The organism is Marinobacter sp. DSM 26671 (genome assembly GCF_900112835.1).
GTDB classification, from domain to species: Bacteria; Pseudomonadota; Gammaproteobacteria; order Pseudomonadales; family Oleiphilaceae; genus Marinobacter; species Marinobacter flavimaris.
In genome coordinates this window covers 1-50,495 of the sequence record NZ_FONF01000025.1, presented here as the reverse complement: position 1 = coordinate 50,495, position 50,495 = coordinate 1, and the positions used below count along the sequence as shown (strand labels likewise).

The following is a 50,495-nucleotide window of genomic DNA, read 5'->3' as shown; positions in this document are numbered from 1 at the left end:
GAACGTATGAGTGCCGGCACCTTGCGCTTGAAGCTGATCAAGGTTGGCGCAGTCATCATCCGCAACACCCGCCGAATACGGGTGTTGATGAGTGATAGCTATCCACACAAGAACGATCTCTCAGCACTGGTTCAGCGCTTGGTGCCCCAGTAGATAATCGGGCTCCCCCGGCCCGATACCAATGGGGGAAAGGGGGAGTTGTGCCTGAATGCCGGAAACTGGCTAAATAATCGCCAACTTCGACCATGACCACTCGGATCTGGCACTACCAGGCTTGGTCTGCGAAGGTTGTTGGAGCACTATGAGAAATCCGGGCTAGCTCAGGAAATCATCCAACATGTTCAAGATGGGAACCATGGCAACGACCACCCAAAAGTGAGCGAATTTATCAAAGAAGGAATCCCATTCCTAACGGCCAATGTAATTCGACGAGGCAAGATATTGTTCGATCGTTGCTATTATCTCGGAGATGAGTGGCTGGATAAGCTGAGAATCGGCTTTGCAAAACCTAGAGATGTACTGATCTCGCATAAAGGGTCTTTGGGTTTCACTGCTGTACTAGATACCGAGTTTGAGAATTATATTCTCAGCCCTCAAACAACATACTACCGGGTAGATGAGAACAGACTCATCCCCGAATATTTGAAAGCATATTTCGATTCAAATTACTTTCAGCGGTTATTCGAAAAAGAGGGAGTCCAATCGACGCGAGCATACCTTGGGATTACCCGCCAGAAAAATCTGCCCATCATGTTGCCGGGGATTCAGAAGCAGCACGAGTACGTGGCGATCGCCAACCAATTTAAAGGCATGATGGAGAAGGTCATATCTTCAAGCGCTGAGTTGCCTACATGTTTCGATTCTCTAAGTCAGAAAGCCTTTACGGGAAAACTTTAGATAAGGAGATCAGCCATGCGCTTAAAGTCCATAAAGTTGACGAATTTTCGAGGCTATCAAGGTACAACCATTGTGGCGGTCGATGAATCCATGACCGGTATTGTTGGCAGAAACGACTTCGGCAAGTCCACTGTTCTAGAGGCCCTTGCAATCTTCTTCGAAGCTGATGGTGCGAAAGCAGATAAAAATGACATGAACTGCTTTCGTTTAGAGGCAGGGGATACCCATTTCGAAATTGCCTGTGAATTTGATGAACTCCCAGACCGCCTGATTCTTGATGAGAATGTCGAAACTACTTTGGGCGATGAGTTGCTGTTAAACGAGGGTGGTTGCCTCGAGATTGTGAAGAGCTTCAAGGCAACCACATCGGGTAAGCCGGATAAAACCTATATCCGTTGCCAGCACCCCTCAGATGAGGCCTTGAGTAATTTACTGGGTACTAAAATGGCTGACCTAAAAGTGCTCGGAAGAGCACGCGGGGTCGAAGGAGACGTCGCTGATCAGAGAGTAGCGTCTCTCTGGCGCCGAGCCATTCGAGCAAGTGCACAGCCCCTTGAACTCATCGAGACCTTGGTTGATGTAGATAAAGGGCTGTCTACTGAAGGTAAGTCAGTCTGGGGGAAAATTCAGGACCAGCTCCCCACCTTTGCGTTGTTCAAGGCCGACCGAGAAAGCAGCGATGGCGATGCAGAGGCCAAGAATCCTCTGCAGCAAGCTGTGAAAGAGGCTCAGGCTTCTTTACAGCAAAGGATTACAGACCTGGAGGCGGAGATAGAGAACAGCGTGCTGGATGTTGCCTCACGCACGCTGGATAAACTGGGCGAAATGGCCCCAGAGCTGGCGAATGAGCTCACCCCCCGATTCAAGGATAAGCCGAAATGGACTTTTAATTTCACTTTGGACGGTGAAAACGGCATTCCCATCAACAAGCGCGGCAGCGGTGTTCGCCGGCTGATATTACTGAACTTCTTCCGCGCCGAAGCAGAAAAGGCTGTGGCGGGATCTGCGAGAAAAGTGATTTACGCCATTGAAGAGCCGGAAACATCTCAGCATCCGAATTACCAGATTATGTTGATGAAAGCCCTGCTTTCACTGGCAAACCAAGAGAATCGACAGATTCTTGTTACCACTCACGTTCCTGCGCTGGCAGGTTTGATCCCTGTTGGGGGAATTCGTTATGTGACCAAGGATGCTGACGGTGTGCCCGCAGTAAAAATGCCGAGCGAATCAGTGCTGAAAGAAGCGGCTGAGAGCCTCGGAGTATTGCCCGAGATGGGAATGGAGCGAGCCAAAGGCGTTGTACTGGTTGAAGGGAAGTCGGATGTGACTTTCCTGAGACACACTACAACGGTTTTGAAAGAGGCGGGCCACACGACTGCTGACTTGGATGACGCGCGGATAGTACCTCTTCAAACGGGTGGCAGTGGAAATGTAAAACATTGGGTAACCCACAAGTTGGCCGATGACCTTGGGCTGCCTTGGTGCGTTTTTCTGGACTCAGATATCGGCGGTGATCCTGCCCAGGTCAAATCCATTCAGAAACGAAAAGCTGAAGTCGAGGCTCAAGGGCGAGCTTTCTATTCAACAAGAAAGAGAGAGATTGAGAATTATCTCTGCCCAGACTTGATTAGAGTCGAAGCCAACGCCGTGGTTACTTACACGGATACGTGCGACGCGAAAAAGATCATTGGCAATGCTGTTGGGATGAAACCCGATGACGTGATTGATCGCTTTTGGCCAAGTATGAGCGCTGAAATGATCATCAGTTCTTCGAAATTCGAGGAGGATGGTGCTGAACGAGTAGAGCTGGTTGAGCTTTCTGAAAAAATCATTGCGCTGGTCAAATAGGAGTTGTTGAGACAGTGATGCGATTACCGATCCGGCACAACGGAAATTACATAGTCGAATTCGACAAGTTGACTGTTCATGGTCGGGAGGCCGCTGGTGGATATGGCCTTACCTTCGTGATGCGGGGCAATCGTCAACCTTGCCAGAGCAAAATGGTCATATTCGATAAAAGCCTTTCGGTCTCCCTGGCTGATCCGATAAGACCGCTATTGGTTTCCATTCCTTCTTCTGATCGCTTGATCAAGTGCCACGATTTTCCAAGTAATGAGCAGGTTGTATTTGAGACCGTACTCAATCGTGAACAGGTTAATGCCCTGGAGGATTACCGTCAGGAGAAAGATCTTAAATTGAACCTAGGGTTGAGGGCATTGGTTGCATCGGGCGATGAGCTGCTTTCGAGTTTTGATTGCACGGATATAGCCTTACCCAGAGAGCAATGGTTGGCTGCATTAAAAAATGCGGGCTACAGGAACACATTGCTGTTCGAGGTTCCGCTTCCGGCAACGTCTGAAGGTTTGGCATCTTTGATTTCAAAAGCTCAGGAGTTCATTGAAACTGGGCACTACAAAGATGCCGTTATGCAATGTCGGCACATTGTCGAACAGGTCGAATCCATGCGCGAGGATAAGCACTTATCAGCCTCTGCCAACAAGAGGGCACATTCCAGCGAACGGAAGGGCATGACCTCTATCGAGCGCCTGTTTAGCCTTCGAGAACAGCTCAAGAACATCTGCCATTTGGGTGCTCACGGCACTGAAGAATTCACCCGTTCTCAGGCGAAGGCGATTCTGGGTATGACCATGGCGTTGCTGTCGGAACCCACTGTGGGTTTTGCGGCCGGACAAGATCTGATTGAGGAGCAAGATTGATGGCAGTCCAGCACGGAATCTGGAAGATTGGCGATAAGCCCCAAACGCTGACGACGGTGACGCTTGAAAGCGAGTCACTACTCGAAGCGCAGATCACCAAAGACATCTCCATCCTCAGCGATCACTGGTTATTGATTGGTCGCCAAGTTTATACCGACTTCGGCAAGTACATTGATCTTCTGGCTATTGATGCCACCGGCTCCATCATCATTATTGAACTCAAGAAGGACAAAACACCTCGTAATGTGGTTGCTCAAACCATTGATTACGCCTCTTGGGTCGAAAACCTGTCTTCGGAGAAGTTTGTTCAGATTTATGCGGATTTCGCGGCAAATAATGGTCTGCCAGATCAGACCTTTGATCAGGCATTTAAAGCGAAATTCGGTGTGGCGCCAGTAGAAGATGAAATCAACAGCTCCCACCAGATGGTGATCGTTGCCGCTGAACTTGATGCGAGTACCGAGCGCATCATCAACTACCTCAACGATAAAGCCAGTGTCGCGGTAAATGCTGTTTTCTTTTCAGTGTTCCGTGACGGAGAGAGTCTGTATCTCAGCCGGTCATGGATGATTGACCCTGTGGAGACGGAAGAGCGCGCAGTCAACACAGGGCAGCGGGGTGAATGGAACGGTGAGTTTTACGTCAGCTTCGGAACCTACCCTGATGGACGGAATTGGCAGGATGCGGCGGAATATGGGTTTATTTCTGCCGGTGGCGGACGCTGGTACAGCAGAACCGTGTTCATGCTGAAACCTGGCGATAGGGTTTGGGTAAACATTCCGGGCACGGGGTATGTGGGTGTTGGAAAAGTATCTGGCCACCCGATGGTGGCGGACGAATTCATCAGCGACGATATGACTTTGCAGGGCGGATATAACCTGGCTTCGGAGTACGGCGAAGACGATGCGGAATATTTTGTGCCGGTGGACTGGCTTCACAAGGTTTCAGAATCCAACGCCGTCAACGAGGTAGGGTTGTTCGGCAACCAGAATTCTGTGGCCAGGCCTCGTGCGTCTAAATGGGATCACACGGTGACTCGGTTGAAGGAGCTTTGGCACATTTCGAAATAGGAAGCTGGGCACCCGAGTTTCGCAACGGGTGCCAGGCAGAGCACAAGGATGTGACGGTAAGAAAAATTACTCTTCAGTAAATAGTTCTACCTCTCACCCCGCTCGCATCAGAGCCTTCTTGTTTTAGATCGTTGAAAAATATCGATTTAAATTTCTGGCATGCTTCTCGCAATTAGACAAATAGAAAAGAATTCAGACGCAGAACTTTAGTAGCTTTAGGAGAAATACAGATGTCGGAACTCAAAAAATTCCAGGTACAAACCGCACGTCCGCTGCCAGTTATCGTGCTGGCGGATACCAGTGGCAGCATGTCGGTTGATGGCAAGATTGAAGCATTGAATCGCGGCCTGAAAGACATGGTCACGAGCTTTGCCTCCGAGAGCCGTCTTCGGGCGGAGCTTCAGGTTTCGGTCATTGCCTTTGGGGGCAACAACGCCGAGATGATTTTGCCACTCACCCCGGCCCATCAGATTGAGGGTGTCACGCAGCTAGAGGCTTCTGGCATGACGCCTCTCGGAGGTGCCCTGACCATCGCCAACGAGTTGATTGAAGACAAGGAAAGCATCCCTTCCCGGGCATACAAGCCGGTGGTGGTTCTTATCTCCGACGGCTATCCGAATGATGATTGGCAAGAACCGTTTCAACGTTTTGTTAATGGTGAACGTGCCGCCAAGGCAACACGGTTTGCCATGGCAATTGGCTCGGACGCGGACGAAGCCATGCTGGGCGATTTTGCGAATGACCCCGAAGCGCCGCTTTTTCGTGCGGAGAACGCGCGGGATATTCACCGATTCTTCCGTGCGGTCACCATGAGTGTTAATGCCCGCAGTCAGTCGGCTAAACCAAACCAGTCAGCTCCGCTGCAGATTCCCGCCGATGACGAGGACTGGGAATTCTGATGAGGCATTTAGCGGCCGGAGCATCGGTAAGGGGCCCCGCCCACGAACAGGATGGCTGCCCTAATCAGGATGCTCTTTCTGTGCGCGGGTGTGGCGGAGGTTGCTTTGTTGCTGTCGCTGACGGACTGGGTAGCCGCCCCCTTAGCCATATCGGTTCTCGGAGAGCTGTTGAGCTGGCTCGCGAGGTTGTTCTCGATCTGAAAATCTCTACCAGTGCCGATGTACCCGCGCAGTTGAGCCGAATATGGCGGTCTGCATTCGCGAATCGCTATGGCGATTATGAGACTACCTGCCTCTGGGCGTGGGTTGATGCTGATGGGCAGGGGCTCGTCGGGCAGGCGGGAGATGGCTTGATGCTTATCCGAAGCCAAGGCAAGTTCCGGGTTCTATCGGATCAGAAGGACGGGTTTGGCAATCAGACAACGACGCTTGCGCAGGCCGAGACCGAGGGTGCCGTCAGTGCTGATATCACACTGACCTCACCAGGTGACGGTGTACTTCTGATGACAGACGGAATCTCGGATGACCTTATCCCGGAGCAGCTTGAGCCTTTTTTCCACGCGATTTATCGACGCCAGAAGCACAGTAGCAAAAGGCGAATGAAGCGCTGGTTGGAGGCCGAGTTAAAACAGTGGTCCACGCCACGCCATGGCGATGACAAGACCATCGCAAGCATTTTCAGAATGGATTAAGCACATGAGCACGACAACCAAACCGAAAGCAGCCCGCTTTGTTCAGGATACTAAGGGAACTAGTTATCAGCTTGTTCAGGAAATGAGTCGAGGCGGGCAGGGTATTGTCTACCGCACCAACCATCCAGAGGTGCTGGTCAAAGGTTTCACCAATAAAGATGAACAGGCTATTGGACGATGGCGCCGGCACATCGAGTGGTTGGTTCGCCAGGATCTGGGGGCGCTCAAACTCTCCAGGCCTTTAATCATGCTCGCTCCGCCACGGAACGGCTACGTTATGGAGCTAATGGATGGGTTGGTTCCGTTGCAGAGTCTATTGGATAGCTTCATTGAGGCTGGGGAAGAAGCTTCGGAGGATTATCTCAAGCAAGGAGGGCTTCGCAGGCGCTTGCGTATTCTTTGCCAGCTAGCGCGTACGCTCAACCAGCTCCATGCCAGAGGCATGCTTTATGGGGATCTTTCCCCTTCCAATATTTTTGTTTCTGATGATGCTGAGCATGCAGAAACCTGGCTGATCGACTGTGACAACATCAGTCTCGAATCGCACAGTGGACTGACATTGCACACGGTTGATTACGGTGCTCCTGAGGTTGTTCGGGGCGACTCGTTGCTGTCCAGCCTCACTGACTGCTGGAGTTTCGCGGTCATTGCTTATCAGTTGTTGACGCACAATCACCCGTTCAAGGGCGACATGATTAATGATGGTGAGCCCGAAGATGAAGAGGCCGCCATGCGCGGCGAGCATCCCTGGATAAACGATTCTGAGGATTTCGACAACGAGTGTTCAGGCAACCTGCCTCTTGAGTTAGTCGACCATAGCCGTTTACCTGAGCTTTTCCGGCGTTGTTTTGAGGATGGATTGGCTAATCCGTCAGAACGCCCCTCCATGGCAGAGTGGCTAGAAGCTTTGAGCGAGAGCGATGAGCGAATGGTTCTCTGCCAGAGTTGTGGCGGACACAACCTTTTGCCGGCCGATTTTGATTGCGCTGGAGGGGCGGAGTGTTTTTTTTGTCCGGCAGCCATTGATGAAAACCTCGTGCTATTTGAGGAGTTTATTGTCCCTTCACAAGAAAACGAGTTTGTTCCAGAGACGGATGACTGGGTGTCCACGGGCAGGAAGGTTGTCCTGCAGCCCGGTGATAAACGTGAGCTCAAGAGGCTGATGCCAACATTTAGTTATGACCGCTGGCCTGAAGATCACCTGCAAGTGGAATATACGGAGCCTGGGCTAGGGATTCGTCCACTGCCAAATGGCACCGTTCATGTTCAGCGGGGGAAAACCGTAAAGCAGGTAGACAGTTACCAGGGGCTGAAAGAAAGCCTGCGGGGAAAATACGACACGCCTTATTGGATTCACATCGGTGAGCTGCAAGATCAGCACATCGTCTGGCAGTTCAGGTGGTGATGACTTATGGAGCTTAAAGATTTTCCGCTGTTTTCAGAGGACCTGCTTACCTTAACGAGTAAAGAAGACTTGAGCGGTTTTCAGTCCGGTCACAAGGTGCAGTTCCAGCCATACGATGATGACTGGATGGCTATTCAGGGCGATGCCTGCGTGATTATTAGCTGCAGCCCAGTTGATCGAGTGCTGTTTGAACGCCTTGTCCAGAGAGACCAGGTGCAATGGTTGCTCACGACAACGCGTAAAGGGCAGTTGCTTGTTCAGTATTGCGCGCCAGTTGAGGTTTCGCCCATGGGGCTGGAACTTGGCTTGGATGAGCTGATCCTTGACGACCTGTACAGCAAACAGGAAATAGTCGAAAGGGATGTTGACCTGGCCTGCCGTTGGTTTGAATCCCAGTTTGTGGTGGATGCGGAAGGTGAGCATTGGCTAACCCTTGCCAGGTTCTCGAATCGTGCTTCAAAAGGTGGTTTTCAGCTGCTGGGTGATGGGTGGCGCGCAGATGTAGAGCGACGAGATGACGGCGTCTTGCTGGTCAAGAGAGTTACCCGACATGTCCGGAAAAACAGTGCGTTCTCCTTACTGACCGGAGACTTCACTTTCGTGGATGCTTCTGTGGCGGCTGCATTAAACAGTGGCTCTCAACAGGCAATCCTGGATGCGACTTTACGAGATAACGAGAGTTATCTGGAGCTGTGGAATTTATACAACGACAAGGAGTGGCAGAACGCGCTTAAACAGGCAGAGACCCTGCGCTCTCTGAGGTTTGTAGACTTTGAGGCATTTGAGGATGGGCGAGAGAACGCCTGGCGCTTGATTCCGCGAACTCCCGATGATTATCGAGAGTTTCGTGACCGTTGGACGGGGCTCGATCTTCCTTCAAGCACACAGGTGGATATTGGGGTTAACCCACCGGATTGGACGGAGGAGTTGTCTACGGATGAAGCTCAGGGCAACGCTGCTAATACGCCGCGAGGCACGATTTTATTCAAGTCGGACCATTTGGTTTTTCGCCCCGCCTCTAATCGAAAAGCTGTTCGGCCACGAGAGAAGGAAGGTTGGCTGTACCTGTCACTGGCTGGTTACCGAACGGTAGGCAAGCGCCGGCTTACTGCCAAGCAATCCATTGATTCGGGAAAGCGTCTGCCACAGTTGAAATGGCTGCTTGAGGGTGTTGCTGTGCCCGCCGCCCGCCGCAGGAGAATTGATGGATTGACATCCTATGCAAAGGAGACTTTCAAGGGTGGAAATCCAACAGAGAAGCAGATCCAGGCTCTGGATGCCGCATTGAATACCCCGGATCTGGCGATCGTTATTGGACCGCCCGGTACGGGTAAAACGCAGGTGATTGCGGCTTTGCAAAGGCGCCTGGCCGAGGAGTCTCAGGATCAGAATCTGTCTGGACAGGTTCTGATAAGCAGCTTTCAGCATGATGCCGTCGATAACGCTTTGGATCGCAGTGATGTCCTGGGTCTGCCTGCCACACGGGTAGGGGGGAAGCGTGGTTCTGGTGACGAAGAAACTCTGATTGACCCGTGGTTGGACCGACAAACTAGCTATCTTCAGGAGAAAGTCGCGGCGGAGTACGAGAAGTATCCTGAGCTCAAAAAGATCAAAGAATTGTCTGAGGCTTTGGCCTTCATCCGGGTGGCCGGATATGAGCCGGATCGCCTTGCTGATGAGCTCGAGCAAATCTTGACCGGGGTAAGGGAACTTGAAGCCCATGGGCTCCTCGTTCCACCCGGCGTAGAGGCGCAACTGGAAGACTACGTAAGCGAATTACGTAGCAGTCATCACAGTACACGGAAAAAGGTAGGGCGCGATCCCTCTGTGCTCCGCAAAATCAGGTCTCTGAGGGAGACTGAGACTTCGTTTCAGGACGATGGCCCAGACCGAGCCTGGGATCTGCTGAGTTGGCTGAAACGAAATGATCCGCGAGCTGACGGTGAACTTCTCTCATTTCTGGAACATCTTGCTGACTCAGAGCAGACGGATGAATCAGGCCTGAAGCAGTTGGCGAGTTGGAAGAGCAGGCTTTTGGATCTCTACTTGCCGGACTACCGCCCCCCGGAGCTGAGATTCAGGGTTGATGAGAGAGGTCTTGAATTGCTAAACGAGCTAGAGAGGTTGATCGAGAGCAAGGTGCAGAAGCGTAAGCAGGGTGTTGCCTGGGTACTTGAGCAGCTCTCGGATAGCCTCAGCTTCGATCGTCAGGCAGCTCAATCCGTTGTGGATGAGTACTCCATGGTAGTGGGAGCCACCTGTCAGCAGTCTGCAGGGCAGCAAATGGCCAGTCTGAAATCGGTGGCCGGGTTTGATAGTTCTGAAATCGAATTTGAAACCGTCGTGGTCGATGAGGCTGCTCGGGCTAATCCGCTGGACTTGTTTGTCCCGATGGCGATGGCTAAGCGGCGCATTGTATTAGTAGGAGATGACCGGCAGTTGCCACACATGTTGGAGCCAAATATTGAGGGGCAGCTGCAGGAGGAGCATCAACTCTCGGAGCAGCAACTTGAGGCATTCCGATCCAGTTTGTTTGAGCGACTGAGAATCAAGCTTCAGGACCTTGAACGACAGGACACAAACCCGCGAGTTGTGATGCTCGATACCCAATTCCGAATGCACCCGGTTCTCGGCGATTTCGTGAGTCAGTACTTTTATGAATCGGCAGGGCTTGGGAAGGTTCACTCTGGTCGAAGCGCTGAGGACTTCTTGTTTTCAGACCGCTTCCTCAGTGGGATGAAAGAGCTGGGAAGTCATTATCGGGATCGTGTTTGTCAGTGGATCAATGTCCCGCCGGCAGAGGGAAAGGCAAGTAAGCGGGGGACGAGCCGCATCAGGGAGGCGGAGGCTGAACGAGTAGCTGATGAGGTCCGAAGAGTCATGGAGGCCGGTGGAGAGAGCCTATCGGTTGGTGTGATTACGTTCTATGCCGCTCAGCGGGATCTCATTATGGAGAAGCTGGCGCAGACCAGGATCAATGGAACGCCGCTGATGATGAAGCAAGAGAGCGGGTACGAGCCACATGACGATTTCAAATGGACGAGAAAGCAGAACACGGACGGGTCGTTCAGCCAGGAAGAAAGGCTTCGGGTTGGGTCGGTGGATGCCTTTCAGGGCAAGGAGTTTGATGTGGTTCTGTTGTCTTGCGTAAGGACCTACCAACCGATGCAGCCTTCAAAAGTTCAGGGGGCGGATGCTGATGAGCGGGAAAAACAACTGAACCGCCAGTTCGGGTTCTTGAGGTTACCAAACCGAATGAACGTGGCAATGAGCCGACAACGACAGATGTTGATATGCGTTGGTGATGCAGGCCTGGCAACCAATGCTGATGCCGAGGAAGCAGTCCCCGCTTTGGCCGGATTCTACCAATTATGCGGAGGTGAGTATGGCAGCTTTCGCTGAAAGCGGAACCTATCTGAAGTTCAGTAAACGTCCGAGGTCGGAATCTCGGTCAGTGTTATGGCCGGTCCTTGTGCATCGAGTCCTTTACCCGGAGCCTCGCCAGCCCGAGCTGAACCTTTTTCAGCGAGCAGTTCTTGGACTGATTAGGGCTAATCGCACTAAGCAGGCTGATATTGCCTCATTGACAGGCTTACACCCTGAACTGATCACCTTGATAGTCGCACAGGGTATCAGTAACGGTTGGTTGACGTCGGCTGCGGATAAGTTGACCGATAAGGGCCAAAGACTGCTGGATGACGAGGAAGACGAGTCTACTAACCTCAAAGCCGGTTTTCTGTTGCAGGATGCGATAACCGGAGACTTCTGGCCTCGAATGGTGACGAGGCTGGAGCAGGTCGAATCTGTCGACCCTCAAGCCAAGTTTCCGGAATTTTCCATCGAGAGGAAAACGGGCAAGACGTTTAGGCCTTTTCTTGCCAGAGCAAACAAACAGAACCTTCCCAGCCTCGATAACGATTTATTGGCTAGAGCCTACCGGGAATACAGAAAGGATTATCGCTCAAGCCAGCAATTGGGCGGACTGCAGGCCACATCTGAATATGTGCGTTTGCAAGGCGTTCAGCGCCTCGACGAATCCCCCGAAACGGCAAGAATTGTGGTTTGGGTGACCGGTGACGAGGAAGGTGACGAGCTTTGGTCGGTCAAAGATCCGTTTGGTCTGCGGGAAAATGCTTGGTGGCTTGAGGATGCTCTGAGGCAACTGCTGGAATCTGATACGAATCTTCGAACATACCTGGCGAAACTAATTGGAGTTCCCGAAGCCGGCACATTGACCAACGAGGAGTGGTTGCGAGAAATACAGAAGAGGACTGAGCTCGATATCTTGATTGAGTTTTCGTGGGTGGAATCACAGCCAGATATTAGACGGTACTTTGCGAGGTTATTGAAGTGGAGGCGAAAGATAGAGTCAGGCGTGGTTTGGGACTCAGACCTGGAGGCAGCTCTCGGCGATTGCCAGAAGCTTCTTGAGGTTGTCATGCAGTGGTTGATTAAGACTTATCCGGCAAATATTGGCCAGATGCCGAACTCTGGAAAGCCAGATTGGAGTTTGAATGAACGATTGTTAGGTGCTCTGGGGATTCCTTCTTTCAATAGCGGGGTTACTCGATCATTGGCGAGGCAGGATTTGCGTCAAGTAATCCGAGCATGCCAGAACCCAACTAGTTCTCTCAAGGCGCTACTGTTTGCGGCAGGAATGGGAGCTTTAGCTGACGATCAGCATCCCCTCAAGGTCCTGTCAGACGAGGATTTGCAGATAGCAAAACTGTTAAAGCTGGCGGATCTTCGCAACCAGGGTGGTCACGCACAAAGTCGCTTTAACAAACGGAAGATCGAAGAGATTTCTCAGGAATCAGTGATCGACAACATTGAGTACGCAAAGAATTTCACGGAATGCTTTAAGGATTGGATGTAATGGCTAAGAGAAATGGAAATAAGCGCAGCTCAGCTCAAGGAGTGCCAGATAAATCAGCAGGTTCAGCTCGTCAGGCACCGTCACTAGAAAAATATATCCCGATGTGGACGGCTTCGTTCGAGAATGCGTCAAAGGTATACCAATCCTTTGGCTCCAGCATGGATATTGATGTTGACCAAGAATGGCTTGGGAAAGTACTGGATACATTACAGAAGGCTGACGACACGGCTCCCGTCGTCCGATGGATAGAAAGATTCGCGGATGTATGTAAAGAGCTTGGCAAGTATCAGGAGAGGCTCAATGATGAGTATCTCGAGCGATGGGAGCAGGCCAGTAAATTGGGCGAGGACAATGAGGCTGAGAGAAAGCGTCTTGAAGACGAAGCCCAACTCATCGAGGAAGAGCGGGTCTCCATGGAGCAGCGGACTGCTGGATTGGATGAGGCCGAGCGCCAGGTGGCCACCAAGAAGAGTGAGCTACTGAGTACGGAGCGATCCCTGAAGCAGAGAGAGGCAAACGCCGAGGCAGGATTTGCCGAGCAAAATGAGAGATCTCTTAAACAGCTTGAAGCACAGCAGCAGCAGTTGGCGAGGCAGAGAGAGGCTGATCTTGAAGAGCTGCAAAATCGGAAGAGGGCTTTAGCCGATGAGATCAGGCAAGCCGAGATGCAGCTGTTGGAAATCAAACATAGTTGCTCGGAGGCGGAGGCCGAGCGCACGAGACTGCTTGATCAGCGCGAACAGGAGCTTGGTCAGGAAAAAGCCAAACTGGAACGAGGGCGCGGCAGACTGGAGCGGGAGTGGGCGGAACTTAAATCTTCCCAAGCTTTAATCAAAGAAGAGGTCGCGACCGAATTGGAGCAAGAGCGGGCTGGATTCGAGCGGCAGCTCGAAAAAATTTCAGTACAACGTGATAAAGCTTGGGATCAGACCCAGGAATTGAAAGAGCGATTGTACGATCTGCAAGAGCTTAGCAATGCCCTAGGCGAGAGAACTCCGGATGAAATTCTTGAGGGCCTTGAAAACCTGAAAAGCGAAAATAGGGACCTCAAGAGGAAGCTTGAAGAATCTGACACCGCAGAATTGCAGCGTGATAACCAGTATTTACGTGACAAAGTTTCGGATCTTGAGCGAGATATCGCTGCCCTGCGCCCGGACCTTGACGAAGCTCGTCGGGAATTGAGTGTCAAGCGCGTGGCGGCGACGGAGCTTGAGGCCATCGCCCGCGAAAAGCGTGTTCTTGAATCGCATAAGAATACTTTGTCCGTTCACATTGACGATCTTGAGAGTCGCATCGATCAGTTGACCAATGCGCAAAAGGCGAAAACATCCTTCCCAGCGATGTCGCATATGGACGCTGATAAAGCCTTCCAGGCGAGTATCGAGCTGGAACATGTGCCAGATTTGAAGAACTTTGCTGATGAACTTCGGCACCGGATCGCCCGAGCTGAGAAGAATGTGGAGTTGTTTTATCCCATCGAGGATATCCGACTTCTTCTCGGTGGCTTAGCGATGAGTCAGTTGCATGTGTTCCAAGGGATAAGTGGTACCGGCAAGACCAGTCTTGCAAAGGCCTTCGCGAAGGCGATGGGTGGTTTCTGTCAGGACATAGCGGTTCAGGCCGGGTGGAGAGATCGGGATGATTTGCTGGGTCATTTTAATGCGTTTGAGCGCCGCTTCTATGAGAAGGATTGCTTGCAGGCCTTGTATAAGGCACAGACCCCTCACTGGCAGGATACCTGTAACGTAATCCTTCTCGATGAGATGAACCTATCACGTCCTGAACAATATTTTGCGGAGTTTCTATCCGCTCTCGAAAAGAATAACCCTGACGAGCGATTGATTAGTCTTTCGGAAACGGCGTTGCCCGGGGCTCCCGATATGTTGAGAGACGGTCGTCAAATTCTCGTTCCGAAAAATGTCTGGTTTATTGGCACGGCAAACCACGATGAGACGACGAATGAGCTGGCAGATAAGACATACGACCGCTCCCACGTAATGACGCTACCAAAGCAGGACCACAGCTTTGAGATCCGGGATTATCAACCTGCGAGCTACTCGTTCAAGTCGTTACAAAACGTCTTCGATAAAGCCTGTAAGGAGCATGCACCTTCGGTCAAAAGTTTGCTGGGTAAGTTGACGGATAACGAATTCACTGGACAGCTTGAGAGTGATTTCGGCTTGGGTTGGGGCAACCGGTTCGAAAAACAGGCGCTGAGGTTTGTTCCGGTAATGATGGCATCTGGAGCAACTCGTGGAGAGGCTTTGGATCATCTGCTCGCAAGCAGGGTAATGCGCCAGGGCAAGGTGACTGGTCGCTTTGATGTAAATGCAGACTCGGTCCGCAAATTAATGGCGTCTTTGGAGGCATTCTGGAATCAATCGGGCTTGGAAAGTGCACCGATTACGTCGTTGGAGCTGCTAGAGAAAGACATCAAGCGCAAGGAAGGTGGGTTTTAATGTGGGTGGATCGGCTGACAGGCCAACGTATTGGGCATTTGCCCGAAGTTATTGAATCCGGCCGTTACCTAACTGGAACGAAGGTGGGTGATCAAACCAATGTGAATGCAGTAGCGAGTAAACTCTTGGTCGACGATGGTAGCGACATCGCCCTCGTCGATGGCCAGAGGAAATCCTTCAGGCTGCCCGCCAAGGTTTTAGCCCAGAAGGTAGAATTATTCGAGCGCATACTAGATACGATTGATTCAAGCATCGAAAATGAGGATGAGTTGGTCTCTCCATTGATGCCTGAGGGCGTGGTCAATGAAGATAGCCATCTGAACTCTTTCGACTCGAAACTGCTTAAGATTCTCGAGGCAGGGCACCTTCATCAGATATCGATGAGGCCAAGACTGGATCTTCACTATGAAGATGAAGTCACAGATGTCGCAAGAGCGAAGAGATTGGCCAAGGGGGCGCTGGTTCACCTCGCGTCGCATTCTGAATGTTGGCAACGTCAGACCTTGTCCGGAGTGATACCAAAGAGAGTCAAGGCCCGGTTCAGCGAGGATGATTTTAATATCTACGAGAACCGAGTTTACGCACGGTTGCTCGACAAGATAGAACAATACCTGAGTAAACGTGTCAGTACGCTACGGCAGTTGCAGTCTGCTGTTAGCGAGGCTTTGGAGTTCTACGGAGCTAATGACCTGCATCATCGCCTGACCCAGGAGATTTGCAGGCTCTGGGGGAAGGCCTTTACGCAGGATTCAACCAGCAAAGCGTCCGAACAGCTCGCGAAGACGCTTGAGCAGCTAGAGAGTGCACTGGGAATAGTCCGTGGCCTTAAGCAGCGAGGCCTTTACCTATTGGTGAGTCGCGCCGCACAGATCGGAGATGGGCTCCATCTTACGAATATTCTGAGCCATGATCAGCATTACCGCCATTTACCGATCCTTTGGAACGAATTGAGGAATGTCATTGGTGGCAAAAGACCAACGCCTGAGGAACGAAGAGAGCGAAATGAGGGACTGAATCGGACGTATTCGAGATATGCCGGTCTTGTTCTTCGCCATGCTTTGACCCCTTATCTCGGAACTGAGTTTTCATCCAATTGGGCGGGTCTTAATCTCAAGCTTAGACAGGTGGGCCTTGATTGGCAGTTACTTTTATCACTAGATGACTCGAACAGAGCAGAGCGAGTTCTGCTTGAGGTTGTACCTTGGATGGGATTGGGCGACCGCCCGGAGGGCTTTCCAGCTGAGCAGAATGATGAGCGCCTTTCCGCGAGGATATTGGCTTGGCCAAACTTGAGTGACGATCGTTTCTACTCCGGTGAAGCTGCTTCCGATAGCGCATGGGTGCAGTTATCTCCATTCGATCCGTATGGCGTCGAGAGATTTGGTCGTCTGGTTGATCAGCTACTGCAGAGAGAGCTGGTGTTTGGATACGGTCGCCCAATCATCAAGGTGCCAACCAGGTCCCTAGAGGTGGCAGAGAGCGTTAAAGGGCTGGCGGTAAGCATGGAAAAACACCAAATCAGAGTTCTTGAGGCTTTGTCCCCGGTAGATCTTTCAAATGTGGAACGTTCACTGGCAAGCGAAAATGCTGCGGCACAAGCTTCTGATCTTGGTCGGAGGCACCAAGAGATTGTGGCGCTCCAGAAATGCCCGGTTTGTGCCGGATCCGTTAAAGTTATTCATCAAAAACCTAGTGGATTTGTTGCTGACTGCGGTTCTTGTAAGACGAAACGGTATCTTCGGAGCAATGGGGCAGGGCTGGAATATGAGCAGAGTCTCGCTGGCTTAAGTGAATTTAGGTTGGTCGGTAGGCGTAGTTTTTTGTTTCAGATACGAGAGCAGTAGAGTGATCTATGCGGCAGAAGTGTGCTGCCCTGACTCAAAAGCGAGTTCCTATTGCAAACCATGGTTTTAAAAAAGCTTGTAAAAACAATATCTCGAACGCTTATAAGAGCAGTATGCGATAGGCGCCTGGCGGAAAAGGATCTAGGATCGGAACCTCATATCCTCGTCGTTCGATGGGATAACAAATTAGGGGATGCCATAGTGAAGTTGCCCTTCGCCGGTCAGCAACACAAAGAGTGGCTGCAAATCCATCACAATTTGAGACCAACCGAACACCATCAAACTGAATCCACCTTGAAGGAGGGCTTTAATGACGATGCCGGGCCCCATATGAAACGGCGTAAATGGCATTCCATGCTCCTATCTTTTATCGACGACACAATCTGTCGTATGAAACCTGTAACTTTCCGGGTTGAGAGTGTATGCCACGTTGGCAACGTTCACGAATCTGCGTAGCGTGGCAGCAATACGATCAGGGAGATGTATCAGGCACAAGGACGAGCCAGAAGCGCCTAATGAGGGTAGTAGGGGTAGCAAATGGTTCTGCGGGGCAGTTGTTGGAAGCCTGGTTGGTTTCTATGTCTGAGTTTTGTTCTGGCGTTCTCAGTCCACGCTGATCTGATCAAGCGGTCGAGTAGTGGTCTCTGTCATCCACCTGAGAGTGCCTGGTATGACCGAACCAAAAACTATGAGGCCTATGAAACGCTCGATCTTTGTCTTGCCGAAGGCGGCAGGTTGCCAAGCGGGGTTTCGGTTCCTGGGGCTAGAGCTGGTGGCGATGCAGATGGCTACGACCGGTCTGAATTCGGTCACGGCTGGGATGATAAAGACGGTGATTGTCAGGACAGCCGTGCCGAGGCGTTAATTGCCACCTCCACCACGCCTGTGCGTTTTGCGGATGACGAGCGCTGTCGAGTCGTGTCAGGACGGTGGATCAGTCCCTTCACGGGTAAGGTGATTCAGAACGCTTCCAACATCGATATTGATCATGTGGTGCCGCTGGCCTGGGCCTGGGAAAGAGGAGCAAATGAATGGTCGCGCAGCGAGCGTGAACGATTTGCCAATGACCGAAGGAATCTCTGGCCAGTAGAAGCGAGCCTGAATCGATCCATTAGTGGAATAGAAAAAATATCCTAAAAAGCATCAAAAACCTATGCCAGAAGTCGAAATCTGGTTTTTTTTGAGCATACATGCATATATAGTGGAATCACGAATATACTATTTGACCAATTGGAAATTGCGTGCTGAACAGCGTCTGCATAGAGGCAAATATCAAAGTAGACAACACGGGGACGAAGATAAGTCTTCCGGTGATCGTCACCCAAGATGGTTTGCTGAAAAGTTATTTGGATTATTTGATCGTTCATCGATACAAGTCTCGGAGCTGGAAAGACAGGAGCGCGTTTGCGGTTCGACTCCTCATCGATTACACGAATCAGAATAAAGACTGCTTTGAAACTCCTCACCAACTGTTTCAGGAGTTTTCAAACAGCCTCTACACCGGAACGATTGGCGAGGACGGTAGCGATCCGAGTTGGCTGCGGTGGAAACCACGCGAGGATAAGGACGCGAACTTTCTAATCAGCCTCATAACACAATACACAGACTGGCTCTCCGAGCAGTATGAAGAGAAAAAGCTTCAGATAAACCCAACGGTAAAACCTACTCGTTACGAGGAGTGGATGGGCCTCGCAGCCTTCTACCAAAAGAAACGGCGGGCTTTTCTTTCCCACCTTTGGGCTAACAAACCAGCCCCTGCTTATTTCCGGAAGGTTATGCCCAGGAGGGTGTCGCGTTCGAACGGCAATGAGGGTAAGAAAAGCTTTCCTCCTGGACGAATTGACGACCTCTTGTGGAATGGCCTTACGCGATATGGCTTTGAAACGAGCGACGTAGTTCATGAGCGCTTGGACCTGAAGAATGTGCTCATTACCATGCTGATGCATTACGGCGGACTCAGGCTCAGCGAGTGCTTTCACCTTTGGATAGAAGATGTCGTGCCGTGGGAGGACGGAACCGCACTGGTCAAAATTTTTCATCCCGATAAAGGGCGGCCCCGTCTAAACGGCCCCAGCAGGCGCGAAGAGTTGCTCAACAAGTATGGGATGCAACCGCGATTTGAATATTCGAAATCCCATACGCTGCATGCAGGTTGGAAAGCGCCCAAAGAGGACAATGAAAGTCGCCACTTTCTTCTGGTTTGGTGGTTTCCAAGAAGTGCTGGTGAAACCTTTAACGACCTTTGGCGGCTTTACCTGACCTACCAGCGATACCCCGATGGCGGTAAACATCCGTTTGCATTCACGACGCAATCAGGCGCTCCGCACTCAATCAAAGGCTATAACCAATCGCTTAAAAGAGCCGTTGAAAGAATTGGTTTACCGTTTTCAAAAGAAGCGGGAACGACAGCGCACGCCCACCGACACTCGTATGGGCAAGCTCTGGCTGATGCAAACGCTGATTCTCTGATCATTAAAAACGCCCTACACCATAAATCGATAGAAAGTCAGCAGGTCTACACCGAACTCACTGATAAGCAGATGCGGGCGCATTTGAGCAGATTGTCGCCCGAGCACGGCTTAATTTCTCCAATCAAGAAAGAACTCATTCATGACAACTAAGTACGCCACGCTCGCCGAAGCCTCAGAAGCCGCTCAGCGCTTGGGATTCAAAACGCAGCCGGAATACAAGAAGAGCTACCGAAACGATTCGAAGCTGCCAGCAAATCCCGACCAATTCTATGCCGGAGATTGGGGTGATTGGTATAGCTTCCTTGGCACTGAGCGCCCCGGTGAGAAGTACGCCACTGTCGCCGAGGCGTCCGAGGCCGCTCAACGCTTGGGATTCAAAATAAGAGATGAATACAACAAGGGCTACAAAAAAGACCCGAAGCTGCCAGCAGCTCCCGACAAACACTATGCCGAAGATTGGGCTGATTGGCCCAACTTCCTTCGCAATGCGCGCCCCATAGAAAAGTACGTGACGCTCGCCGAGGCGTCCGAAGCCGCTCAGCGATTGGGCTTCAGAACACGCACCGAATACTTTGATGACTATCAAAAAGACCCGAAGCTGCCATCGAATCCCCACCGAAGTTATGCCGGAGATTGGGATGATTGGTATAGCTTCCTTGGCGTTGAGCGCCCCGAGAGGTACGCGGCGCTTGCCGAGGCGTCCGAAGCCGCTCAGCGCCTGGGGTTCAAAACACAGACGGAATACTTTGAGGACTACCAAAAAGACCCGAAGCTGCCATCACAACCCGCAGTTTTCTATGCCGAAGATTGGGATGATTGGTATAGCTTCCTTGGCACTGAACGCCCCAGTGAGAAGTACGCCACTGTTGCCGAGGCGTCCGAAGCCGCTCAACGCTTGGGGGTCAAAACACAGACGGAATACTTTGAGGACTACCAAAAAGACCCGAAGCTGCCAGCTTCTCCCGGTCAATTCTATGCCGAAGATTGGAGTAACTGGTACAGCTTCCTTGGCACTGAACGCCCCGACGGCAAGTACGCGACGCTCGCCGAGGCGTCCGAAGCCGCTCAGCGCTTGGGATTCAAAACGTCCACAGAATACAAAGAGGGCTACAAACAAGACCCGAAGCTGCCATCCCATCCCGACGAAATCTATGGCAAACATTGGGCCGATTGGTACAGTTTTCTTGGCAATGAGCGCCCCAGAGAAAAGTACGCGACCCTCGCCGAGGCGTCCGAAGCCGCTCAGCGCCTGGGATTCAAATCAATTAAGGAATACCAGAAGGACTACAAAAAAGACCCGAAGCTGACAGTATCTCCCAACGACTTCTATGCCGAAGATTGGGATGATTGGTACAGCTACCTTGGCATTGAGCGCCCCGTGAAGAGGTACGCCACTGTCGCCGAGGCGTCCGAAGCCGCTCAACGCTTGGGGTTTAAATCAGGGGCGGAATACTTCAGGGGCTACGAAAAAGACCCGAAGCTGGTATCGACCCCAAACCAATTTTATGCCGAAGATTGGATAAGTTGGCCTCACTTCCTGGGCAACGAAAACGCCATTAATCGAGAACTGACCAGCAAATACCCCGAGTTTTGGAAAGCCATTCAGTGTTATGTAGAGGCTGGTACAGGCCAATCCAACAAATACTCACATTTGAGAGCATTCCTTAGATTTTACGTGGACAAGTTGGGCTTGGTTGACGATCCGGGAGCCATGTTGTCAAGGGATATCCCGTTTAATGAGCGAGCGTACGAAAACTTTATAAATGCCACCGCGGATACTGTAAAAAAATCAAGGCATAACGCCTGTTCCGCTTTTTTCGAGTGGATTTTGGAGACTTATTGCTCTGACGAGGACGATAACGGTGAGTTGATAGTTCTGCCCGGCTATCGCAATCCTCTGAGAACCGTTCTCAAGGGCTTGTTAGACCAGTTGCCCAGCTACAGGCGCAGTGAATCAAACAAGCCCGCATTACCCATGGATGCCATTTTACGAGCCAAGCAGTATCTTGTTCTGCTAGAGGCGACGTCGTTTCGCGATCTATATCAATTGCATCCCTTCCTCGAAGACTGCTGGTTCGAGGTTGATCCTCAGTTAATCGATGAGAACGACCCAAACTGCGTTTGTCGAGTAGTGACAAAAGAACGGAAGCGAGGTCGCAAGCGCTATTCTGAAGAGGTGTACGAGTTATGGTCGCCCGTGAAAATTGTTGCTCTCTACACGTTGCTGTCCATTCCATTGCGCAGTCAACAGATCCTTTGGCTCGATAGCGGAGAGGGGGATGAATTCCTTCCGGTATGGCGTGATGGGAAGATCCACTGGATCAAGAATTTAAACCCGATTGCAACCCGAAAGCGAAACCAAGGCATTATTCGGAAAGGGAACGATGACGGTGAGTTGAGTGCCTACATCACGACGAACAAAACCGGAAAGAAGCTTGGCGGCTACGAAGTTCCCTTTATGCCGGAAGACCTGGCGTATTGGGTCATCCAGCTTCGGGAGTGGCAGTCCAAATACAATCCTATCGAAGAACTCACACCGTGGACGCAAATCAAGCTGAAGCAAAAGACCAACAAAGACATCCTCAAACGGCGTGGTAAACAAGCGTTCCTTTTTCGCGATCCGGCGTCAATTACCTGTGATGAGAAGGTGTCGCCCATATTTACGAAAACCGCGTTTACACGAACGCTGCCTGCTCTGTTGTTTCATAGTCAGAGGCCCGGTGAGGACTTCGCTGAGAAAATCGAAAATAAGAACAGCGTGGATTACAAGAGCCAATTTACCCCTCACGCTCTCCGCGTCAGCCTTATCACTGCCTACATTGTCGACGGCAGAGCGCCCATAGCCGTGATTTCAAAGCTGGTTGGTCATTCCTCGCTGGTGATGACGATTTACTACACAAAGGTAGGAGCCAGCAAAATGCGGCTGGAGATGGCGGCGGCTGAAAAACGGGCACTTGAGCAGAGTCACTATCGTTACGAAGACCTCATCCTCCAGAAGAAAATCGAAGAGGCGCGTCCGGAATTAATCGCCACAGACCGAAGCATCATGGATCAGTGTCTGACACCTAGTTGGCCCTCTGGAGCCTTCCAACTTATGAGTTTCGGAATCTGCCCCATGAGCGGCAACAAGTGTGACGAAGGTGGCATGGCGCTGGTTGAGCGAAAGGTTGAAGCACAGTACGCGCCGGTGCCCAATGGCTATCTTGGGACTCGAAATTGTCCCCAGTGCCGCTTCTTCATTACCGGCCCGGCGTTTCTGGGCGGTTTGTCGGCTATTGCCAACGAAATCATTCTGGAAATCAATGTCGCCCGCAATGAATACCACGAACTCGAAGAAAAAAGGCAGACGCTCGATGACGAGCGGTACGATACCGAGTCTTCGGGACAGGTTTTTGGTAAAGAGCGAACGCTGAAAAAGATCACCTCGGCGTATGAGGAAAAAGCCAAAAAGCTCGACATGCTTCTTACGGATCTCCAGCACTTATACCGCCTGATTTCTCAATCTACCGAACTGCTGAAGACCTCCGAGACAGGCCAGCACCAACTGATCGTCAGCGACAATTACGTGGAAATGGAGATGCATTTGGAGGAGCAAAGCAGCGAGTTTCGGTTGCTCGCTGAGGTCTGTGCCAACGCTGAAATTTACGAGAGCGCCAGTGCCTCCAGGGCACGCCCCCTGCTCAGTCAGATGCTCGACAAATTGGCGGACACCAATGGGATTGCACCCGCGATATTTCGGTTGACCGAGGATCAGCAGCTCGAAGCTGCCAATCAGGTCGTCCGGCTGATTATGCAAGTGACACAGAATAACTGGCACGTCGCTGACCAGTTGATCAATGGGCAAATCACCTTGGAAGATCTCGCCGAACCACTACAGCTAGGTGATGTGCGCCAAGAGATCGAGTCAGCCATGAACGGGTCTTTGAAATTCCCGCTAGAAATCGAGAGCTGCAATGAGTGAACCGAACGAAGTCTACGAGGCCATACTGGGCCAACTGAAAAATTCTCGTTCCAGGAAGTCCCTGGAGGCCCTTCACGCCGTTTGCAAGGAACATCATGAGTCAGGCTCGGTTGATTTCAGAATCTCAACGATTGCGAAGCTAGGAGCCAGTCGTGGCGCTCCTAGCGAGCAGACCATCCGAAACAAAACCGGAGAACATTATAGAGCGGTCATTGAGGCTTGGCAGGCGCTTGGAGACCAGAAAAAGAAAGCGATCAAAGCACAGACCACGCCCTCGGGCGAGTACGATTGGGTTGATGAGGTAAGCAATAAAACTCACCGCTTCCTCATACTCGACCTGATTTCGAAGGTCCGTAAATTGAGGGCCGAAAATAAAAGGTTTGCATCGATCAAGAAATTGGAAATTGACTACCGAGCGGGTGCTGAAGACAAATCTGAATCGAGGTTACCGAGCCTGTTGAGTCACGAGATTGATGCATTGAGAGACGCCATCTCTGAGGAGTCCCTTAAATTAAAGGGCTGGACTAAAACAGAACGCGGCAGCATCAAGGACCAAAACGGCAAGGTTGTCCTCAGAAACGGTTTTGTGGATGCCCTTGAAAAAGCGTTGAGTATCGAGAATGGCTAACGGACAAGAAAAAGCTCGCGAAAACCTTGTTGCCTTTCAGCGTTGGGCCGCTACGAAAACCGGTGACGACTTAAAGCAAATCGTCTTTCGGGGCCAGCTAAACCGTGGCGAAGTCGCCAACGCTATCGGTATCGGAAAGAGCGCCGTGCGCCAGAATCCGGCGATAAAATCGCTGGTCCTTAAATACCTCGGGCGAATCGCCGCTTGCGGCGAGAGGGCAGAGCCCTCAATTGAAATCGAGGCTACGTCCGTTTTTTTGATAGAAGCGGGACCTTTTCAGACTGACTGTTCTTGATAAAAAGCGGACCTTTTTTTGTCGCCGAGATTCCGGGAGCTTAAGCATGCTGAGGTCGCAAAGCGAACATTCAGATGGTGCGATAACGCTTGGCGTTGCGGCGTGCCGGAGCGCAGCGTAGGCGCGTCCGCCAATAGCTACTGGTTATACGGACTTTGCCACCAACATCTCAGTAGCACCTTTTTGAAACCGGTAACTAACAGGCTGCAATGAGACATCGCGCCTTGCTGCGATCACTGACGAGATGTGTACGAATTTGGTAGAACGCCGCGATAGCGACGTGCTGCTTTCCGAATTGACAGGTCTGGCCGCCGAACTGGAAGCTGGCGTCGCGGCAAATCTCTATCGCTTCGGCGCCAGCCGTACCTACTACGAGATCGTCGAGGAAAGGCTGGCTGCGCTTTCAGAAGTGGCCGTATCCGGATACAGCACCTGGGCGGATTTCCTGTAGCGTCGCATCGCTCCAGCCATGCGGGAGTGCCAATCCGTAAAGGAGCGCCAGGCCAAGCTCTCCGACAAACTGACCCGAGCCATCGCGTTGCTGCGTTCGTGGATCGACGTCGAACTTGAACGCCAGAACCGCGACCTGCTGGCTTCGATGAACAACCGGGCCAAGTTGCAATTGCGCCTTCAGCAAACCGTCGAAGGCCTGTCGGTCGCGGCAATTTCTTATTACGTCGTGAGTCTTCTCGGCTACCTGCTCAAGGGCATTCCGCTCGTTCACGACAGCGTGGCGCAGGTGATGGCGGTTCTGGTACCTGCGGTGATGCTGACGATCTGGTGGATCGTCCGCAGGATAAGGCACGCCCACAGCGACACGGCGGCGGAAGATAAATCTTCCTGACGAGCTGCCGTCCTGGCGCGCGTGAGAACAACCTCAAAGAGGTGGACGTCTCTATCCCGCGGAATGCGCTGGTGGTGTTCTCGGGTGTCTCCGGCTCCGGGAAGTCCTCGCTGGCCTTCGGCACCATCTATGCCGAGGCGCAGCGACGCTACTTTGAGTCGGTGGCCCCTATACACGGCGCCTGATCGACCAGGCGGGCGTGCCGGACGTAGATGCGATCGACGGCCTGCCACCAGCGGTGGCGCTGCAGCAGCAGCGGGGGCCAGCAATGCGCGTTCCTCCGTGGGCAGTGTGACCACCCTGTCCAGCCTGGTGCGGATGATGTATTCGCGCGCCGGCGCCTATCCCGCCAACCAACCGATGCTCTACGCCGAGGATGTTTCGCCGAACACGCCGCAGGGGGCGTGCCCGACCTGCCACGGCTTGGGTCATGTGTACGAGGTGACCGAGGCGAACATGGTGCCCGACCCTCCCTGAGCATCCGTGAGCGGGCGATTGCTTCCTGGCCACCCGCCTGGCAGGGCCAGAACCTGCGCGACATCCTGGTCAGCATGGGCTACGACGTTGACCGGCCGTGGAAGTTCGGCTGCTTTCTGAGCATCGACTGGCGCGAGGAGCCTGACATGGGTAAACGAAATAGATTCAAACTGTTCTGGCCAAGCCTCGGTTAGCCTTTTGGCCGGTGTGGGCAACGGCCCCAATTTTCGGCCATGACCTTGGAGCAATTGCCGCAACATCCACTCATCGATCAACTTCCCCACCTTCTCCACGACTTAAAGGTCCAGCGGAGAGACAGGAAGACTCTGCGGCGATGCGACACTGGTTGGCACGCATGGCCAACACACGATGCGACCAGGCTCCAGACTCTCACTGATATTTATTGACGCGCCGAGCCAGGCAATCGGCACGATCCTCAGGGTAGATCTCCTTACCTCCGTCGGCGGTCCTCTTTCGCGCGAATGGCACACTGCGTATCGACGAGATCGATATCCGCGGCGTTCCGGAGACGAGCAAAAGCCTGGCACCGCATCGGTGTGGCGCGTCCTGAACATCGCAGGCAGTACGCCCTTGAGGCCACAGCAAGTCTAAGAGCCGCGCCTTTGCCTTCCAAGATCGACGCTGATGCCCGTCAACACCCAACCTGCCCGGGCAGGCTGGTGGCTCTGTGAGCCCCGCGCGAGCCTCGTACGTTTCGATATCAATACCCGTCAGGGCATAGATCGGCCGTCTGGTATGTATCCGTGTGAACGGGAAGAACACCTATGCCTTGTGCCCTTGACTTTTTTGTTGTCCGAAACAATCTTTTGTAAAGGTTTGCACGATTTCGGAGAGGCGAGATTGATCAGTGGATTGCCGATCAGACGCAAGCAAGCACGAAGAAGGAGGTGATGCGCAAGCGTGACAGAGCTCAGTCGAACAGGACGTGTCGCAGCCGCGCAATGTCTGTCGTAGCAGTCGAACGAGTTAACTGAATCTTCTCTATTTGGAGGTGTAACATGGATATTGACTTCAAGAAGTTGGCACCCTGGAACTGGTTCAAGAAAGAGCAGGAGGAGCAGCAAGCCGCCTCTTCTGGTCTGCCTGTGCAGCGCAATGATGTGCCAGTGCCTGGAGGGGCAGTCAGTCCGATCGTGCAGTTGCATCGCGAGATTGATCGTCTGTTTGACGATGCCTTTCGGGGGTTCGGCTTTCCTGCACTGACCGTGCCGCGCTTGCCAGCCGACTGGCCGGGCATGCTGAAGCCGGCCCTGGATATCCAGGAAGACGACAAACAGTACAAGATTGCTTTGGAACTTCCCGGTGTTGAGGAGAAGGATATCCAGATCAATCTCGACAACGACGTGCTGGTAGTGCGTGGTGAGAAGCGTCAGGAGCAGGAAAAGAAAGAGGGTGGCTTTCACCGCATCGAACGCTCCTATGGCAGTTTCCAGCGCGCCCTGAATCTGCCAGATGATGCCAACCAGGATTCGATCAAAGCCAATTTCAAGAACGGAGTGCTGACGATCACCATGGACAAGCGTGAGGTCAGTGCACCAAAACAGGGGCGTTCAATCCCGGTCAATAGCTGACGCCCTCAACCAACTCTTTCCCATCGAAAGTGATCAAACGACCGGCGCGGCACTGTGCCATACGGTGCCTCGCTGTCTCTCTAAGTTAAGGAGTGTCAGCATGGCCAGAAAACAATGCCAAGTCTGCGGCCAACCCGCCACGGTGCGGGTGGAAGCCAATCTCAATGGTCGCCACAGCACCATGCTGTTGTGTGACGATCACTATCGCCAACTGGTGCGCCAGCAAAAGCGCACCGTCTCACCGCTGGAAGCCTTGTTCGGCTCGCGCAGCGGGCTGTTCGAAGACTTCCTTGGCAGCGACTTCTTCCGCATCGGTGACGACGCACCGTCCATGGCGGCCGATACCGACGAGGTCGTCGATGCCTCGTTCGGCGAACCCGCCCCGGCCGGTACGGGCACCGCGCGCCGTCGCGGCAGTGGGCTCGCCAGCCGTATCAGCGAACAGTCCGAGGCCCTATTGCAGGAGGCCGCCCGACACGCTGCAGAGTTCGGGCGCGCCGAAGTCGATACCGAACACCTGCTGCTGGCGCTGATCGACAGCGACGTGGTCAAGACCATCCTGGGGCAGTTCAAGATCAAGGTCGATGACCTCAAGCGCCAGATCGAATCCGAAGCCAAGCGCGGCGATAAGCCGTTCGAGGGCGAGATCGGCGTGTCGCCCCGGGTCAAGGACGCGCTCAGCCGTGCTTTCGTGGCCTCCAACGAACTCGGCCACTCTTATGTCGGGCCGGAGCATTTCCTGATCGGGCTCGCCGAGGAAGGCGAAGGTTTGGCGGCCAACCTGCTGCGCCGTTACGGCCTCACGCCGCAAGCGCTGCGCCAGCAGGTAAGCAAGGTGGTCGGCAAAGGTGCCGAGGATGGCCGCGCCGAGACGCCGACCAACACGCCCGAGCTGGACAAATACTCGCGCGATCTCACCAAAATGGCGCGCGAGGGCAAACTCGATCCAGTCATCGGCCGTGCGCAGGAGATCGAGACCACCATCGAGGTGCTGGCCCGGCGCAAGAAAAACAACCCGGTGTTGATCGGTGAGCCCGGCGTCGGCAAGACCGCCATCGCCGAAGGGCTGGCGCAGCGGATGGTCGCCGGCGAAGTGCCCGAGACGCTGCGCGACAAGCGTCTGGTCGAACTCAACATCAACGCCATGGTGGCAGGCGCCAAGTACCGCGGCGAGTTCGAGGAGCGCGTGCAGAAGGTGCTCAAGGAAGTGACCGAGCACCAGGGCGAGCTGATTCTCTTCATCGACGAAGTGCACACCATCGTCGGTGCAGGCCAGGGTGGCGGCGAAGGCGGGCTGGACGTGGCCAACGTGTTCAAGCCGATGATGGCGCGCGGCGAACTGAACCTGATCGGCGCCACCACGCTCAACGAGTATCAGAAGTACATCGAGAAGGACGCCGCGCTGGAGCGTCGCTTCCAGCCGGTGATGGTGCCCGAGCCGACGGTAGCGCAGACCATGATGATCCTGCGCGGCCTGCGCGACACCTTCGAGGCGCACCACAAGGTCAGCATCACCGAGGATGCGATCATCGCCGCCGCCGAGTTGTCGGACCGCTACATCACCGCGCGCTTTTTGCCTGACAAGGCCATCGACCTGCTCGACCAGGCGGCCGCACGCGTGAAGCTGTCGGCCACGGCCCGCCCGGTGGCGGTGCAAGAGCTGGAGTCCGAACTGCACCAGCTGCGGCGTGAGCAAGACTATGTGGCTTCGCGCAAGCAGTACGACAAGGCCGCCGAGCTGGGCAAGCACATCGAGGCCAAAGAGGCCGAACTCAAGAAGCTTGTCGAGGAATGGGAACGCGAGCGCGCCTCGGGCAGTGCCGAAGTCAAAGCCGAGCATGTCGCGCAGATCGTCTCGCGCCTGACCGGCATTCCGGTCAACGAGCTGACGGTGGAAGAACGCGAGAAGCTGCTGCATCTGGAGCAGCGGCTGCACGAGCGCCTCGTGGGCCAGGACGAAGCGGTGCGCGCGGTGGCCGATGCCGTGCGGTTGTCGCGCGCGGGCCTGCGCGAAGGCGGCAAGCCGGTGGCGACTTTTCTGTTCCTCGGGCCGACCGGCGTGGGCAAGACCGAGCTCGCCAAGGCGCTGGCCGAGTCCATCTATGGCGATGAAGGTGCGCTGCTGCGCATCGACATGTCCGAGTACGGGGAACGCCATGCCGTGGCACGCCTGGTGGGGGCGCCTCCGGGTTACGTCGGCTACGACGAGGGTGGCCAGCTCACCGAGAAGGTGCGGCGCAAACCCTACAGCGTGTTGCTGCTGGACGAGATCGAGAAGGCTCACCCCGACGTCTACAACATCCTGCTGCAGGTGTTCGACGACGGGCGGCTCACCGACGGCAAGGGCCGGGTGGTGGATTTCACCAATACCATCATCATCGCCACCTCGAATCTGGGCTCGGACATCATCCAGCGTCGGCTGAAGGCCCGTGGCGCCGCCGGCGAGGAATACGAGAAGACCAAGTCCGAGGTGATGGACGTGCTGCGCGGACACTTCCGCCCCGAGTTCCTCAACCGCATCGACGAGATCATCGTCTTCCATGCGCTGGGCAAGGAGGAGATCCGCCATATCGTCGGCCTGCAGCTCGATCGTGTGGCCCGCAACGCCGCCAGCCAGGGCGTGACGCTGACCTTCGATCAGACCTTGATCGATCACTTCGCGGAGGAAGGCTACAAGCCCGAGTTCGGCGCGCGTGAGCTCAAGCGGCTGATCCGCAGCGAGCTGGAGACGGCACTGGCGCGCGAGATGCTGGGTGGCGGTATCGGCAAGGGCGATCACGCCAGCGCCCGCTGGGACGACAAGGCCGAACGCGTCGTCTTCGAGCGCAAGGAGCCACCCGCGCAGCCGGCCGAGCCTGATAAGCCCGATGCCGCGAACGTGGCCGAGGCACCGCCGAACGGCGAGAGCAAGCCTAAGCGCAAGAAGAAGTCAGCGGGCGGCGAATCTTGAGCGATGGGAGGCTGTCGTGTCCGACCCCAACGGGCTGACATTGGCAGCCACCCTCGTGTCGCTGGCGGTCGCTATCCCCACAGCGGGGCACGCGATCATCTACAAGCGTGACCCGCGATCGGCCACGCTGTGGGTACTGCTGATCGCCTTGTTGCCGCTGGGCGGTTCGCTGCTGTATGGGCTGTTCGGCATCAACCGTTACCAGCGGCGGGCGCGGCGGCTTTTTCCGGGAGCAGATCATGCTGTTCGGCAAGGCCTCTCGCCCACGATGCCCGAGGCTGTTTCGGCGCCGCTTGCCGGTCTGGCGCACCTGGTGGGACGCGCCACCGGCCAGTCGCTGACCGGCGGCAACCGCACCGAGCCGCTTGTCGATGGCGAGCAGGCCTACCCGGCCATGCTCGCCGCCATCGAATCGGCGCGGTACAGCGTCGCCCTGGCCTCGTACATCTTCGACAGCCAAGGCATCGGGGCGCAGTTCGTCGATGCGCTGCGCCGGGCTCATGAGCGCGGCGTGCAAGTGCGGGTGCTGATCGACGACGTCTCTGCCCGCTGGACGCACCGCAGCGCCTACCGCGCCTTGCAACGCGCCGGCGTTCCGGCGGCGACGTTCAACCCGACGTTGATTCCCGCGCGCCTGCATGCCGCGCATCTGCGCAATCACCGCAAGCTGCTGGTGATCGATGGCGAGACAGGTTTCACCGGTGGCATGAACATCTGCAGCACGTATTGGCGGCCCGATGCGCCGGGCCAGGCCTGTCACGATTTGCACTTTCGTCTGCGCGGGCCGGTGGTAGAGCATCTGATGCGGAGCTTCACCGATGATTGGTGCGATACCACGGGCGAGCGGCTCAGCAAGGGTTACTGGGGCGAACCGCCCGTAATGGCTGATGAGCAAGGAACCTCTTGGGCGCGCGGCATCGAGGCCGGTCCCGACGAGGCCCTGGACCGGATGCGCTGGACCTTCATGGGCGCTTTGAGCGCGGCGAAGCATTCGGTGCGCATCTGGACACCTTACTTCGTCCCCGATCAGCCGATGATCGCGGCGCTGAGTACGGCCGCGTTGCGCGGCGTGCGTATCGACGTGCTGACGCCCGCAAACGGCGACCATCCCACGGTGCAATGGGCCGCGCGCGCCCACTACTGGCAGGTGCTGGAGCACGGTGTACGCATCTTCGAACGGCCTGGCCCGTTCGACCACAGCAAGCTGATGCTGGTAGACGGAGCGTGGTGCTGCCTGGGTTCGGCCAATTGGGATGCGCGCAGTTTGCGCCTCAACTTCGAGTTCAATGTGGAGGTGTACGACACCGCGTTGTCTAGGCGGCTGTCATCCCTTTTTGATGCCGCTCGTGATGCGTCGGGCGAGATATCGGCGAAGGCGTTGCGCGCCCGCCCGCTGGCCATCCGCTTGCGCGACGGGGTGGCCCGTCTGTTCACCCCCATTCTCTAGCGGCACGACTTGCGAGGTACCCTGCCCATGGAAAAGAAAGATCAATGGAACATCGGCTACTGGATCGTCGCCGGCCTGTTGCTGCTGACGCTGCAGAACTACTGGCAGGCGGCCAAGACGGTCGAGCCTGTACCCTACAGCGAGTTCGAGAAAGCGCTGGCCGAGGGGCGCGTCGCCGAAGTATTGGTGTCGGACCGAACGGTGACCGGGCACCTGAAATCGCCGGACAGCCGGGGCAAGACCACCATCGTGGCCACCCGGGTCGAACCCGACCTGGCCGAGCGGCTGTCCAAGTACGACGTGCCCTATGCGCGGGTGGTGGAAAGCACCTGGCTGCGTGATGTGCTCTCCTGGACTCTGCCGGCGGTGGCCTTCTTCGGGGTCTGGTTCTTCCTGTTCAGACGCTTCGCTGAGAAACAGGGCATGGGGGGCTTCCTGAGCATTGGCAAGAGCCGTGCAAAGGTATTCATGGAGAAGAATACTGGCGTGACCTTTGCCGATGTCGCTGGCGTTGATGAAGCCAAGGCGGAGTTGGTTGAGATCGTCGACTTCCTCAAGAATCCGCAAGAGTATGGACGGCTCGGGGCGCGCATTCCCAAGGGCGTGTTGCTGGTCGGCCCACCGGGCACCGGCAAGACATTGCTGGCCAAGGCCGTGGCCGGTGAGGCGGCGGTGCCCTTCTTCTCCATCTCCGGATCAGAGTTTGTCGAGATGTTTGTCGGCGTGGGAGCGGCCCGTGTGCGCGACCTGTTCGAACAGGCGCGTGCGCAGGCGCCGGCGATCATCTTCATTGATGAGCTGGATGCTTTGGGTCGCGCACGCGGTGCCGGAGGACCGATCGGTGGACACGACGAGCGTGAGCAGACGCTGAACCAGTTGCTCACCGAAATGGATGGCTTCGACAGCTCGGTCGGGCTGATCATCCTTGCAGCCACCAACCGGCCGGAGGTCCTCGATCAGGCCTTGCTTCGCGCCGGTCGCTTCGACCGTCAGGTGCTGGTGGACCGTCCCGACAAGACAGGTCGCCTGGATATCCTGAAGGTCCATGTCAAGAAGATCACCCTGGCCCAAGGTGTAGATCTGGAACAGGTGGCGGCGCTGACCACCGGCTTTTCCGGCGCTGATCTGGCCAATCTCGTGAACGAAGCAGCGCTGAACGCGACGCGGCGCAAGGCGCAGGCTGTGGAACTGCAAGACTTCACCGCCGCCATCGAGCGCATCGTGGCCGGTCTGGAAAGGAAGAACCGTGTGCTCAATCCGAAGGAGCGGGAAACCGTGGCCTATCACGAGATGGGACATGCGTTGGTGGCGCTGGCGCTGCCCGGCACCGATCCGGTACACAAGATTTCAATCGTTCCGCGTGGCATCGGTGCACTCGGCTACACCCTGCAGCGGCCCACAGAAGACCGATTTCTGATGACACGTGCTGACCTGGAGCACAAGATCGCCGTGCTCCTGGGCGGGCGCGCGGCTGAGAAGCTCGTGTTTGGCGAGCTGTCCACAGGGGCTTCAGACGATCTCGCGCGGGCCACCGACATCGCCCGCGACATGATTACGCGCTTCGGCATGGATGAGGGCTTGGGGTACGTTGCTTTTGAGGCACAGCGGCCGCGTTTTCTTGATGCGCCTGAACTGGTACAGGGTGGCTGCCGGGTAGCCGAATCGACTCAGGCACGCATCGACCAAGCCATCCGTGACATCGTGATGGGTGTGTTTGATCGTGCATACCGAATTCTCGAAATTAACCGAGAAGTGCTGGAGCGGTGCGCGCGCGAACTGCTCGCACGGGAAACGCTGGATGAATACAGCATCCGGGAACTGACGCAAGGGCTACAGCTCGAATCCCCAGGCCCAACTGCCGGAGCCATGACTTCCTCTGTGTCCCAAGGACCCACCTCATGAGTGACAGCGTTCATATCGTCTGCCCACACTGCCAATCCATCAATCGCGTGCCAGCCAACAAGTTGGCAGAGAAGCCCAATTGCGGGCGGTGCCAGCACCCGCTTTTCACCGGGGAACCCATCGAGCTGACTACAGCGACGGTAGAGGACATCACCGATCTCACGAGGGTAGAGCAGGCGCTGAACTCTATGCGCCGACAGCGAGAAGAGTTGGCCAGCCACGTTCCCGGTATGCTTTACCAATACCGTCTTCGTCCTGACGGCAGCTCGCACTTCCCTTATGCCAGTGCGAAGATACAGGACATATACGGGGTTGCACCGGAGGATGTTGTTGAAGATGCCACTCCTGCGTTCGCTGCGCTCCATCCTGAAGACCGCGACCGTGTGCATGAAACCATACAGGCGTCGGGGAGGTCACTCGCGCTTTGGCATGACGAGTACCGGGTGCAGTTTCCAGACGGTCGGGTGATCTGGGTCGAAGGCGAGGCGTCGCCTGAAGCCATGCCTGATGGGAGCATCCTCTGGCACGGTTATATCCATGATGTCACCTCACGCAGAAGAACCGCGGAAGAGCTTCGCCTTGCGGCTAAAGTTTTTGCGCACGCAGGAGAGGGCATCCTCGTTACCGACGCTCAGGCCCATATTGTCAACGTCAACCGGGCGTTTACCGTGATCACTGGTTATGCGCGGGAGGAAGTATTGGGCCAGACACCTCGTCTGCTCGAGTCCAATCGCTATGACGATGAGTTCTATCTGACCGTTTGGCAGGCTCTGCGTGAGCACGACTATTGGCACGGAGAGCTCTGGTGCCGACGCAAGAACGGCAGTCAGTTTGCCGCGCTGCTGACGATCAGTGCAGTCCCGGATATGCGGGGCAATATCGAGCATTACGCAGCCATGTTTTCCGACATCACAGCGCTGAAGGAGAACCAGCAACAGCTTGAACGCGTTGCTCATTACGACCTGCTCACCGGCTTACCCAATCGACTATTGCTTGGAGACCGCCTTAAGCAGGCCATTTGTCAGACACGGCGGCGTGGCATGCACCTGGCGGTTGTCTTCATCGATCTGGATGGATTCAAGGAGGTCAACGACCAGCACGGCCACGCAGTCGGCGACAAATTGCTGTCCGTCCTGTCCAGGCGTATGACGCAGGTGTTGCGCGAAGGCGATACCTTGGCCCGCCTTGGTGGTGATGAGTTTGTCGCTGTTCTGGTCGACCTGCCGGATGTTTCCATCAGCGTACCGATTCTCGATCGCCTGATCGAGGTGGCTGCACAGCCCGTACCGATTGGTGACGCACTGTGCGAGGTGAGCGCGAGTATCGGTGTGAGCTATTACCCGCAAGGCGAAGATATCGACGCCGACCAACTGCTGCGGCAGGCAGATCAGGCTATGTATCGTGCCAAGCAAGCCGGCAAGAATCGATATCACGTTTTCGATATGGAGAAGGATGGTACGCTGCGCACCCGTCACGAAGGATTGGACAGCATAGCGAATGCCCTTGCCAATGGGCAGTTTCTGCTTTATTACCAACCTAAGGTCAACATGCGCACCGGTGAGGTGCTGGGCGCCGAAGCCTTGATCCGCTGGCAACATCCGACGCGTGGCTTGTTATCTCCTGCCTCCTTCATACCCATCATTGAGAACCATCCGCTCGGGATTGACGTGGGGGAATGGACCATCGAGGCTGCGCTGACCCAGATCGAAGTTTGGCGCAAGGCCGGCCTACATGTCCCGATCAGCGTGAATATCGGTGCGCGACACTTGCTGCAACCGGACTTCATCATGCATCTACGGGGTATGTTGTCACGACATCCCGGCGCCCAGCCGCAAGACCTTGAACTGGAAATCCTCGAAACCAGCGCCGTGGAGGACTTCGTTCAAGTGTCTCAGTTGATGGCCCAGTGCGGGAGGATGGGATTGCGGTTTGCCCTCGACGATTTCGGCAGCGGCTATTCATCGCTGACCTATCTGAAGCGCCTGCCCGCGCACCTGCTCAAGATCGACCAGGGTTTTATACGCGACATGCTCGAGGATCCGGACGATATCGCCATCCTGGATGCGCTACTGGCACTGGCAAGGTCGTTTGGCAGGAACTGCATCGCGGAGGGAGTTGAATCCATTCAGCATGGTGAAATGCTGCTGCGTATGGGATGCGAGTGGGGCCAGGGTTATGCCATCGGGCATCCGATGCCGGCGCATGAATTCGAGCAATGGCTACACACCTGGCAGGTACCCTTATCCTGGAAGGGATTCAAGCCTGACAGTCGCTCCGCGCTGCCCGTGCCGTTCACATACGCCGACCACAGGGTCTGGATTTCCCAGATGATCGACTATCTGTCAGGTAAGACCCAAGTGCCGCCTCAACCCGAAGCACTCCAATACTGGCGGGATCAAAGTGGCCGCCCTACGTTCTTCGGCAAGGACCCTGATGATCAGGTCGATGTCCTGCATCAGAGCATCCAGCAGTTAGCGCACACCCTGAGTGAAATGAAAAATGCCGGCCGTGTCGAGGCATTGAGGGCTGGCATCGACAAGTTGCAACATTTGCAGGCGGATCTGCTGGGATTGCTGCCGCCAGACCAGAAGCCGGATTGATGCCATGCATGGGACAAAGGGTTGACGTGCAAGAGGCTGATCCCCCCATCGGCGGCGCCACGGGCGCGCAGGACATTATGCGCTGGGTGGCTTCGCAATTGCCTCGGCAATCCAGGTGTAATCGAGTCGTCTTCTCGGACTCCCCGTTCCATTAACGTTTCATTGAAAGAGAGAGCAACGCTTATGCATAAAGAATCTGGCCACACGACCCTTGACGAGATGCGCTCCCAGTGGCGGTTGATGACGGTTTACGAGCGCTTCGAGCAGGTCGTCGCCCTCGTTCTGTCGGCGGTAATTGCCGTCATCATCGTGGTGTCGCTGTTCCAGCTCATCGCTATCGTCTTCACGCTGCTGGTCCTCGATGCCTTCAATCCCCTGGATCACAAGGTATTCCAGAATGTGTTCGGCATGATCATGACGCTCCTGATCGCGATGGAATTCAAGCATTCGATCGTCAGAGTGGCGCTGCGTAAGGAAAGCATCATCCAGGTCAAGACCGTCATTCTGATCGCGATCCTGGCACTGGCCCGCAAGTTCATCATCCTTGACCCCGACGTTGATCCTGCCAAAGTGGCCGCCCTGGCGGGGACGATACTGGCCTTGGGTCTGACCTATTGGCTCATGCGTGAACGCGACGACCGGAACAGCGAGTAATTGGACCATGGCCCTTTCTGGTCTAGCCGGCCGACACGATGCCAGGTCGAGGCACCGCTGGCTCAATCGCTTTCAAACCGTACTGCTGGTTTTGACCCTGGTGGGGATCGCGGCTACCGCTGGCAGTCTGCTGTTCGGCGAGATTGGCCTTTGGCTAGCACTGGCAAGCTGCGCATTGACCCTGCTGATCGAACCTGTCGCCGCCTCCGCGATGACCTTGCGCCTCTATGGCGCCCGTCCCTTGCATTACCAGGAAGCCCCCGCAATCTGGTCGCTGTTGCGGGAGTTGGCCGTGCGCGCCGGATTACCGAATACGCCGGTTCCCCACTATGTGCCCAGCGGCATCGTCAACGCTTTTGCTACTGGTTCGCGACGCCATGCCTCTATTGCCCTCACTGATGGCCTGCTCCGCAGCCTGAGTATCCGGGAACTGCAAGCCGTGCTGGCGCATGAGGTCGCACACATCGCTCAAGACGATCTGCGTGTCATGGGCCTGGCTGATTCGATCAGCCGGCTCACGAGCCTGCTGGCATTGCTGGGTCAGATTACGCTCCTGGTCAGTATGCCGGCGCTGTTGGCCGGTGCCGTAGAAATTAACTGGTTTGGCTTACTGCTGTTGGTCGCTTCGCCGCAACTGGCACTGCTCGCGCAGTTGGGCCTGTCACGCGTGCGAGAGTTCGATGCCGACCGGATGGCCGCAGAGCTGACGGGGGATCCGCACGGGCTTGCCTCGGCGCTGGCGAAGATCGAGCGGGTGAGCCGCTCGTGGCGCGCCTGGATGTTGCCCGGTTGGGGCAATCCCGAACCGTCCTGGTTGCGCACGCATCCGACGACAGAGGATCGTATCGCGCGCCTGATGGCGTTGGCGCCTCAGCCATCGCAGACCCTGCCGTTCCAAACGGAATATCTCGTGCCAAGGTCGCTCGCCCCGATGCGCCCACCACGCCGGGGCCTGAGCGGCCTTTGGCGCTAAATCACTGAAAGGCCCCCCGTCATGGCTTACCCCGATCCTTACCCACAACGCCCAGCTCCGGATCAATTCGTCCGGCGGTGGCTCTTCATCACCGCGTGCGTTGCCGCACTCATGCTGTTCTGGCAGTTTCTGCCCGCCATCGAGGCCTGGTTCAGTCCGCGCGAAGCCGCCGAGCGCAACGTCTTTTCCGTGCCGCGCGGGACGGGTTCGGGTTTCATCTGGGATGACGCGGGTCACGTCGTTACCAACTTTCATGTGATCCAGGGGGCGTCGGATGCCACGGTCAAGCTGGCCGACGGCCGCGACTACCAAGCCGCGCTGGTCGGCGTGAGTCCGGCCCACGATATCGCGGTGCTCAAAATCGGCGTTGGCTTCCAGCGCCCGCCCGCCGTTCCAGTCGGCACCAGCGCAGACCTCAAGGTGGGACAAAAGGTGTTCGCCATTGGCAACCCCTTCGGCCTGGATTGGACACTCACCAACGGCATCGTGTCCGCGCTCGATCGATCGCTGCCCGGGGAATCTGGCGGAGTGACCATCGAACACCTGATTCAAACCGATGCCGCCATCAACCCCGGCAACTCGGGTGGGCCGTTGCTCGATTCGGCCGGCCGCCTGATCGGCATAAACACAGCGATCTACAGCCCTTCCGGCGCATCGGCCGGGATCGGCTTCGCCGTGCCGGTGGACACGGTCATGCGTGTGGTGCCACAACTCATCAAGACCGGCAAATACATCCGTCCGGCGCTTGGGATCAAGGTAGACGAGCAGCTCAACCGCCGATTGCAGGCACTGACCAGTACCCAAGGCGTGTTTGTGCTCCGTGTCGCCCCTGGCTCAGCGGCGCAAAAGGCGGGGTTGAGCGGTATCACCGTTGGCCCCGAAGGCATCGTGCCGGGAGACCGTATCACAGGCATGGACGGCGCTCCCGTCGACGATGTCGCCAAACTGCTCGCACGGCTTGACGACCGAAAGGTAGGAGATGTGGTAGTCTTGTCAGTTGAGAGGGCCGGTAAGCTACGGGAGGTGCGCGTGGAGTTGCAACCTGGCATCTGATCTGGAGTTGAGGACTTCTGGGGATCGGCAAGAAATAACGATGGATGCATCAAGTATTCGAGCCGCAGAAACTCGATGCCCTACACTTTGGTGTCTAGTAAGGAAATCTCAGCCTCTCGTCGCGCGAGGAGCCCGGGCAGCACCTTTCCGCCCCCATAGACCCACCGGCGCAGCTCCTGGCCCGCAGCAGTCCAATCCTGCTGATTGACGCGCCGTCGCAGCGTCGATGTCTGCAAGCGCCCCGGACCGAGGTTGAAGGTGAAATCCACGATGGCCGCGAGCCGCTCCTCCGGTCCGGTGGCCAGCACAGGGCAGTAACGCAACGTGGCGGCGAGTGCCGATTGGAGATCGCGCGCCAGATAGACCTCGGCTTCTGCCTCCGTGATCGGCGGGTGCTTGGGGTCGCAGAGGACATAACTGATGACTGACTACTTTGTTCAGGCGTTTATATACCTGGTGGCTGCGGTCATCGCGGTGCCGCTGGCCAGGCGGCTCGGGCTAGGGTCGGTACTCGGTTACCTGGTGGCCGGTGTCGTCATAGGGCCCGTGACCGGGCTGGTGGGCCAGGAGACGGTCACCCTTCAGCATTTTGCCGAATTCGGCGTGGTGATGATGCTGTTCCTGGTGGGGATGGAGCTTGATCCCAAATCCCTCTGGGCCATGCGGGTCCGGCTGCTCGGCCTCGGCGGCCTTCAGGTCACACTGACCGCAGCCGCCGCCACCGGTTTTGCCTGGTCGCTGGGGATGGCCTGGCAAACCGCCGTGGCGGTAGGGTTTCTCTTCTCCCTCTCCTCAACCGCGATTGTCCTGCAGACGCTGACCGAAAAGGGGCTGGTCAAAACCGAAGGTGGCCAGAGTGCCTTCTCAGTGCTGCTTTTCCAGGACATTGCGGTGATTCCCATGTTGGCTGTCATCCCGCTGCTGGCCGTGTCCGGAATCTCCGCCACCGACGCAGAGCACGGACACAGCAGCCTCAGCCTGGTTGAGAACCTGCCGGGCTGGGCCCACGGGCTGGCCGTTGTCGGTGCGATCGTGCTGGTGATTGTCAGCGGCCATTACCTGAGCCGGCCGCTGTTCCGCTACGTGGTGCAGTCCGGCATGCGGGAAGTATTCACCGCCACCTCCCTGATGCTGATTGTCGGCATCGCGGCGCTGATGAGCCTGGTAAACCTGTCGCCGGCGCTAGGCGCATTCCTGGCCGGGGTGGTGCTGGCCAACAGCGAATTCCGGCACGAGCTGGAAGCCAATATCGAGCCGTTCAAAGGGCTGCTGTTGGGGCTGTTCTTCATTACCGTGGGCGCGGGGATCAATTTCGGCGTTCTGACGGAGTCCTGGGATACCGTCCTGCTTCTCGCCCTGGCGGTGATCATTGGCAAGGCGCTGATTCTGGCTGGCCTGGCTTTTGCTTTTGGTATCCGCGGCAGTGAAGGCTGGCTGTTCACCCTCGGGCTCGCCCAGGCCGGTGAGTTCGGGTTTGTGCTGCTGACCTACAGCACCCAGAACCACGTCATCTCAACCGGGAGTGCGCAGGTGCTTTCACTGGTGGTGGCCCTGTCCATGTTCCTGACGCCGCTGTTGTTCATTGTCTATGAGCGGGTGGTGCTGCCCCGCTATCAGAAGGCCTCCAATGAAGAAGCGGAGCCGGATGAGATAGAAGAGCAGGCGCCGGTGATCGTGGCAGGGGTCGGCCGCTTCGGGCAGATCGTCTGCCGGTTGCTTCGCGCCAACAACATTCCCAGCGTTGCCCTGGACCACGCCCTGGAGCAGATCGAAAACCTGCGCCGGATCCAACTGACAAGCTACTTTGGCGACGCCACCCGCATCCAGCTACTGGAAACCGCTGGCATTGCCGAGGCGCGCCTGCTCGTTGTGGCCATTGATGACCGCGACCGGGCCGTACATTTGGTGCGTCATGTCAAACAGCTTTACCCGGAGGTCTGGGTACTGGCCCGCGCCTTTGACCGCGGCCACGGCTACGAACTGCGCGAAGCCGGCGCCGACGACGTGGTGAGCGAAACCTACTACTCCGCCCTGGCACTCGGCGGCGATGCTCTCACCGCCATGGGCGTCCACCCAGAACGCGCCCGCCGGATGACTCAATCCTTTGTTGCCAGAGAAAAAGCCAATGAAGACGAATTGTTCAACGCCTGGCGCAACATCGAGGAAGGCATCCACTTCAGCCCACGCTACGGGGAGCTGTTCATGAAACTGGACGAGTCACTGGGTCACACCATGCGGGAAGACGCACGGCGAATCGAGGACGAAGCACCGGCGTGGACCCCACCGAGGCACAACGGCTGATCACAAAAACAGAACTGTCAGCGCTTATTCGCTTCCTGGTTGCGGCGTTGCTGCCGGTAGCCGTAAGTGGCGTTTCTGACGGTTTCCTCATCTTCCAGTCCGGCCCCCAGGGCACCAGCGATAGTGGCAACCGAAGTCGCGAGCCAGGCAAGAGTGGTGTAATCGAAAAGGCTGACCGCATGATCAAGTTGCGCTTCCAGCATGTTGGCCGGAATGAAAACGAGGACCGTGATACAGAAAAGGCCCAGCAGGATCACGTAATAGAATACGACCCCGGCACTCAGCGTCAGGACAGTGACCGTGTTATAGAGCCGGACCAGACGTAGTGATCGGGCGTTTTTCATCGATTCCCAAAGCGTGTGTGCAATAATGATCCAGGCGATCATCGCCACCATGGCCACTCCCATAAGCAGAATAAGGCGTGGCCGGCCATAATTGGCGCTGAGCTGCCAAAGGGTCGGAAACACCAGACCATAGGCGCCGGTCGCGAACGCGATGGCGATGACGCGCTTGAAAGAAGGAAAGATGGTCCAGGGGCGATTGGCTCGCACCATGCCTGCCAGGATGCGAAGGTTCCCGTTGAGTTTTGAATCGGCAATGAAGCGCACGTCGAAGGACTCTCCCTCGCCCGGTAGCGCTATCCGTCGTATCGGGAACAGCTTCTCGTAGAGGTGCTTGCCCAGTAGTTGCCGCGCACCTTTGCCACGCAGACTCTCGTGGACTTTATCGGATTGCTGGGTACGCTGCTCTTGACGAGCACGGTCCTCTTCCGAACTGCCATGGTGCAATTCGTTGACCAGTTGCAGGATCGCTTCGTTCAGGCGACGACGTATTGCGGTAATGCCGAAGGCAGGCAATGAGATCATCGCAACGCCATGCACCGTGCTGGTTTCAGCGATCACGAAACGCCCGTCCTTAAAGATCGGCAAATCGGTGATACAGATCGCGTAGTCCCACTGCTGGGCCCGTTTGTACTCGAGAATACTCTCAATAATATCGTTGGAAGCCTCTGCAGCAGCACCGATCAACGGATCGATAATCAGTTGCACCTCCCAACGCAACCGGTCATCGACGTAGTTGGCCAAAAGCTCCGGTAACTGGTCCATTACCTGTTTGGCCATCTCAGCGGACATCTCCGGGGCGGGTACCAGGCCCACCACTTTTCGGCACGCGTTGACGGCTCGACTGCCTTCCTGTGCAGGTTCCCTGGTGGAGACCTCGTTCCGGGCCGTGGACATAAGCACTCCATGACGACGTGGCTGGCGCATTGGGTAGTGGTATCCTGAAAAACCACCCTGACATACCCAAGCTTAGTTGAAGATCGGAATACCGCAACTCGCGCTACAGCCATCTCGGGGTCAGCAACAGTTTGGTCAAATCATCTGCCGGCACCGGCCTTGCGAACAGGTAGCCCTGCATATGCCGGCATCCGCTTTCACGCAGCAATCGGCACTGCTCAGGTGTCTCCACGCCCTCGGCGATAACATCCAGATCCAGCCGCTGAGCCATGGCGATGATGGCGTCGGCGATCGCAGCACTGGCCGGATCGCTGGTGATTTCGCGAACGAACGACTGGTCGATTTTGAGTGTGTCGATCGGAAAGCGTCTCAGGTAGCTCAGGCCGGAGTATCCGGTGCCGACCTGATCGGCCTGAAAGGGTTTGGCGCGACAGGCATCAACGGCGTACTGACATCGGCCGGTGTGCCGAAAGGGTCGTTCTACCATTATTTCAGAAGCAAGAACGATTTCGGACTCGCCATCATTGACTCCTTTGCCGAGAAATACGACAAAAAGCTGGATAGAATTCTCAACGATACCAGCCGTTCCTGCCTTGATCGTCTTCGCGCCTACTTCGACACCGGTCAGGAAACCATGACCAGTTGCGAGTTCACCCGCGGCTGCCTTATTGGCAATCTTGGCCAGGAACTGGCCGGCCAAGATGAAGTTTTCCGCAAACGTCTGGATACCGTATTTAAGGGCTGGGAAAAGCGTTTCGAGCGCTGCATCGAAGAAGCCAGACTGGCTGGAGAAGTGGATGAATCCATCGATCCCGCCGATGTAGCCAGCTTCTTGGTTTCAGGCTGGGAGGGCGCCATTCTGAGAGCCAAGGTCCTGAAGAGCACTGAGCCGATGGAGCGATTTGTTTCCGTCTTTTTCCGGCAATGTCTTGGCGCGGCCTGACATTTCCTTTTTTTTCGTCATTTGACTAGTAGACCGGTCTATTTACAACCATTTCATTCGCAGGAAGGATACTTAATGAACAATCCAAACGATCCACTATTTCAGCCATATTCTCTGAGCGATCTTGCCCTTCCCAACCGGGTTCTGTTGTCGCCCCTGACCCGGGCCCGCTCCACTCAGCCCGGCGATATCCCGAATGAGATGAATGCCCGGTACTACCAGCAGCGCGCCGGTGCAGGCCTGATCTTCAGCGAGGCCACTCAGGTATCGCCCCAGGGCAAGGGCTATGCGTTTACCCCCGGCATTCATTCCCCGGAACAGGTTGTGGGCTGGAAGAAGGTAACAACTGCCGTGCACATGGCCGGTGGGCGCATGCACGCTCAGCTATGGCACGTAGGCCGGATTTCCCACACCGCCCTGCAGCCAGATGGCAATAAGCCAGTGGCTCCGTCTGCCATCCAGCCTGAAGGTGCGAAAACCTTCATCAGTGCCGATTCAGGAATGGTGGATGTGCCGGAACCAAAAGCTCTGGAGGCAGGTGAGATGTCCGACATCGTAGAGCAGTTTCGTCAGGGCGCCATCAACGCCAAGTCCGCAGGGTTCGACGGTGTTGAGGTACACGCCGCCAATGGCTACCTGCTGGACCAGTTCCTCAAAAGCGGCAGCAATCAGCGCACCGACGAATTTGGCGGTGCGGTGAAAAACCGCATGCGCCTGCCGTTGATGGTGGTGGAAGCCGTCATCGACGTCTGGGGCAAAGAAAACGTCGGTGTGCGTATCAGCCCGACCGGCACCTTCAACGCCATGTATGACGAAGATCCAGTGGAAACTTTCAGTGCTTTTGCCTGCCGCCTCAACGATCTGGGCATTGCCTATCTGGAAGTGGTTGAAGATTCCTTCCAGGGCAACCATGCCAATGGCCGCCCGGAAGAAGTGATCGACGCTATTCAGGCTGGATTCAAGGGTACTTATATTGCCAACGGTGCCTATACCGCAGAGGAGGCGCGCAAGCGCATCAACGCTGGCCGTTGCGACCTGGTCACCTTTGGCCGTCCGTTTATTGCCAATCCGGACCTGCCGGAGCGTTTCCGCCAGCACGCCGAGTTGAACAAGTGGGACGACAGCACATTTTATGGCGGCGATGAGCGGGGCTATACCGATTACCCAACGCTGAAAGAACTCGAAATCAGCGCCTGAAGAAAACTTTTATCACCAAAAGGAAACAAAGCATGAGCAACACCAACGATCTGATCAATAGCAAAGTTGTGATTATCACCGGCGCCAGCAGTGGCCTCGGTGAAGCCACGGCCCGCCGCCTGGCCGACCGCGGCGCAAACTGGTGCTAGCAGCACGCCGTGAAGACCGCCTGAAAGCCCTGTCTGAGGACCTGAGTGCCAAGGGCGCCGAAGTCATCTGGCAGGTCACCGATGTAACCGACCGCAAACAGGTGGAAGCTCTCGCCGCCTCGGCAAAAGAAGCTTTTGGCAGGATCGATGTCCTAGTCAATAATGCCGGCTTGATGCCATTGGCACCGCTGGATGCGCTCAAGGTAGACGAGTGGGACCAGATGGTGGATGTAAACATCAAAGGTGTGATGTACGGCATTGCGGCGGTGTTGCCCACAATGCGGGAACAGCACAGCGGCCACGTGATAAACCTGTCCTCCGTCGCCGGTCACAAGCTCTTCCCCGGTGCCGCTGTTTACTGCGCAACTAAATTCGCAGTCAAAGCCCTCTCGGAAGGCTTGCGGATGGAAGCCGGTGATGAGATTCGCAGCACCAACATCTCACCGGGTGCCGTAGCGACCGAGCTCACCAGCACCATTACCGATCCGAATGCCAAGAAAGCGGCAGAAGATCTGTACAGTGTTGCGATTGATTCCGATGCCGTGGCGCGAGCCATCGTTTATGCCATCGAGCAACCGGCCGATGTCGATATTAACGAGATTATCTTGCGGCCCACCGCCCAAGAGCTGTAAAAGCCGAGTCCGTCGTGACGTCGCCCTCCTGGGGCAGCGTCACGACAGCATCACCGGCCAATTTCATCGATCGCATTCTGCACATCGCTGGCGCCACCCTGGCTTTCAGCAACAATCGACTCAGCATCTGTTACCGGCTTTCTGCCTTCAACGGCCTTGCCAAGCAACTCACGTACCTGACGCTCGACGCCCCCTGAAAGCTCCGCTCCAGAATGGCATGAATTATGTCCGCACTTTCTTTGATAGAGACGCCTGTATTTGACGCCAGCGTGCGAACTTTATCAGCAACCACGTCCAATTCTCGCCCATGCTCACCAGCCCGGGCTGCTTCTACGGCTGTGTTCAACGACAGAAGATTGGTCTGGTCGCAAAGCAAACATTTAGATCTGAGTCGCAAGGTTCTGTTTTAGACTATGGCGTGCCATGCTTTGCATGCGTGTCGGATGGAATCCATTAGCCGTTTAAAACCATCCGTGGAAACGGGTTAGGAACCCAGACTTAATGAAGAGAATGAACGCCGACTTCGCCAAGTGGAAGCCTTGACCTCAAAGCTTAGCGGGAGTGCCACAATCACTCCAATCCCAAAACTGGAAAACATCTAAAAAGCGGGGAGTCCTAAAATGGCAGGTGATATCACCGAACAAGCAGCTCAATACCTAGATAAGCTGGTAAAGGCCCTTGAGATTCCGCCCTCTCGTTACGAACAAGCGGAGAGAAGCTACAAATCGCTGGGAGAATGGCTGCATAGAGAGGAATCGAAGGTAAGTGATCACGATCCCGAAGTTTTCATACAAGGATCGTTCAAACTGGGAACGGCTGTCAGACCTAATTCTTCCGATGAGGAATATGATATCGACTGCGCGTGCTCTTTGAGGGGGCTAACTAAATCTGACCTCTCACAAGCTGAATTGAAAGAGCTTGTTGGAAACGAGATCAAGCTCTATCGAAAGAGCAAAGGAATTACGAAAGAAGTTCACTCTGGCCAGCGCTGCTGGAGGCTAGAATACTCGGACGGCGCCCAGTTCCACATGGACATAGTTCCTTGCCTTCCAAATGGAACTAGCCAGCGTCAACTGCTTGAGGCAAAAGGGCTTGATACTACTTTCGCTGACACAGCGATTGCCATAACTGACAATGAAGTCCCCAAATATAGGCTCATTACGGACGAGTGGCCGCGCTCAAACCCAAAAGGCTATGCTCTGTGGTTCCAATCCCGCATGGGAGATGTTTTTGAGCGACGTCGCAGGCAGATCCTGACAGAAATGCGCGAGAAAGAAGTCAACGCAAGTGTCGAAGACATCCCTATCTATCTTGTCCGAACTCCTCTTCAGGCGGCGATCATGATCCTTAAACACCACCGTGACAAGATGTTTGCGGATGACCCCAAGGCGAACCCCAAAGATAAGCCTATATCAATAATCATATCGACTCTTGCAGCCCACGCCTATCAAGGAGAAGAAACGGTTGGGGACGCTCTAATCTCAATCCTTGACCGTATGGAAGAAGCGATTCAGCACGATGGGAAAAATTACATAATACAGAATCCTACTGATCCACTGGAAAATTTTGCTGACAAGTGGGAAAAACATCCTGAGCGAGTCAAGGCATTTAAATATTGGCTGGACCAAGCCAGGAAGGACTTCTCCTCTGCAGCGGCTCATGCTGAATACGGTGAGATTTCTGCCATTTTGGAACACCGGTTTGGTCCAGATCTCATTGAAGCCGTCAACAAGCAACTCGGCAACATGCCGAATCCTCAGCGACGGACACTCCTGCGCTCAGCTACGGCAGCATCTACAACTGCCCCGCCCTCAGTTTCCTTTGCAGACTCTGAAGCACGGATTCCCAAAAAGCCGGATGGGTTCGCATGATTTGGTGGCTTTTACATAGTAGAAGGCTCGCTCAAGAAAAGTCATCTATGACTAACCTAGAAGGCGATGCGGAATGGCTGCATATCTCAAGATGGTATGCCGATGATGATCTGTCTATGTGCATGGATTTTCAGATCAGCCACCAAGGAAAAACCTATTTGCTTAAGATGGTCTATCCATCAGTATTTCCTGATGCACCGCCTATGATATTCACTCAAGATCTGAGCCGTATATCCTGGCATCAGTATGGCCCGGACGGCGAACTTTGCCTGGAATATAGACCCGATAATTGGCAGCAGGCGATCACTGGGGCAGATATGGTTGCCAGCTGCTATCGTCTTATTTCTACGGAGCACCCTGAGCCGGATCAGAACGTTTATGCTCAGTCCGCCCACATGGAGTCTTTGGGCCGCGATTTGAGAACCAAATCTCTCAGATTCGTCCTAACAGAAAGTGGATTGAAGGCGCTCAATAATCTCCGAACTGGCGCACCTGAGCAAATAGGTTTAAAAGAACGGATACGCACTTCCTCGGCCCCCATCACCGCGATTTCTTCCATCTCATACATTGGAGACAGGGAAACACCAATTTGGTCCAGTGACTTGGCTTTACCAGAGAGCTTCGATCACTCGGGGTTCGTTCTACGCGTGCCGGGCATTGGCAAGGAGGATATTTCAGAATGTGCTGGAGTTCGAGCATTGCTAGAGGGTCTGGATCTCGGCTGGCTCAATACAGCTTTGCTCGATCTCAAGAAACAGTCTTATCTGTTAATCGGTGATGGAGAGCGGTGGACACTCCTCTGGTTTTTTAATGCAAAAGACGAGCGCATCATACGTATCTACTCAACCATCCACATTCCCCAAGAACAAAGGCGCACACCAGACTGTTTCGACAAGCTAGACAATAAGTCAATCGGATTGATTGGCTGTGGATCCCTAGGTTCGAAAATAGCAGCCAGCCTTTGTAGATCGGGAGCCGGAAAGTTTTTACTCATTGACGAAGACGTATTCTTCCCGGGCAATGTAGCCCGCAATGATCTTAGCCTGGTAGATGTTGGCACTCACAAGAGTGATGCGCTTAAGGAACGTCTGTCTACTCTGAATCCGCGATGCGATGTCAGAGCACTACGGCTATCTTTGGGCGGCCAAGAGAGCTCTCAGTCCATGTCTGGCGCACTGGAGTCCTTGGGAGAGTGCGACATCCTGATAGACGCTACAGCAGAGCCAGCCGCTTTTACCATCGCGGCCTCGATATCTTTACGCAAAATGAAACCATTAGTTTGGGGCGAAGTCTTTGCGGGAGGAATTGGAGGGCTAGTCGCTCGGGTAAGACCGGGAGTTGACCCAACCCCATTGGCTGCAAGAAACCAGATCCAGACTTGGTTCCAAGACCAAAATGTCGAGTGGGAGCATGGTACCGAAGATGACCGATACAGTGGCAGGGATGAAGAAGGACGCCCTCTAATTGCAGACGATGCTGAAGTGTCGATCATCGCCTCTCACATGGCCCGATTCGCAGCTGACATTCTAGTGAGGCCTGACGAGAGTATATTTCCACAGTCAGCATATCTTGTTGGATTTTCAAGAGAATGGATTTTCGAACAACCATTCGAGACGATGCCGATCCACCTAATACCCAGCGACAGCTGGTACACCACAACTGATCCAATTACAGCTGACGAGATGCTTGAACTAGTAAAAGAACATCTGCCAACAAGAGATAGTGGCAATGAAGTTGCTCCTTCCAAATAACATACGCACGTCAATGCGGAATCACCTGCGAACTGCTCGAAAGCGGGAAATCGGCGGCATGTTAATGGGAGAAGAGATTGATAGGGGCGAATTCAGACTAGTTGACTTCTCTGTGGATACAGAAAGCGGTTCCGTAGGAAATTTTACGCGAGACTCGGAAATCCATGACCGGCATCTAAGTGAGTTCTTCGCGCGTACAGGGTCGAATTACAGTAGATACAACTACCTTGGCGAGTGGCACTCTCATCCGAGTTTTAGTGTTCAACCGAGCCTGGCTGACATTCATTCGATGCAAGACTTGGTTGAGGGACGGGAGGGTGTAGGTTTTGCCGTTCTAATGATCTCCAAGCTGAGACGGCTAAGAGGCTTCGACTGCGGTGCTTGGTTATTTATTAGAGGACAAAAGCCCACATCAATTGAGATTATCAGAGAGCGTTCTATGGACATCAAACGAGAGGCATAAGGAGGAGCGATGACTAAAAAGACGCGAAAACTGACAGAGCCAACTCGAAGGATCGTGTGGGCAAAGTCCGCCGGAAGGTGCCAATTTCGGAACTGCAATATACCGCTCATAGGTCACCTTGTTGCCGGGAACAGGGGCGCGAATAAGGGATACGTTGCGCACATCATTGCTGACAGCCCCAGTGGGCCAAGAGGTGATAAGGTGCTATCGGAGAAACTAGAGAACGATCCAGATAACGTCATGCTCCTTTGTGATCCCTGTCATCGCGAGATCGATAAAGAAAATCCTGACAAATACTCCGCAGAGTTGCTTCGGGGGATGAAGCGGGAGCACGAAGAGTGGGTGCAAACGGTCCTCTCAGCTGGGCCAGAGAGTCGCTCACATATCCTTCAGTTTAGCGCAACCATAGGTACGAACCGCACAGCCATCCCAATTGACGAGTGCACACGAGCGATGATGCCCAAGAAAACTCCTGCGTCCGCTACCCCGATTGAGATTAAGGTCCGTGGTGCACACTTTGCAGACGACGACCAGAATTACTGGGCACTGGAGATTGCCAATTTGCGTCACCAAATGGAAACTCTGCAAATTAAGCATCGAATGGAAAAAGGAGAGATTCGCCATCTTTCCGTATTCGGCCTTGCACCGATGCCGCTGCTTATAGAGTTTGGACGTCTTCTCTCAGACATCTCCGCAGTAACTGTATACCAGCTCCACCGAGAGCCGCAGGAACAAGGCTGGAAATGGGCTGAAGACGAGCCTCCCATGAGTTTTCAAATTAACAAGGGTAGATCTGGTCCGGATAGGGTCGCGCTCAAACTCGCGCTCTCAGCAAAAATAGACGACTGTCGGGTGACTTCAGTTCTAGGCGACGATATATCGATCTGGGAAGTCACCTGCTCTAACCCACACAACGATGTCATGCGCCGCGAAGACGACCTATCATCCTACAGACGGGTGATTCGGCAAGCTTTGGAACAGATCAAACAGGTGCATGGCCCAGAAGCGAATATTTCGATCTTTCCAGCAATCCCTGTCTCTTGTGCGATTGAACTCGGCCGGGTGTGGCAACCAAAGGCACACTTGGCCTTTGACATCTTTGACCAGAGTGGCCAGAGCGGATTCCAGCATAGGCATCGCATTCAAAGCGAGTTATTGTCAAATCTGGTGTATGACCATCAGGCAGCGCTCCTGTCAGATTGATCCTCCACCGGTATTCCATCCTGAAACTGCACGTTGTCCAC

At 55.0% G+C, this 50,495-nt stretch carries 35 protein-coding genes and 6 pseudogenes; 36 read left to right on the top strand and 5 right to left on the bottom strand.

Features of this window, described 5'->3' with window-relative positions:
- The 12 genes from BM035_RS19570 to BM035_RS19515 form a co-directional block, all read left to right on the top strand.
- On the top strand, positions 1-153 hold a 153-nt coding region (locus BM035_RS19570; protein ID WP_175497429.1), incomplete at its 5' end, for a transposase.
- Between the two features lie 138 nt (positions 154-291).
- Positions 292-897 carry a restriction endonuclease subunit S gene (locus tag BM035_RS19565; protein ID WP_175497428.1) on the top strand — a complete coding sequence of 202 codons (606 nt, stop codon included), beginning with the start codon at positions 292-294 and terminating at the stop codon, positions 895-897.
- A gap of 15 nt (positions 898-912) precedes the next feature.
- Positions 913-2,745 (top strand): AAA family ATPase, encoded by a 1,833-nt coding sequence (locus BM035_RS19560; protein ID WP_092033944.1) that lies wholly within the window; start codon positions 913-915, stop codon positions 2,743-2,745.
- Positions 2,746-2,762: 17 nt separating this feature from the next.
- On the top strand, positions 2,763-3,614 hold the full coding sequence (locus BM035_RS19555; protein WP_092033940.1) for a hypothetical protein: 852 nt from the start codon (positions 2,763-2,765) through the stop codon (positions 3,612-3,614).
- Entirely contained in the window at positions 3,614-4,684 is a 1,071-nt protein-coding gene (locus tag BM035_RS19550; RefSeq protein WP_092033938.1) for an endonuclease NucS domain-containing protein, read from the top strand. The genes BM035_RS19555 and BM035_RS19550 overlap by 1 nt, the downstream gene beginning before the upstream one ends.
- 230 nt (positions 4,685-4,914) lie before the next feature.
- Positions 4,915-5,583: a vWA domain-containing protein gene (locus BM035_RS19545; protein ID WP_092033936.1), complete on the top strand. Its 669-nt coding sequence runs from the start codon at positions 4,915-4,917 to the stop codon at positions 5,581-5,583.
- The gene (locus BM035_RS19540) at positions 5,583-6,275 is read left to right on the top strand and encodes a PP2C family serine/threonine-protein phosphatase (protein ID WP_092033933.1); all 693 of its coding nucleotides are present in this window, start codon (positions 5,583-5,585) and stop codon (positions 6,273-6,275) included. Before BM035_RS19545 ends, BM035_RS19540 begins: the two co-directional genes overlap by 1 nt.
- A 4-nt stretch (positions 6,276-6,279) precedes the next feature.
- Positions 6,280-7,680, top strand: coding sequence for a protein kinase domain-containing protein (locus tag BM035_RS19535; protein WP_092033930.1), 1,401 nt, complete (start codon positions 6,280-6,282; stop codon positions 7,678-7,680).
- 6 nt (positions 7,681-7,686) lie between these two features.
- On the top strand, positions 7,687-11,082 hold the full coding sequence (locus tag BM035_RS19530) for a DEAD/DEAH box helicase (protein WP_092033928.1): 3,396 nt from the start codon (positions 7,687-7,689) through the stop codon (positions 11,080-11,082).
- Positions 11,066-12,556, top strand: a complete 1,491-nt coding sequence (locus BM035_RS19525) for a hypothetical protein (protein WP_092033925.1) — start codon at positions 11,066-11,068, stop codon at positions 12,554-12,556. The genes BM035_RS19530 and BM035_RS19525 overlap by 17 nt, the downstream gene beginning before the upstream one ends.
- On the top strand, positions 12,556-15,015 hold the full coding sequence (locus BM035_RS19520; RefSeq protein ID WP_092033922.1) for an AAA family ATPase: 2,460 nt from the start codon (positions 12,556-12,558) through the stop codon (positions 15,013-15,015). The genes BM035_RS19525 and BM035_RS19520 overlap by 1 nt, the downstream gene beginning before the upstream one ends.
- Positions 15,015-16,859, top strand: coding sequence for a DUF2357 domain-containing protein (locus BM035_RS19515; RefSeq protein ID WP_139216073.1), 1,845 nt, complete (start codon positions 15,015-15,017; stop codon positions 16,857-16,859). The genes BM035_RS19520 and BM035_RS19515 overlap by 1 nt, the downstream gene beginning before the upstream one ends.
- Positions 16,860-17,045: 186 nt before the next feature.
- Here the strand turns inward: BM035_RS19515 and BM035_RS22700 are convergent, their stop codons facing one another.
- Positions 17,046-17,210, bottom strand: a complete 165-nt coding sequence (locus BM035_RS22700; RefSeq protein WP_175497427.1) for a hypothetical protein — start codon at positions 17,208-17,210, stop codon at positions 17,046-17,048.
- A gap of 186 nt (positions 17,211-17,396) precedes the next feature.
- Between BM035_RS22700 and BM035_RS19510 the strand changes: the two genes are divergently transcribed.
- The 15 genes and pseudogenes from BM035_RS19510 to BM035_RS19440 all read left to right on the top strand — a co-directional run bounded on the left by BM035_RS19510 (position 17,397) and on the right by BM035_RS19440 (position 38,706).
- Positions 17,397-17,996, top strand: coding sequence for an HNH endonuclease family protein (locus BM035_RS19510; protein WP_092033919.1), 600 nt, complete (start codon positions 17,397-17,399; stop codon positions 17,994-17,996).
- Between the two features lie 104 nt (positions 17,997-18,100).
- Complete coding sequence (gmtY, locus tag BM035_RS19505) at positions 18,101-19,480, top strand: gamma-mobile-trio recombinase GmtY (protein ID WP_092033916.1); 1,380 nt, start codon at positions 18,101-18,103, stop codon at positions 19,478-19,480.
- On the top strand, positions 19,470-23,291 hold the full coding sequence (gene gmtZ / locus BM035_RS19500; protein WP_092033914.1) for a gamma-mobile-trio integrase GmtZ: 3,822 nt from the start codon (positions 19,470-19,472) through the stop codon (positions 23,289-23,291). Before gmtY ends, gmtZ begins: the two co-directional genes overlap by 11 nt.
- Positions 23,284-23,919: a gamma-mobile-trio protein GmtX gene (gmtX, locus tag BM035_RS19495; RefSeq protein ID WP_092033911.1), complete on the top strand. Its 636-nt coding sequence runs from the start codon at positions 23,284-23,286 to the stop codon at positions 23,917-23,919. Before gmtZ ends, gmtX begins: the two co-directional genes overlap by 8 nt.
- 512 nt (positions 23,920-24,431) lie before the next feature.
- Positions 24,432-25,058: pseudogene (locus BM035_RS19485) on the top strand (DUF3422 family protein); the annotation flags it as partial.
- Positions 25,049-25,639, top strand: a pseudogene (locus tag BM035_RS19480) (excinuclease ABC subunit A); the annotation flags it as partial. The pseudogenes BM035_RS19485 and BM035_RS19480, both read left to right, overlap by 10 nt.
- A 915-nt stretch (positions 25,640-26,554) precedes the next feature.
- Positions 26,555-27,127, top strand: a complete 573-nt coding sequence (locus BM035_RS19475; protein ID WP_092033905.1) for an Hsp20/alpha crystallin family protein — start codon at positions 26,555-26,557, stop codon at positions 27,125-27,127.
- Between the two features lie 100 nt (positions 27,128-27,227).
- Entirely contained in the window at positions 27,228-30,077 is a 2,850-nt protein-coding gene (gene clpK, locus BM035_RS19470) for a heat shock survival AAA family ATPase ClpK (protein ID WP_092033903.1), read from the top strand.
- Positions 30,078-30,093: 16 nt separating this feature from the next.
- Complete coding sequence (gene cls / locus BM035_RS19465) at positions 30,094-31,524, top strand: cardiolipin synthase (RefSeq protein WP_092033900.1); 1,431 nt, start codon at positions 30,094-30,096, stop codon at positions 31,522-31,524.
- Positions 31,525-31,551: 27 nt separating this feature from the next.
- Positions 31,552-33,426, top strand: a complete 1,875-nt coding sequence (gene ftsH / locus BM035_RS19460) for an ATP-dependent zinc metalloprotease FtsH (protein ID WP_092033897.1) — start codon at positions 31,552-31,554, stop codon at positions 33,424-33,426.
- Positions 33,423-33,566: pseudogene (locus BM035_RS23295) on the top strand (thiol reductase thioredoxin); the annotation flags it as partial. The gene ftsH and the pseudogene BM035_RS23295, both read left to right, overlap by 4 nt.
- Before the next feature lie 48 nt (positions 33,567-33,614).
- Complete coding sequence (locus BM035_RS19455; protein WP_441295084.1) at positions 33,615-36,026, top strand: putative bifunctional diguanylate cyclase/phosphodiesterase; 2,412 nt, start codon at positions 33,615-33,617, stop codon at positions 36,024-36,026.
- Positions 36,027-36,209: 183 nt separating this feature from the next.
- Complete coding sequence (locus tag BM035_RS19450; protein ID WP_092033892.1) at positions 36,210-36,680, top strand: phosphate-starvation-inducible PsiE family protein; 471 nt, start codon at positions 36,210-36,212, stop codon at positions 36,678-36,680.
- A 7-nt stretch (positions 36,681-36,687) separates the two neighbouring features.
- A complete protein-coding gene (locus tag BM035_RS19445) occupies positions 36,688-37,653 on the top strand; it encodes a zinc metalloprotease HtpX (protein WP_092033889.1) in 966 nt (321 codons plus the stop codon).
- A gap of 21 nt (positions 37,654-37,674) precedes the next feature.
- The gene (locus BM035_RS19440; protein WP_092033887.1) at positions 37,675-38,706 is read left to right on the top strand and encodes a S1C family serine protease; all 1,032 of its coding nucleotides are present in this window, start codon (positions 37,675-37,677) and stop codon (positions 38,704-38,706) included.
- 80 nt (positions 38,707-38,786) lie between these two features.
- Here BM035_RS19440 and BM035_RS23235 read toward each other — a convergent pair whose 3' ends face one another.
- Positions 38,787-39,092 (bottom strand): lysozyme, encoded by a 306-nt coding sequence (locus tag BM035_RS23235; RefSeq protein ID WP_368073292.1) that lies wholly within the window; start codon positions 39,090-39,092, stop codon positions 38,787-38,789.
- A gap of 34 nt (positions 39,093-39,126) precedes the next feature.
- On the opposite strand from BM035_RS23235, the gene BM035_RS19430 reads away from it, so the two are divergent.
- On the top strand, positions 39,127-41,007 hold the full coding sequence (locus BM035_RS19430) for a monovalent cation:proton antiporter-2 (CPA2) family protein (RefSeq protein WP_092033884.1): 1,881 nt from the start codon (positions 39,127-39,129) through the stop codon (positions 41,005-41,007).
- A gap of 17 nt (positions 41,008-41,024) precedes the next feature.
- On the opposite strand, the gene BM035_RS19425 is transcribed toward BM035_RS19430, so the two are convergent.
- Together BM035_RS19425 and BM035_RS19420 are read right to left on the bottom strand one after the other, a co-directional pair.
- A complete protein-coding gene (locus BM035_RS19425; RefSeq protein WP_092033882.1) occupies positions 41,025-42,245 on the bottom strand; it encodes a hypothetical protein in 1,221 nt (406 codons plus the stop codon).
- A gap of 103 nt (positions 42,246-42,348) precedes the next feature.
- Positions 42,349-42,654: pseudogene (locus BM035_RS19420) on the bottom strand (EAL domain-containing protein); the annotation flags it as partial.
- Here BM035_RS19420 and BM035_RS19415 point away from each other — a divergent pair.
- The 4 genes and pseudogenes from BM035_RS19415 to BM035_RS22695 all read left to right on the top strand — a co-directional run bounded on the left by BM035_RS19415 (position 42,553) and on the right by BM035_RS22695 (position 45,363).
- Positions 42,553-43,188, top strand: a complete 636-nt coding sequence (locus tag BM035_RS19415; RefSeq protein WP_254775542.1) for a TetR/AcrR family transcriptional regulator — start codon at positions 42,553-42,555, stop codon at positions 43,186-43,188. The pseudogene BM035_RS19420 and the gene BM035_RS19415 sit on opposite strands and share 102 nt — an antisense overlap.
- Before the next feature lie 75 nt (positions 43,189-43,263).
- The gene (locus BM035_RS19410) at positions 43,264-44,385 is read left to right on the top strand and encodes an alkene reductase (RefSeq protein ID WP_092033879.1); all 1,122 of its coding nucleotides are present in this window, start codon (positions 43,264-43,266) and stop codon (positions 44,383-44,385) included.
- 32 nt (positions 44,386-44,417) lie between these two features.
- Positions 44,418-45,166, top strand: a pseudogene (locus tag BM035_RS19405) (SDR family oxidoreductase).
- Between the two features lie 14 nt (positions 45,167-45,180).
- Positions 45,181-45,363, top strand: a complete 183-nt coding sequence (locus BM035_RS22695) for a hypothetical protein (RefSeq protein ID WP_175497426.1) — start codon at positions 45,181-45,183, stop codon at positions 45,361-45,363.
- Between the two features lie 14 nt (positions 45,364-45,377).
- Here BM035_RS22695 and BM035_RS23035 read toward each other — a convergent pair.
- A pseudogene (locus BM035_RS23035) lies at positions 45,378-45,539 on the bottom strand (methyl-accepting chemotaxis protein); the annotation flags it as partial.
- Between the two features lie 247 nt (positions 45,540-45,786).
- Here BM035_RS23035 and BM035_RS19395 point away from each other — a divergent pair.
- The 4 genes from BM035_RS19395 to BM035_RS19380 all read left to right on the top strand — a co-directional run bounded on the left by BM035_RS19395 (position 45,787) and on the right by BM035_RS19380 (position 50,454).
- Positions 45,787-47,037, top strand: coding sequence for a nucleotidyltransferase domain-containing protein (locus BM035_RS19395; RefSeq protein WP_092033874.1), 1,251 nt, complete (start codon positions 45,787-45,789; stop codon positions 47,035-47,037).
- A gap of 47 nt (positions 47,038-47,084) precedes the next feature.
- A complete protein-coding gene (locus tag BM035_RS19390; protein WP_217646363.1) occupies positions 47,085-48,788 on the top strand; it encodes a ThiF family adenylyltransferase in 1,704 nt (567 codons plus the stop codon).
- Positions 48,766-49,251, top strand: a complete 486-nt coding sequence (locus BM035_RS23230; protein ID WP_092033869.1) for a Mov34/MPN/PAD-1 family protein — start codon at positions 48,766-48,768, stop codon at positions 49,249-49,251. Before BM035_RS19390 ends, BM035_RS23230 begins: the two co-directional genes overlap by 23 nt.
- Positions 49,252-49,452: 201 nt before the next feature.
- Entirely contained in the window at positions 49,453-50,454 is a 1,002-nt protein-coding gene (locus BM035_RS19380) for an SAVED domain-containing protein (protein ID WP_217646362.1), read from the top strand.
- Positions 50,455-50,495 lie beyond the last annotated feature (41 nt).

Bases quoted from the DNA above. Each gene is read 5' to 3' on its own strand.
- BM035_RS19560 (WP_092033944.1), top strand. From the start codon at position 913: ATGCGCTTAAAGTCCATAAAGTTGACGAATTTTCGAGGCTATCAAGGT.
- BM035_RS19555 (WP_092033940.1), top strand. From the start codon at position 2,763: ATGCGATTACCGATCCGGCACAACGGAAATTACATAGTCGAATTCGAC.
- BM035_RS19550 (WP_092033938.1), top strand. From the start codon at position 3,614: ATGGCAGTCCAGCACGGAATCTGGAAGATTGGCGATAAGCCCCAAACG.
- BM035_RS19545 (WP_092033936.1), top strand. From the start codon at position 4,915: ATGTCGGAACTCAAAAAATTCCAGGTACAAACCGCACGTCCGCTGCCA.
- BM035_RS19540 (WP_092033933.1), top strand. From the start codon at position 5,583: ATGAGGCATTTAGCGGCCGGAGCATCGGTAAGGGGCCCCGCCCACGAA.
- BM035_RS19535 (WP_092033930.1), top strand. From the start codon at position 6,280: ATGAGCACGACAACCAAACCGAAAGCAGCCCGCTTTGTTCAGGATACT.
- BM035_RS19530 (WP_092033928.1), top strand. From the start codon at position 7,687: ATGGAGCTTAAAGATTTTCCGCTGTTTTCAGAGGACCTGCTTACCTTA.
- BM035_RS19525 (WP_092033925.1), top strand. From the start codon at position 11,066: ATGGCAGCTTTCGCTGAAAGCGGAACCTATCTGAAGTTCAGTAAACGT.
- BM035_RS19520 (WP_092033922.1), top strand. From the start codon at position 12,556: ATGGCTAAGAGAAATGGAAATAAGCGCAGCTCAGCTCAAGGAGTGCCA.
- BM035_RS19515 (WP_139216073.1), top strand. From the start codon at position 15,015: ATGTGGGTGGATCGGCTGACAGGCCAACGTATTGGGCATTTGCCCGAA.
- BM035_RS22700 (WP_175497427.1), bottom strand. From the start codon at position 17,210: ATGCCATTTACGCCGTTTCATATGGGGCCCGGCATCGTCATTAAAGCC.
- BM035_RS19510 (WP_092033919.1), top strand. From the start codon at position 17,397: ATGGTTCTGCGGGGCAGTTGTTGGAAGCCTGGTTGGTTTCTATGTCTG.
- gmtZ (WP_092033914.1), top strand. From the start codon at position 19,470: ATGACAACTAAGTACGCCACGCTCGCCGAAGCCTCAGAAGCCGCTCAG.
- gmtX (WP_092033911.1), top strand. From the start codon at position 23,284: ATGAGTGAACCGAACGAAGTCTACGAGGCCATACTGGGCCAACTGAAA.
- BM035_RS19475 (WP_092033905.1), top strand. From the start codon at position 26,555: ATGGATATTGACTTCAAGAAGTTGGCACCCTGGAACTGGTTCAAGAAA.
- clpK (WP_092033903.1), top strand. From the start codon at position 27,228: ATGGCCAGAAAACAATGCCAAGTCTGCGGCCAACCCGCCACGGTGCGG.
- ftsH (WP_092033897.1), top strand. From the start codon at position 31,552: ATGGAAAAGAAAGATCAATGGAACATCGGCTACTGGATCGTCGCCGGC.
- BM035_RS19455 (WP_441295084.1), top strand. From the start codon at position 33,615: ATGCGCCGACAGCGAGAAGAGTTGGCCAGCCACGTTCCCGGTATGCTT.
- BM035_RS19450 (WP_092033892.1), top strand. From the start codon at position 36,210: ATGCATAAAGAATCTGGCCACACGACCCTTGACGAGATGCGCTCCCAG.
- BM035_RS19445 (WP_092033889.1), top strand. From the start codon at position 36,688: ATGGCCCTTTCTGGTCTAGCCGGCCGACACGATGCCAGGTCGAGGCAC.
- BM035_RS19440 (WP_092033887.1), top strand. From the start codon at position 37,675: ATGGCTTACCCCGATCCTTACCCACAACGCCCAGCTCCGGATCAATTC.
- BM035_RS19430 (WP_092033884.1), top strand. From the start codon at position 39,127: ATGACTGACTACTTTGTTCAGGCGTTTATATACCTGGTGGCTGCGGTC.
- BM035_RS19425 (WP_092033882.1), bottom strand. From the start codon at position 42,245: ATGTCCACGGCCCGGAACGAGGTCTCCACCAGGGAACCTGCACAGGAA.
- BM035_RS19410 (WP_092033879.1), top strand. From the start codon at position 43,264: ATGAACAATCCAAACGATCCACTATTTCAGCCATATTCTCTGAGCGAT.
- BM035_RS19395 (WP_092033874.1), top strand. From the start codon at position 45,787: ATGGCAGGTGATATCACCGAACAAGCAGCTCAATACCTAGATAAGCTG.
- BM035_RS19390 (WP_217646363.1), top strand. From the start codon at position 47,085: ATGACTAACCTAGAAGGCGATGCGGAATGGCTGCATATCTCAAGATGG.
- BM035_RS23230 (WP_092033869.1), top strand. From the start codon at position 48,766: ATGAAGTTGCTCCTTCCAAATAACATACGCACGTCAATGCGGAATCAC.